Source organism: Arthrobacter castelli DSM 16402 (genome assembly GCF_000430705.1).
GTDB lineage: Bacteria > Actinomycetota > Actinomycetes > Actinomycetales > Micrococcaceae > Arthrobacter_C > Arthrobacter_C castelli.
Genome location: NZ_AUMN01000008.1, coordinates 55,121 through 112,500, shown reverse-complemented (window position 1 = coordinate 112,500; position 57,380 = coordinate 55,121). Strand labels below are relative to the sequence as shown.

Here is a 57,380-nt window from a genome sequence, read left to right as displayed (position 1 = left end):
GGGCGCGGACAGCCTGGCCTACATCTCCGAAGCAGGGATGATCGAGGCGACCGAGCAGCCGCGGGCTTCGCTGTGCACCGCATGCTTCACCGGCGAATACCCCATTGAACTGCCGCCGGAGGAACGCCGGGGCAAAAACCTGCTCGAACGCGGCCAGGCCGGCTGTGAGCCGGGGCCGGACGCGGACATGGATGCCTTGACCACTGACGAGAAGAACCGGAAAGAACGGGTATGAGCGAATCGTCACGAGCTGCACCGATCACCTATGCCACCTCGGGAGTGGACGTGGAGGCGGGCGACCGTGCCGTCGAACTGATGAAGGAAGCCGTCAAGGCCACCCATGGCAGTTCAGTGCTCGGCGGCGTCGGCGGTTTCGCCGGGCTCTACGACGCTTCCCGGCTGGTGGAGTACCGTAAACCACTGCTCGCCTCCTCGACTGACGGCGTCGGCACCAAGGTGGCCATCGCCCAGGCCATGGACATCCACGACACCATCGGCTTCGACCTGGTCGGCATGGTGGTCGATGACATCGTGGTGGTCGGCGCCGAGCCGCTGTACATGACTGACTACATCGCCTGCGGCAAAGTCGTCCCGGAACGGATCGCGGACATCGTCCGCGGCATCGCCGCCGGCTGCAGCCGGGCGGAAACGGCACTGGTGGGCGGTGAAACTGCCGAGCATCCGGGCCTGCTGGCCGGAAATGAGTACGACGTCGCCGGCGCAGCAACCGGTGTCGTGGAAGCCGACCATCTGCTGGGCCCGGAGAAGGTGGCCGACGGCGATGTCATCATCGGCATGGGCTCGTCGGGACTGCATTCCAACGGGTACTCCCTCGTCCGGCGTGTGGTCGACGTCGCCGGCTGGTCCCTGGAGCGCAACGTGCCCGAATTCGGTCGCACCTTGGGTGCGGAATTATTGGAGCCGACCCGGATCTATGCCGCCGACTGCTTGGACCTGGCCCGCTACGAAGCGGCAGGCGTCCACGGGTTCAGCCACATCACCGGCGGCGGGCTGGCGGCGAATCTGGCCCGGGTCCTCCCCGCGGGCCTGGAGGCGACAGTCGACCGTTCCAGCTGGGAGTTGCCCGCCGTCTTCCAGGTAATGTCCGAACTCGGCCAGGTGCCGCTGGCAGACCTGGAGCGCACCCTGAACCTGGGCGTTGGCATGGTCGCCGTCGTCGCACCATCCGGGGCCGATGCCGCCGTGGCCCGGCTGACCGAACGCGGCATGCCGGCCTGGATCATGGGATCGGTCCGGAAGGCCGAGTCGCCGGGTGCGACTGCCAGCACAGACTACGTCCAGGGGGCCAAGGGCGTCGACGGCGGCGCTGTCCGGATGGTCAACAGCTACGCCTGACCTGCCAGGCACCGGTCAGGAACCACGATATCGACTTCGGCTGCGGCACAGGGTCATTTTCCGTTCAGGGTTGCGTGATAGCTTTCGGAGCGATGCGCAGACTTTCAGCCCTCCCGATTCCTTTCCTTATTCTCGCTTTGTGCGGATGCGGCGCAACCGCCGAACCAGCACAAACTTCGACCGCCACCCACGGTGCTGCGGCATCGTCAGTGGGATCGGCATCAGAGGCGTCGGTGAAAGCCTCATTTGCTGAACTCGAGGAACAGTACCAGGGCCGAGTCGGGGTCTACGCCGTCGACACCGAAACGGGACATGAGGTCCAGTATCGGGCAGATGAACGCTTTGCCTATGCCTCGACACACAAGGTCTTCTCAGTCGCCGCCGTTCTGGCACAAAGCGAGCCAGCGGACTTGGACGAGGTTGTGCACTATTCGTCGGAAGACCTGGTGGAGTACTCCCCGGTGACTGAGAAACACGTGGACTCGGGAATGACAGTGCGCAGCATCATGCGTGCGGCAATCATCAATAGCGATAACACTGCCGGCAATCTGCTCTTCGACATGCTGGGCGGTCCCGAAGGGCTCCAGGCCTATCTGGCCAAACTGGGCGATAGAACGACATCCGTGGACCGCATCGAACCGGAGCTCAACAAGTGGAAGCCCGGCCAGAGGCGGGATACGACGACGCCGCGGCAAGCCGTCACCAACCTCGCCGCGTTGACACACGGCAATGCCCTCGAGCCATGGGCTCAGAAGGTGCTCCTGGAAGCCATGCGGGATGCGGAGAACAGCGACGGGCTGATCCGCGCAGCAGTACCCGATGCGGCCTCCACGACAGTCGGGAACAAGAGTGGAGCCGGGATCGGGTACGGGACCCGCAATGACATCGCCGTGATCGAGCGGGAAGGACAGGCTCCCGTCTTCGTGGCCGTCTACACCAACCTTGAAGATTCCGACGGTGTGTTCGACGACGCATTCGTCGCCGACGCGGCCAGAGCAGCACTGTCCGCGCTGGACTAAGCCAATTGCTGATCGACTTTGGCCTGCGCACCTCCGGGCCGCCGCGGCCGCCCGATTCACGGCAGTCGGCTAGCCCACGCCGCTACGCCTCCTGCATTACCCAGAAAACGGCGCCGTGGGGGTCGCGCAGCATGGCCATCCGTCCGATGCCCTCGATCTCGTAGGCGTCCACCAGCAATTCCGCGCCGGCCCCGGTGGCCGCTGCCACAGTGGCATCGGTGTCGGCAACGCTGAAGTAGACCTCCCAGTGAGGTGTGGAGCCTTCCTCCTCCTGATCGCGGAATCCAGCCACATACTGGTCCCCGGCACGGATCATGGTGAAGGTTCCATCGTCCATCTGCTGCTCGACCGGTTCAACTCCGAACACGTCCCGGTAGAACGGCACGGCATGTTCCCAGTTGCCGGCGGCGAGCTCATGCCAGACGAACGCTCCGGGTTCATTGATCAGCCCCGCCCCGGTCATTGATCCCGCCTGCCACAAGGCAAACGGCGCCCCAATGGAGTCCTCCACCAGCGCCATCCGGCCGAAGCCTTCGACGTCGTCGGCTGCAAAGATCACCCGCCCACCGGCCGGGGCGACGTTTTCCTGGACGGCATCAACGTCATCGCAGGCGAAATATGTCGTCCAGTAGGTTGAGATGCCTGCCTCGACTGCTTCCGGGGCCTGCGGGGCGATCCCGGCCACAGCTGAGCCCCGCACAGTTGCCAGAGAGTAAACGTACTCCTGGCTCGTCCTGTTGTCCTGGTACTCCCAGCCGAACACCGCAGAGTAAAAACGCTTGGATGCTTCCTGATCCGGAGACTGCAGGTCGATCCAGGCCGGCTCCCCTTGGGCAAACGCATCCGTCGTTGTCATTGGCCCGCTCCTCAATCGTGGACAGTACGTACTTCTCCGACAGTAGCCGTTAAACACGTCCTGCGGTACGTCCCCTGATGGGAGGTACCGCAGGTTCCTCGGTATTACTACCTCAGCAACGTCACTGATGCGAGCGACAACGCCTATCCGCCGGCCGGGCGACTATCCAAGACGGCGCACGTCGTCGGAATCATCATCCTCGTCGTCGAATTGATCCGCGTACTGATCCGCGTATTTGTCCTCATAGCCATCCGACTCATCCGGGAACTGACCGGAATAGCCGTTCGAGGCAGACCTGGCGCTGGCCAGCTCGCGCTGCAGCGCCGAATAATCGGTGGCCGGGCTGTAGTACTTGATGTCCCGTGCCTGCTTTGTAGCCTTAGCCTTTTGACGGCCGCGCCCCATGGCGTGACCCCCTCTGTCCGTCGATTCCGTGGGGAGGCGCTGGGGCAAACCAGCGCGCCCTGCGGAGAATGTCCAATTTGTCGTACTTCTAGGTTACATGTTTTCTCGAAAATACGCGTCTCCGCACGGCCCTACCGGTATAGCGCGGTTCCACGCCTCAGCCTGCGCGCTGCACCACCCGCGGCCAGTGGCGCTTATGACCTTCCCTGCGCCGGCGATCCAAACTTCGATAGAGTCATAACAGGACGAATTACCGGCTGTCAGAGTCGATTTTTCCGGCACTGTTGACTCCAGGAGATGGCATGAACGAGCCCGAAGTGCAGCCGCACGGCACAGCACCGGCGGAGGAGCCAGAGCACGTACCGGGCATCCCCCGCCGCGCCACGGACGAACGTGGCGTTGACGATACGCTCACTATTACAGCTGCCGGGATTCAGTTGCCTGACCCTGAGTTGGCCGAGCCGGTCATCAGCCCCGAGGTGGCCTCCGAAGTTTCGCTGGCCGAGGTGGCCGCGGTGACGGAGGCCGTAGAGCGACAGGCTGAGAAGGCGGGGACGCTGGCGGGCGGTCCGTCGGTAAAACCTGCGGACAAGGACGACGTCGGGCACAAGATCGAAACGTCAGCGCCAAAGGCACCGCAGGAAGCCACAGACGGGCCAACAACGGACACCGAAACCACAGACGAGCAGGAGCCATGAGCGAACACGACGGGCAACCGCCGGAGAACGACGCTGCCCGCCGGGCCGACCACCCGTCCCCTGACGCTGGCGACTCCGCCAGGGACAACGAGGACACGGACCACCACCAGTTGGCACCCGGGTGGTTCAACACTGCGGATCCACCGGACCCGCAGCAGCGTCCACAGCCACGGCGATCCCGGAAGAAGGCGTCCAAGGCCCCGCTGTTCCTCGGCATAGGCGTGGCGGCTGCGCTGATTGTGGGGATCATCCTGATTGCCACGATGCTCACCGGCAACGGAACCACCGAAGCCGACTCGAAGCCCGACGGCAACGGAGTGATCGCCGAGGACGTGTCGCCCTTCGACTTCGAACAGGGTCAATGCTTCACGGACTTTACCGACGCCACCGAGCCGGCGACTGTCGTGACGTGCGAGACGCCGCATCAGGCCCAGCTGGTCAACACTTTCCATTACGAGGACGATGCCGATTTCCCGGGCGAGGAAGCCCTCGCGCAGAAGGCGGAGGAGCTGTGCCGCAGCACCGGGATGAACGCCGAGGCCAACAACTACGGAGACCGGCTGCGGCAGCAAACCGCCTACCCGCAAGCTGAGTCCTGGCAGCAAGGCGACCGCCGGGTGGATTGCTTCATCCGGATCACCAGCGGAGAAATCACCGGCTCCCTGATCGACTGACCCGCCGCTACGCGGTGGTGACGCTCAGCGTTGCCTCATCGTCGGTGACGTCGACTTTCACGGTCGTCCCGTCGGTGATCTCACCGGCCAGGATCCCGCGGGCGAGCTGGTCGCCGATCTCGCGCTGCACCAGCCGGCGCAGCGGGCGCGCGCCATAGGCAGGGTCGTACCCCGTCAATGCCAACCACTCGCGCGCACCGTCAGTGACTTCCAGGCTCAGACGGCGTTCAGACAGCCGTGCGGCCAGGGACTGGACGGCGAGGTCGACGATCTGCGATAGCTCATCCAGGCTCAACGCCTCGAACATGATGACGTCGTCGAGCCGGTTGAGGAACTCCGGCTTGAGGGACGCGTTGACGACGTTCATCACCGCTTCGCGCTTCTGCTCGTCTTCCAGTTGCGGATCCACCAGGAACTGGGAGCCCATGTTGGAGGTAAGCACCAGGATCACATTGCGGAAGTCGACCGTGCGGCCCTGCCCGTCAGTCAACCTGCCGTCGTCGAGCACCTGAAGCAGGATGTCGAAGACTTCCGGGTGTGCCTTCTCCACCTCATCCAGCAGCACCACACTGTACGGGCGGCGGCGCACCGCTTCGGTCAACTGCCCGCCTTCCTCATAGCCAATGTAGCCGGGAGGCGCGCCGACAAGGCGGGCGACCGCATGCTTCTCGGCATACTCACTCATGTCGATACGCACCATGGCGCGCTCGTCGTCGAACAGGAAGTCCGCCAGCGCCTTGGCCAGCTCCGTCTTGCCGACGCCGGTGGGACCAAGGAAAAAGAACGAGCCGGTGGGACGGTCCGGGTCCGAAATCCCGGCCCGGGCGCGGCGCACCGCATCGGACACCGAGGCGACCGCCTTGGTCTGGCCGATCAACCGGGAAGCGAGGAACTGCTCCATATGCAGCAGCTTCTCGCTTTCGCCCTGCAGCATACGTCCGGCCGGAATACCCGTCCACGCGGAGATCACCTCGGCAATATCGTCTGCGGTGACGTCCTCGGAGATCATCGGATCCACGTGCTGTCCGGCGTCTTCCTCCTCCTGCTCCTGGGCAGCGTTGAGGTCGCGTTCGACGGCGGGAATCTCGCCGTAGAGCAGTCGCGAGGCCCGCTCCAGTTCGCCGTCGCGCTGTGCCTTGTCGGCCTGCGAACGCAGATCGTCAAGCTTCGCCTTCAAGTCGCCGACCCGGTTCAGCCCCGCCCGCTCTTCCTCCCATCGGGCATTGAGCCCGGCGAGCTGTTCCTTCTTGTCGGCCATATCGGCCCGCAACGATTCCAACCGATCGACGGAAGCCGGGTCGGATTCCCCGGCCAGGGCCAGTTCTTCCATGGTCAACCGATCCACCGCACGCTGCAGTTCGTCAATTTCCTGCGGCGCGGAATCGATCTCCATGCGCAGCCGGGAAGCGGCCTCGTCGACCAGGTCGATCGCCTTGTCGGGCAGTTGCCGGCCGGTGATGTACCGATTGGACAGCGACGCCGCGGCCACCAGTGCAGAGTCCGCAATTGCCACCTTGTGGTGGGCCTCGTAGCGCTCCTTCAGGCCCCGCAGAATACCGATTGTGTCGTCCACCGAAGGCTCCCCCACGAGCACCTGCTGGAAACGCCGTTCCAAGGCGGCGTCCTTCTCGATGTTTTCCCGGTACTCGTCCAGGGTGGTGGCGCCGATCAGCCGCAGCTCACCGCGGGCGAGCATGGGCTTGAGCATGTTGCCGGCGCCCATCGCCCCCTCGGAGCCGCCGGCGCCGACGACGGTGTGCAGCTCATCGATGAACGTCACCACCTCGCCTTCGGCGCTCTTGATCTCTTCCAGCACCGCCTTGAGCCGCTCTTCGAATTCGCCCCGGTACTTGGCCCCGGCCACCATGGCCGACAGGTCCAGGTTGATCAGCGTCTTGCCCCGCAGCGAATCGGGCACGTCACCGGCAATGATGCGCAGCGCAAGTCCTTCGACGACGGCCGTCTTACCGACGCCGGGGTCGCCGATCAGCACCGGGTTGTTCTTGGTGCGGCGGGACAACACCTGGACCACCCGGCGGATTTCCGCGTCCCGGCCAATCACGGGATCCAGCTTGCCTGCCCGGGCGATCGCCGTCAGGTCGACACCATACTTCTCCAGCGCCTGGAAAGTGTTCTCCGGGTCAGGGGTGTCCACCCGGCGGTCGCCCCTGATTCCGGGCAGGGCAGCGGACAGCGCCTCGTGGCTGGCGCCGGCGTCGCGCAGCAACCGCCCGACGGCGCCATGGTCGGCCGCCAGCCCGAGTAGCAGGTGCTCAGTGGAGATATAAGAGTCGCCGAATTGTTCAGCCTCCTGCTTCGCGGTGTTAATCACCTGCAGGATCGCGCGGGAATAGTCAGCCTGGGCCACCGAGGCGCCCGACGATGCAGGCAAAGCCTTGATGGCCGAGCTGGCTTGGACACTGACGGCGTCAGGCTCCTGCCCGGCTGCCTTCAACAGCGCGACAGCGACGCCTTCGCGCTGATCCATCAGCGCCTTGAGCAAATGCGGCGGCTCCACTTGCGGGTTGCCGGCCGTCGAGGCATTCATCGCCGCGGCGGAAAGAGCCTCCTGGCTCTTGGTGGTGAATTTGGTGTCCAAGATCGGCTCCTTCCGAAAATGTTGGTCGACTAAGCTAACTTGAGTCTACTATACTCAACTTTGAAAATACAGCTGACAGTGGGCCGTTCTACAGGTGATCGCGATTTGTTGTGGGTTCGCATGTTAGCTGTCGGTGTTCTGTCAGTGTTCTCTGTTTAATTTCAGGCCTTGCCAGTCGTCTCAAACCATGTCCGCAGTGACCCTGCTGCTGGCGTTACTGGAACCGTATAAGCATGGGCCCTGTCCGCGTGGACACTCACTGGGAATACAGGCGCGTTCCGCTGTCTGCGGGGCCGGGCGGCACGGCAATGTGGGCATGGCCGTTACCTCTGGGCGTGACTATGCGCCCCCGCACGTGTTGCTTATAGATCCCGGGGAACGTCCGCACCTCGCCTGGCCGCTACGGCTCAAGTGTGCCGATTTTATACGGTGGCCTGATTCTTCTAAAACTGTCGGTGCTCGATGATTGACTAGTTTTATGACGGTTCGAGTGGATGGTGACGACGACGACGGCGGCGGTGGCCGGCCGGGTGCTGGCGCCGGTGCTGGTGCCGCTGGCGGTGGTGCCGCTGGTGACGCGGGTGCTGGTGCTGGTGGCGCTGGTGGTGAGTCTGTGTTTGAACCGTTGTTGGTGACGTTGTTTTTGGAACGTGATGTGGTTCGTGGTGCGGGGTTTAAGGACAAGCCGGTGCTGGCCCGGGGCATTATCAACGGGCTGACCCGCCTGGATCCTGAAGCGTTGGATTATCGGCAGGCGGTGGCGTTGCTGGACGAGGCGTCCAAGCTTGTCTCGGCCGCCGAGGCCCTCAAAGCTAAAGCGGTTTCGCGGGTGTGTGCCACGGCCGGGGACCGGGTTGATGAGGAAGATGTGTTGCCGCCGGCCGGTCCGGATGCTGACCAGTTGGCATCGATGGTCGCGGAGTCGGAGATCGGCACGGTGCTGGACTTGTCGAAGCGGGCGACGGACAAACTCATCGGACACAGTCGCCTGCTCACGACCGGCCTGCCGGCCACGTTGGATGCTCTGGCGCAGGGGGTGTTGCATCCGGATCAGGCCGAAGTGATCGCCGATCAGTGCGGGAGTCTCCCGCGTGAGGCGTACCCCGACTTTGAGGCGGAGATGGTGGGCTTCGCTCCGGGGCGGGCGAAGCACCTGGTCGCGGCGAAGGCACGCCGGGTGCGGGAACGCTCCCACCCGGAAACGATCAAGCGTCGCAAGGCAAAAGCAGCCTCCGACCGGACGGTGGTGGTGGAGCCGGTCGAGGACGGGATGTGCTGGCTGAGCATGTACCTGCCGGCCGAGGCGGCGGTGGCGGCGTTCAACCGGCTGACCGGCCTGGCCCGCTCGCTACAGTGCCGGGATGAGCCACGTGATTTGTCGCAGTTGCGGGCTGATGTGGCTGCGGACCTGCTCCATACCGGCACCGGCACCGGACTGCCCCCGGCGGCCCTGGCCGGCAGTGCCAACGATGGGTTCTACGGCACAAACCCGCCACCGGGGGTCCCGACCGGACCCGCCGCACCCGGAATAGCCGGAAGCACAGGAGGCGCCGGGGTGGTGGGAGTCGTTGGAGATCCTCCCGTAGCCGGAGCCACCGCAGATACTCCTGCCGCAGCCGGTTCGGCCGGTGGTGCCGGGCCCGGTGGTGCCGGAACACCCGGCGGCGTTGATCCGCCTGCCGGTGGTGATCCGCCGGGTTCGGGTCGGATTCCGAATTATGCCGGGATTAAGGCTGAGGTGCTGGTGGTGGTGCCGGTGTTGACCCTGATGGGGTTATCGGATGAGCCGGCCGATCTGGAAGGGTACGGTCCCATCGATGAGGACACGGCCCGACAGTTGTCGGCGAATGCCCCGTCGTTCAAACGGTTATTGACTCATCCGGAGACGGGGGCGCCACTGTCGTACGGGCGGGACAGTTATGCGGTGCCGAAAGACCTGCAAAAATGGTCCGGCTGCGCGACCGCACCTGCCGAGGGTACGGGTGCAACAAAGCCGCCCGTCACTGCGACCTCGACCACACTGTCCCCTACCCGAGAGGGCAGACCGAACTGACGAATCTGAAACCACTATGCAAACCCGGCCATGCCCTCAAGACCGCGAAACTCTGGCGGGATACCCAGCACCGCGACGGCAGAGTGGACTGGACCTCACCGGCAGGCAGGAAATATTCGAATACCCCAGACGGGCCACTACCGGAGATGCGACCCGCCCCCGACATCGCCACCCTGCTCGAGAAAGCCAAACAGCAGGCAAATCCGCGAAAGAGGCCGAGCAAGAAGCCGGCAAAGACGGCAAACGGCTCAAACCAGTGCGGAGCCGCGGGCCAAAAGCACGACACCGGGGTCAAACCGTCCCCGAAAGATCCGTGGCAAGTCCCCAATGCCAAGAAGGACGGCGCCGGCGACGTGACGAAACGGACACTATCACGGAAACCAACCGACGACCCGGACGAACCAGCACCCTTCTGAACCGAAACCCGAAATCTCGGTGCTGGGGCGGGGAGAATAAAGTCGCAGGTCAGAGGACCGCCCTGATGACAAGCGAAACAGGTTCCTACACTGGTGGCGATTCTATGAACCAGTGGTAGCGGGCGCACACTTGAACATACGGGGCGCCACCTTGGGGCAAGTACCGGTCAGCAGTCAAACACAGGAAGAGGCGTCCATGGAATCCGGCAAAGGCACGACTGCGGCGATGCTTGCCCTCGCGTTATTGGGCATCACGGGCTGCGCCGGCGACGACGGGCAGCAGCCACAGGGCCAGCCCGGCGCGGAGACGTCATCGCACGGAGCCCCACCTTCAGGACCGACCGCCGGCGGCAGCGACGCCGGCGGCACTGACGATGAGGCCGAAACCGCCAATAAAGCCGTCATCACCATCGAGGACTTCCAGTACGACATACCGGCATCCGTCAGTCCGGGCGAGACGATCACCGTGGTGAACAAGGACACCGCCCCGCACACTGTCACGTCAAAGGAAGAAGGGGCCTTTGACGCGATACTCCAGGGCGGCGAAACAATCACGTTCACCGCACCTGAGGAACCGGGCGAATACCCCTTCTTCTGCGTCTACCATCCGAATATGACCGGGACGCTGGTGGTCAAGGCAGCAGCGGGAGGGTGAGTCGGGCAGCGGATCCAAGCCGGGTTCCCGGCGTCTGCCCAGCGGCTGTTGAGCGTTTAGATCGCTTGGCGGCCATGCCGTAGGCTCAAACACGTAAAGGCGTACAACCGGGAGGAACTGCGCATCGTGGGGAAAGTCAAGAGTCTCGTCACGACAATGGTCACGGCAGCGCTGGTGGTATCTCTGACCAGCTGCAGCAACGACGGAGCGGATCCCGAGGCGGCCGCGGGCGAATTCGCGTCGGCGCTGTCACAGTTGAACGTCTCGTCGGTCCCATTTACCGGGGTCACCGGCAAGGACGCGGACAAGATGCTGCAGCAAACCACCCAGGGACTGGATCCGCTCAAACCGGACGTCACGGTCGCCAATGTGCAGACCGGCGACGACGGCAGCGCCACGGTCAAGCTCAAGTACACCTGGGACATCGAGGGATCCAAAAACTGGACCTACACCACCAGCACTGACATGACGCTGGCCGAAGACCAGCAACAATGGCGCTTCAGCTGGGCACCCTCCGTGGTCGCTCCGATGCTGGATGCGGGCGAGCGGCTCACCATGCAGCCGGTAGCGGCCGAACGAGCGGAAATCTGGGGCGCGGGAAACGAGGTGCTGGTCACTGACCGGCCGGTGATCCGGGTCGGGATCGATAAAACCCGCATAAAAACTTCCGGGCTGGAGGAGTCTGCGGCCGCGCTGGCCGAACTGATGGAACTGGACGCGGACGAGTATACGTCCCGAGTGAAGTCCGCCGGATCCAAGGCCTTCGTCGAGGCGATCACCATCCGGGACGATGCCGATAGGAAGACCAGCGACAAGGAGATCAACGCCATTGAGGGAGCCCGCGGCATACCGGATGAGATGTCGCTCGCGCCCACCCGCGACTTCGCCCGCCCGATTGTGGGCACGGTGGGGTCCGTGACCGCGCAGATGGTGGAGAAGTCCGACGGCGAACTGCAACCCGGCGACACGGCAGGGCTGACGGGACTGCAGCGGTACCACAACGAGCACCTCAGTGGGACTGACGGGCGCAGTATCGTGGTCCAGCCGAAGCCGGTCGAAGACGGCGGGTCTGCCGCGGCCGAGCCCCAAGTGGTGTTCGAGGTGAAGCCGGAGCCGGGCAAGCCGTTGAAAACCACGCTGGACAAGGAGCTGCAACTGTTGGCCGAGGATGTCCTCAAAGCCGAGGAGTCCGCGAGCGCCATCGTGGCAATGCAACCATCGACCGGCCACATTCTCGCCGCGGCAAACGGCCCGGGCAGCGACGGTTACGCCACCGGCATGGTGGGACGATACCCGCCGGGATCAACATTCAAGATAGCCACCTCGCTCGGGCTGATCCGGCAGGGGATGACGCCGTCGTCGACGGTCTCCTGTACCGATACGGTGACTGTCAACGGCCGCACCTACAAGAATGCGCCTACCTACCCGGACAGCGCACTCGGGAAGATCCCCCTCAAGCAGGCGGTTGCGCACTCCTGCAACACTGCCTTCATCTCCGAGAGCGGCAACCTGCCGCAGTCCAAGCTCGCCTCGGCTGCGGAGGCACTGGGAATCGGCGTCGAAACCGATCTGGGATATCCCGCCTTCTTCGGCTCCGTGCCCACCGAAGCAGACGGGACGGCCCATGCCGCCTCGATGATCGGGCAGGGACAGGTACTGGTGTCGACGCTGTCGCTGGCCACCATGGGCGCGTCCGTGGGCGAGGGCGACCGGGTGACCCCACAGTTGCTGCGAAACGCCGGGAACGACGGCGGCGGCAACGGCAGTAACGGCAGCGACGGTTCCGATGGCTCCGACGGCGACGACGGCGGCAGTACCGAACCGTCCGCCGGCTCCGTGGCCAAGCCGGTCACCGGAAAGGAAGCTGGCATGCTGCGGGATATGATGCGCGCCGTCGTCACCGAGGGCGGCGCCTACATGCTGCAGGACATTCCCGGGCCACCGGTCATCGCCAAAACCGGCACGGCCGAGTACGGAACCGAAAATCCGCCCCGCACTCATGCCTGGATGGTCGCCGTGCAGGGCGACCTCGCCGTTGCTGTGTTCGTGGAGGAAGGCGAATACGGTTCCACCTCCGGCGGCCCGCTGATGCAGGAGTTCCTGGCCGGCGCGGCCAAGATCCGGAATTCCGCATCTTGACCACACGGCTGGTGATCATGGCCGACACCCACCTCCCCAAGCGGGCCAAGGCCCTGCCAACCGAACTGTGGCAGGCGATGGAGACCGCCGACGTCGTCATCCATGCCGGGGACTGGGTCGAGCTGGAGCTGGTCGATGAGCTGCAGGCGCGTTCGGCTCGGTTGCTGGCCTGTTATGGAAATAACGACGGACCCGACATAGCAGCCCGGCTGCCGCTGGTGGCTGAAGCTGTCATCGAACAGCTGAGCTTCGCCGTCGTCCATGAAACAGGTGCCAAGCAGGGTCGTGAGGCACAGATGGACCGCCAGTTCGGCGGCGAATTCCCACGTGACGTGCTCGTGTTCGGGCACAGCCACATTCCGTGGGACACCACCACCAGTGCCGGCATGCGGCTGCTGAACCCCGGCTCCCCCACCGACCGGCGCCGCCAGCCGCACTGCACTTACATGACGGCCACCGTGGAGGGCGCCACTCTGGACGTCGAACTGCACAGTCTGCCAGCAGCCAAGACCTGAAGCGTAGTCGCTTCTCCTGCAGGGTGCACGGTATGACCAGTTATACTTGGACCATGAAGACCGCGATATCGATTCCCGACAGCGACTTTGAACACTTCGAGCGAGTCGCTGCCCGTCATGGCATGAACCGTTCCGAGTTCTTCCGGCGCGCCGGTCGCCATCTTGTCGAGGAGCTTGAGGGCGAAGCGGAGCTCACGGCGCTGGCGAACTCAGTGATCGAGCGCGTCGGGCAGCCGTCCGCGGAGAGCCCGTTTCTGCATGAGTCGGAACGCACGATGTTCGAGAGCACTGACTGGTGATCTCGCACGGCGACGTCGTTTGGGTCGACTTTGGTTCGCCTCGTGGATCGGAACCCGCAAAGCGTCGACCGGCCGTGGTCGTGCAGGAGGATTGGTTGCTTGCCACCCAGATCGCGACGGTCCTTGTCGTGCCGCTGACGTCGAACGTCGCACTGGAAGCATTCCCAGGTAACGTGCTGATACCGCTCGACGCTTCCGGACTCGGCAAAGACTCCGTCGCGTTGGTGTCGCAGGTCGGTCCGGTCAGTCGCGAGTTCCTCGAACCGTACCCGGTCGGGCATGTACCCAGTTACGTACTCTCCAAGGTCGTCGAAGGCATCCGCCTGGTCATGGGCATCTGAGCGCCAATCCCGCCAGCGCAATCACCAGTAGCCGCTCCCCCCCCCCCCCTGCCACGGGTCGCCGGCTGGACGAAGGCATCCTTGTGGCGGTAAGGCCAAAACTTTTTGCGCTTGCCTGCCATCGCTTTCAGGCCGAATAATTATGCAACCTAAAGCCCCTTGAACGGTGATGGCGCCGATGGTCGCGAGATGAACAGCGTGTAGAAAGAGAATATGGAACATTCGACTCAGGGCGCCCGGGACAGGTCTGCCGCCCCGGCTGGTCTGCGCAGTCCCGCGTTCCGGTTGCTGCTGCTGGCCACCCTGACCAGCTTCTCCGGATACATTCTGCTGCTGCCCATTGTGCCGCTGTGGGCCACCGAAGGAGGCGTCGGGGAGTTCGGGGCCGGGACCACCACCGCCGTGTTCATGCTGACCACGGTGCTGACCCAGCTGGCCATGCCCTGGCTGCTCGACCACGGCGGCTACCGGTGGACCTTCACCGCCGGCGCACTGCTGCTGGGTCTACCCGCGCCGCTGCTGCTGCTCAGTAACGACCTTGGTCCGGTCATCGCCATCTCCGCCGTGCGCGGGATTGGATTCGGGATGATCACCGTGATCGGGGCAGCGCTCTCCGTCCGCCTCGTGCCGGCCCACCAGATTGGACGGGCGGCTGCTTATTACGGAGTTGCCATCGGCATCCCCAACCTGGTTTTCCTCTCGGTCGGGGTGTGGATGGCGCTGAACCTGGGCTTTGAAACGGTCTTCTGGATGGCGACTGTGATTCCTCTGATTGGTGCGGTCGCGACTGTGCTGCTCTGGCGGATCGCCGGCGACGGGCTTGCGGGCGCCACGGTCGCCGGCCCGAAAGCTGGGAACGGCTCCGCAGCCGCGGACCGCACGCGGATTTGGGCGCTACTGTCCGGGCCGCTGCTGATCATGCTGGCGCTGTCGCTATCGTCCAGCGTAGTGCTGACCTTCCTGTCGATTCCGCTCAGCGCGACGCCGCTGGTGGCTTCGGCAGCACTGCTCGGCTATGGTGCCATGACCGTCGCCGGACGGTGGCTGGCGGGAAACCTCAGCGACCGCCGGGGACGGCCAACCCTCGCGCTGCCGGCCGTCGTCCTCGGAGCCGCCGGCATCGGCCTGACCGCCATCGCCGTCTGGCCATCACAGGGCGGCTGGGATGGGCCATCTCCGGCCGGTGCCGCACTTACCGTCGTCGGAGCTTCGCTGTTCGGCGCGGCCTTTGGGGCAGCGCAGAACGATACCCTGGTGACAATGTTCCGCCGTGCCGGACCGCGACGTCAGGGCACCGCCAGCGCGGTGTGGAATATCGGGTTCGACGCCGGGACAGGGGCCGGATCGATCGGCCTGGGGGTGATTGCCCAGCTGGCCGGATTTGGTCCTGCCTTCCTGACCACTGCGATACTGACCGCGTGCTGCTTGCCGTTGGCAGCACAACTCGGCCGGGTCGCCTCGACCGTGGAGTAGCGCCAACGCCCGCCCGCAAGCCAGCGCCGATCAGTAAACTGAGCCTCATTAGCGCCGCAACAGAGACCGGAGCAGAGCATGAGCGAAGACCGACGCCGGGAACTCGGCGAAACAGACGCGCCGGTCGAGGACGAACTCGTCAAGTCGTTCGACCGCATTATCCGCGAGGGGGCCGAGCGACTCCACCGGACCTTCCGGGCGATGCTGATCACCGGTTTCTTCGGCGGCGTCGAAATCGGTGTCGGAGTGATGGCATACATAGCAGTCCTCCACGAGACCCACAACCACCTGCTCGCCGGCCTGGCATTCAGCATCGGGCTGGTTGCGCTGCTGCTGGCCAAGAGCGAACTGTTCACCGAAGACTTCCTGGTCCCGATTACGGCCGTTGCGGCCCGCACCGCGAGTCTGGCCCAGCTGGCAAAGCTGTGGGGCGGCACCCTGCTGACCAACCTGGCAGGCGGTTGGATTTTCATGTGGCTGGTGATGCAGGCGTTCCCTGAGTGGACCAAAACCATCACGACGTCGGCCCTGCACTTTATCGAGGCCCCGTTCAATGTACAGACCATATGCCTGGCCATCCTGGGCGGCAGCACCATCACCTTGATGACCCGGATGCAGCACGGAACCGAATCCGTGCCCGCCAAGGTGGTGGCCGCCGTCGTCGGCGGATTCCTGCTCTCCGGCCTGCAGCTCTTTCACTCAATCCTGGACTCGCTGCTGATTTTCGGGGCGGTGCAGGCGGGAGCCGACATAACCTACCTTCAGTGGCTCACGTGGTTCGGCTACACCTTGCTGTTCAATGTCATCGGCGGGTTGGTGCTGGTGACCTCACTTCGACTGTTGAGGACCAAGGAACTGATCCAGCAACGACGCCGGCAATCACCGCCACATCCCGATCAAGCGCACGGCATGAGCACCTGAGGGCCGCGATGCCCGGCCTGAGCGGGCCCGGCACCCGGGCTCACCCCCGGATGGATTGGCCAAAGGGCCGCGACGTCGGCACGATCTCCTTGCCCAACGGCATCAGCGACACCGGGATCATCTTGATATTGGCGATGGCCAGCGGTATCCCGATGATCGTCACGGCTTGGGCGACGGCGGTGACCACATGTCCGATGGCGATCCAGACCCCGGCCACCAGAACCCAGATCACGTTGCCCAGCGTGGACAGGAAATAGGTCTGCCCGCCCCGGTCCACGACAGTGCGCCCGAAGGGCCACAACGCATAGGCGCCAATGCGGAACGAGGCAATGCCAAAGGGAATTGTCACAATGAGCAGGCAACAGATGACTCCGGCCAGGAAATAGCCAAGTGCCAGCCAGATGCCACCGAGCAGCAGCCAAATGACGTTTAGAATCGCGTTCATAGTCCCATTCTCTCCAACGGGGCGGTCCCCGGCCATGGGGGATCACCCCCAGATCTTCCTCACCGGCGGACGCTGGCCGCCGAAACGCCATGTCAGCCACAATGGACAGGTGACTGATTATTCATCCGGCCGCACCGGCTACATCAACTCCGCGGCCCGCGGCGCAACCACCACACCGGCACCGGCCGACGTGCTGCGATTCCACCGGCGCATGCCCGGCTATGCCCCCACACGACTCCACGAATCGGCTGAGCTGGCCGGCACTCTCGGCGTCGGACGAGTGTTCATCAAGGAAGAGGCCGTCCGGTTCGGGTTGCCCGCCTTCAAAATGGTCGGAGCGTCATGGGCGATCCATCGGGCGCTGGCCGAGCGCACCGAAGACCCGGACTTCGACTGGACGTTTGACGACCTGGCCGAACGCTTCGGCGGAACCGGAGGAATGACGCTGGTATGCGCCACCGACGGCAACCACGGACGGGCCGTGGCACATGGTGCGCGGATGCTGGGTCTGGGCGCACGCGTCTTCGTCCCGGCGCAGATCGGACGTCGGGCCAAAGAGGGAATCCGCAGCGAGAACGCCGACCTGGTGGAAGTGGATGCTCCCTACGACGACGTCGTCATGGAGGCCACAGCCGCCGCGGATGCGGACCCGGCGGCGATGATGGTCCAGGACACGGCCTGGGAGGGTTACGAGCAGATTCCCGCTTGGATCGTGGAAGGATATTCCACCATCTTCCGCGAGCTGGATGCCCAGCTGGCCGATGCAGGCCTGGAGGGCCCCGATGTGATGGTGACGCCATGCGGCGTCGGATCCCTGATCCAGGCCACAGCCGCGCATTACCGGGGCAGCGACCGGTCCGCGGACAGCCTGAAACCGTCGCTGCTCAGCGTCGAACCCGACGGTGCGCCCTGTCTGCTCGAATCGTTGAAGGCCGGCCGTCCGGTGGCGGTGGCCACCGGCCATACCCGGATGGCCGGACTGAACTGCGGAAACGTCTCCACCATTGCCTGGCCCATCCTGCGCGATGGCATCGACGCCGCCGTCACCATTACCGACGATGAGGACCTGGCCGCAGTGAAGGAGCTGGAACGGCTGCAGATCGACGCCGGTCCCTGCGGGGCAGCCTCACTGGCCGGATTGCAGAGAGCCTTCGCCGACCCGGCCATGCGCGAAGGCATGGCCGTCACCGGGCAATCCGTCGTCGTACTCCTGAGTACCGAAAGCCGCGAGGCCAACCCGGTGGAAGACTAACGAGACGCGGGGCTGGAGCTCCGGTTGGACCGGTTGCCGTGGTGGGAATTGCCCCCGCGGCCGTTGCCCTGCTGGCCACGGTTGCCGCCCTGGCTGTTGCTCTGGCTGTTGCCTTGCTGGCCACGGTTGCCGCCGGAGTTGTTACTCTGGTTGCTCCGCTGGCCAGTTCCGGACTGACCGCTGCGGCCACGTCCCGACCTGCGGGAGCGCTTGCGCTGGGCGTTGGCCCCGGTGGACTTGCCCTGGCCGGCAGCCGGTGCATTGGCCGTCGCGATCTGGCGGGTGCGCACGCTCGGGTCGACCAGTGCGGCCTTCTGACCGACCAGCGGCTTAACGGCGTCGGATTCGGCCGTCACCTCCTGCATCACCACGTCAACGCCTGCGGCACGCATCAGCTTCTTCACGTCGCCGCGCTGTTCCGGCAGCGCCAGCGTAATCACCGTGCCTTCCGAACCGGCGCGGGCCGTCCGACCGGAACGGTGCAGGTACGCCTTGTGCTCGGCCGGCGGGTCCACGTGGATCACCAGTTCGACGTCGTCGACATGCACGCCACGTGCAGCGACATCGGTGGCGACCAGCACATTCACGGCACCACTGGAAAATTCCGCCAGGTTACGGTCACGGGCATTCTGGGACAGGTTTCCGTGCAGATCCACGGCGGGAACGCCGGCCGTCGTCATCTGCTTGGCCATCTTTCGTGCCTGGTGTTTGGTGCGCATGAACAGCAGCCGGCGTCCGGTGCCGGAGGCCAGTTCGTGCACCAGTTTCTTCTTTTCCGCGGCGTCGGGGGCCAGCAGCACGTGGTGTTCCATGGTGGTCACGGCCGCCTGCGGATTGTCGACCGAGTGGGTCAGCTGGTTGGACAAGTATCGGTTGACCAGCTTGTCCACGCCGTTGTCCAGAGTGGCCGAGAAGAGCATCCGCTGCCCGGTGGACGGTGTCTTATCCAGCAGCCGCTTCACCACCGGCAGGAATCCAAGGTCGGCCATGTGGTCCGCCTCGTCCAGCACCGTGATCTCCACCGAATCCAAGGTGATGATGCGCTGGTTCATCAGGTCTTCGAGCCGGCCCGGGCAGGCGATGACAATGTCGACGCCGGCACGCAGCGCCTTTTCCTGCCGCTGCTGGGCGACACCACCGAAGATGACAGTGGTGTTCAGCCCGAGCTCGTTGGCCAACGGTTCAATAGTCTTGTTGATCTGGGTGGCCAGCTCACGGGTCGGCGCCAGCACCAGGCCCAGCGGCCTGCCGGGCTTGCGCCGCCGGGCGGCCTCGGTCATCGACAACCGCGACACCAGCGGCAGCGCGAAGGCAAGTGTCTTACCGGACCCGGTGCGGCCGCGGCCCAGTACATCCCGGCCTCCGAGGGTGTCAGGAATAGTCTTGACCTGGATGGGGAACGGAGTCTGGATGCCTTGAGCTTCCAGCGCGGTGGAAAGCGGTCCGGGCACACCCAGGGCAGCAAAAGTAGTCATAAAAAGAAGAATGTCTTTCGGTCGTTGTCCCGCGCGGCCGGATGGCACACGCCGGTCCGCCGAAGAAAAATAAAGAGACATGCCCTGGTCAGATTCATCGACGCAGGTCCGCGGTGAAAGCGGAACAAGTAGAGCCAGCCTACCAGCGCCGATGGCTGCGGATAGATTTTGGAGACGCGCATCACCCGCTCACGATGCGTGCGGCTGCCCTGTCAGCGGATACTCTGGAGGGCGATGAACAGCATGAACGACGACGGTACTGACTTCCGGCGGCGCCCGGTCTCCTTCGTCCGGCGCAGCGCCCGGCTCAGCACCGGGCAACAACGCGCCTGGGACAACTACAGCGGCCGGTTCCTGATCGATATTCCGCGGGGCCGGGCTGATACCTCCGTCGACCCCGGCTATGTGCTGGATCCTGCAGTTGTCTTCGGGCGCGAGGCTCCCCTGGTCGTGGAGGTGGGCTCCGGCGCCGGCGAAGCCGTGATCCACGCCGCCGCGCGGCACCCGGACGTCAACTTCCTGGCCATCGAGGTCTACACCCCCGGGCTGGCTCAGACGCTGATGCAGATCGGGCGGCAGGAACTGACGAATGTCCGCCTCATCCAGGCCAATGCCCCGGAGATGCTCACCACCGCTCTGCCCGCCGCCTCAGTCAGGGAATTGTGGGTGTTCTTCCCCGATCCGTGGCACAAGAACCGCCACCACAAACGACGACTGGTCTCCCCGCATTTCGCGTCACTGGCGGCGCGGGTGCTGGAGCCGGCAGGGTTGTGGCGGCTGGCCACCGACTGGGCAGGCTACGCGCGGGTGATGCGCAACGCCGTCGATGCTTCCGACGAATTCACGAACCTGCATCCCGGCCCCGGCACAGGCGCAGTTCCGGCCGGTGGGTGGGCTCCTCGTTTCGAGGGCCGGGTGATGACCAGTTTTGAAAAGAAGGCACTGGATGCCGGACGGACAGTCCACGATCTGACCTACCGGCGCAAGCCAGACTAGTCCTCCACATCGGCCATGGGCCGACGCCGGATCCACATGCGATGGCGGGACCCTGCCGCAACAGTGTCACCAGGACTAGATTGCCGGTATGACATCGACAAGCATTCGGGATATGCCCGCTGATCAACGTCCCCGTGAGAGATTCAACCGGGTCGGTCCACGCCGCTTAAAGGACGCCGAAGTCCTGGCGATGATTATCGGCTCAGGTGTTCGGGGGCGAAGCAGCCTGGAACTGGCACAGTCGCTGCTGAAGGCGTTCGGCGGCCCTGTCGGGCTGTCCGCGGCGTCCGCCGAGCAACTGCAGAAAGCCGAGGGCGTGGGCGAAGCGCTGGCCGGGCGAATCGCCGCGGCCGCGGAATTGTCGCGACGCTGCCGGTTACGGACGCCACAGCACGACGGCGGATGAACGTGGCCGGGGCCGCTGTCCGCGGGACAGGCTCACGACGTCACCGCCGGCGCTTCCAGCGGCGAAGACTCTCGAGTCCTTCCTGGAGCGCGGGCTGGATCTGGCATGGTCAAGTTCGGCCGACAGTTCGGAGACCTTCGCCCGCAACGCGTCCACTTGGTTCTCGAGTTCCAGGATCCGTTTGATGCCCTCCAGCGACACACCTTCGCCGGAGAGCCGCTGAACTTCCCGCAGCGCTTCCACATCACGCTGGGAATAACGCCGGGCACGGCCCGGCGCGCGGTTGGGCCTCACAATGCCCAGCCGGTCGTACTGCCGCAACGTCTGCGGATGCATTTCGGCCAGCTCGGCGGCCACAGAGATCACAAAGAGCGGGGCGTTAACGTCCAGTCCCATTGTGCACTCCTCCTACATCCATTCCATGCAGCGCTACAGCTTGGCTTTGTCCTTCAATGATCCCCTCGGGTCGCCGTCGGCCGTTGCCTCCGCAAAGGCGGTGACGGCTGCCTCGGCTTCCTTGGAGAGCTTTTGCGGGATCACGATGTCGATGGTGACCAGCAGGTCGCCGGTCGCCTTGGACCTCGAAATGCCCTTTCCCTTGACCCGCAAGGTGCGGCCCGACGGCGTACCGGCGGGCACTTTCACCGTGACGGTATCGCCGGTGAGTGTAGGCACGTCAACTTTCGCGCCCATGGCAGCCTCCGGAAAGGTGACCGGCACGTGGATGCGAATATTGTCACCTTCACGGGCGAAGAACTCGTGCGGTTTCACGTTCACAGTCACCATTAGATCGCCATTTCCTGCCGGCCCGGACTGGCCTTTGCCCCGGACGCGGATCTTTTGTCCGTCCTTCACGCCGGCTGGAATGCGCACCTGGGTGACGTCTCCGCGGGAGTTGCGCAGTCCAATCGTGGTTCCCTTGATGGAACCGGCAAAGGAAATCGATGTACTGGCGGTGACGTCCGCGCCTTTGGAAGGGGGCGGTTGGAATCCCCCACCAGCACCGCCACCGCCGAAGAGGTCGGCGAACTCCGGGGGGAGCCCGGATGTGTCGAATCCTCCGGTGGAGTACCTGGTCCGGCCCCGCCGGGGACCACCGCCACCTTGATTGAACATTCCGCCAAAGAGGTCCTCGAACCCTGTGCCGCCGGCACTGCCCCCGGATCCGCCGGCGCTGAACCGCGCGCCGGAACCCATGGCGCGGATCGCGTCGTACTGCTCGCGCTGTTCGGCATCGGCGAGCACCGTGTAGGCCTCGCTAATGTCTTTGAACTTCTGCTCGGCCGCCGGGTCGTCCGGGTTCTTGTCGGGGTGGTGGGTGCGCGCCAGCTTGCGGTACGCCTTCTTAATGTCTGCCTCGCCGGCATCCTTGGAGACACCGAGGACTTTATAGAAGTCTTTATCAATCCAATCCTGGCTCGCGGCCATGGCGCCTCCTCTCAATAATCCGTGCCGCAACAGGGTGCGGCGCCCCTACGAGCGCCGCACCCCGCCACGAACGTTCTCCGCCTCTGCTGAAGAACTTTACTCTGGTACCGCCACACCCACCTGCGCGGCGCGCAGGATCCGGTCGCCGGACCTGTAGCCGGCCCGGAGCACGTGGCTGACGGTCTCCACCTCAACCTCCGGACTCGGCTGCTGCATCAGCGCCTCGTGGAAGTTGGGGTCGAATTCGGCTCCGACTTCACCGTAGCGGACCAACCCATGCTGGCCCAGAATGGCATCGAGCTTATTGGAAATGGAGGCAAACGGACTGCCTTCCAGGTCGCCATGCTCCCGGGCAGCCTCGATGTCGTCCAGGACGGGAAGCAGCGAGTCGAGCACCGAGATCACTGCCGTATCCCGGGCAACGTCCCGGTCGCGTTCGACGCGACGCCGGTAGTTGACGTACTCGGCCTGCAACCGTTGCAAGTCGGCCAGCCGCTCCTCGGCCAACACCTCGGTCTCCGACTTGGACCCTTCCTGCTCGAGGATGGCCTCGGCCTGAGCCAATGCATCGCCGTCTTCGTCGGCCGCTTCGGTCTCGTCTCCGGTCTCCGCCGCGCCGGCTTCAGCATCGCCGGCTTCAGCATTCCGGCCGGCGTCGCCGGCCGCGGGAGCACCGTCGTCGACGACCTCCGCCTCGATGATCTCCTCATCACCGCCCGGTGAGGGCGTCGAAGCACCCTCACCGTCGGTGTTGGCCTCGTTCTCAGGATCTTCCCGGGGGTTGACCTTGGGATCGTTCTCGTCAGCCATTGCTACTTCTTCTGCTCGTCTTCGTCCACGACCTCGGCGTCGACGATGTCCTCATCCGAAGCGCTCTGACCGTCGGAGCTGGTCTCCGCTCCGGCCGCGCCCGCGGCGCCATCCCCCTCAGCGGCGGATGCTTCCTGCTGCGCCTGGGCGTAGATCGCCTCGCCCAGCTTCGTCTGGGACTCCTGCAGCTTCTCGTACGCGGGCTTGACCGCATCCTCGTCGTCTCCGGCGAGGGCTTCCTTGAGGGAGTCGACGTCGGCCTTGACCTCGGTCTTGACGTCCTCAGGCAGCTTCTCGTCGTTCTCGCTGAGCAGCTTGTCGACGGAGTAGACCATCTGCTCGGCGCTGTTGCGGGTTTCCGCCTTCTCGCGCCGCGCCTTGTCCTCTTCGGCGTGCTCTTCGGCTTCCTTGACCATGCGGTCGATGTCTTCCTTCGGCAGTGAGGAGCCACCGGTGATCCGCATCGACTGCTCGGTGCCGGTGCCCTTGTCCTTGGCGGACACGTGCACGATGCCGTTGGCGTCGATGTCGAAGGTGACCTCGACCTGCGGAACGCCGCGCGGCGCCGGCGCGATGCCGGTCAGTTCGAAGGTGCCCAGCGGCTTGTTGTCGCGGGTGAACTCACGTTCGCCCTGGAAGACCTGGATGGACACGGACGGCTGGTTGTCGTCGGCCGTGGTGAAGGTCTCGGACCGCTTGGTCGGGATCGCGGTGTTGCGCTCGATGAGCTTGGTCATCACACCGCCCTTGGTCTCGATGCCCAGCGACAGCGGGGTCACGTCGATCAGCAGCACGTCCTTGCGGTCGCCCTTGAGCACACCGGCCTGCAGGGTGGCGCCGACGGCCACAACTTCGTCCGGGTTGACACCCTTGTTCGGCTCCTTGCCGCCGGCCAGTTCCTTGACCAGTTCGCTGACGGCCGGCATGCGGGTGGACCCGCCGACCAGCACGATGTGGTCAATCTCGGACAGGCTGATGCCGGTTTCCTTGATCACGTCGTTGAACGGCTTCTTGGTCCGCTCCAGCAGATCCTTGGTCAGGTCCTGGAACTTGGCGCGGGACAGCTGCTCATCCAGGTGGACGGGTCCGTCCTGGGTGACCGAGAGGTACTGCAGCGAGACGTTGGTGGTGGTGGCCGAGGAGAGTTCCTTCTTGGCCTGCTCGGCGGCTTCGCTCAGGCGCTGCAGCGCGATCTTGTCCTTGGACAGGTCGACGCCGGTCTTCGACTTGGTCTGCTCCAGCAGGTAGTCGACAACACGCTGGTCCCAGTCATCACCACCGAGGCGGTTGTCGCCGGCCGTGGCCTTGACCTGGATAGTGGAGAATTCGTCCTCATCCTTGCCGACTTCCAGCAGGGAGACGTCAAAGGTGCCGCCGCCGAGGTCGAAGACCAGAATCTGCTCGTCTTCCTTGCCCTTGTCCAGGCCGTAGGCGAGCGCCGCCGCCGTCGGCTCGTTGACGATGCGGAGCACGTTCAGGCCGGCAATTTCGCCTGCTTCCTTGGTGGACTGGCGCTCGGCGTCGTTGAAGTATGCCGGAACGGTGACCACCGCGTCGGTGACGTCCTCGCCCAGGTACGCCTCGGCGTCGGTCTTGAGCTTCTGCAGCACGCGGGCCGAGATTTCCTGTGCGGTGTATGTCTTGTCATCGATGTCCACCCTCCAGTCAGTGCCCATGTGGCGCTTGACTGATGCGATGGTCCGGTCGATGTTGTTAACCGCCTGGCGCTTGGCGATTTCGCCGACAAGGACTTCGCCGGTCTTGGAGAACGCAACGGTCGAAGGCGTCGTGCGGGCGCCCTCTGCGTTGGCGATAACGGTGGGCTCGCCACCTTCGAGCACGGACACCACGGAGTTGGTGGTTCCGAGGTCAATACCTACAGCACGTGACATGTATCTTCCTTTCGCAATAAGACACCGATTGAGTGTTCTGCACTCAAGTCTGCCACATCGAGTCCGGATGTCCAAATGAAGTTGAGTCATGCACACTCAACTTCACTGCTGGCTCAGGCCTCATTGATTCCACGCCCGAAAGGTGCGGGCTTCGCGGATTCCATGCCGGGACGATCGGACCGGGGCCGCCTCTGAAACAGTACGACTTATTGGCTTCCACCGGCGCCAACCGCCAGAGTAGCGTGCCGGATATGAGCGAAGACGTCTACTCCCATGGCCACCACGAGAGCGTGATCAATTCCCACGCTCTCCGCACCGCAAGGGACTCGGCGGCGTACCTGCTGCCGCATCTGCTGCCCGGATGCGATGTTCTTGATGTCGGCAGCGGCCCGGGAAGCATCACGGCGGACTTCGCCGAACTCGTCGCTCCAGGGAACGTCACCGGCGTTGACCGGGAAGCCGACGTCGTTGCCCACGCCACCGAACTTGCCGCCCGTCGCGGACTGGGTAACCTCAGCTTCCGCTCCGGCGACGTCTACAACCTTGATGTCGGCGACGACACCTTCGATATCGTCCATGCCCATCAGATCCTGCACCACCTCGCCGATCCGGTGGCAGCCATGCGGGAAATGCGCAGGGTGGCCAAACCAGGGGGACTGATCGCCGCCCGAGAGGGTGATTACGGGGCGATGCGGTGGTTCCCGGAAGCGGCGGCACTGGACCAGTGGATGGATATCTACCAGAAAATTGCCCGCGGCAATGGTGCCGAGCCGAATGCCGGGCGGCGCCTGCTGAGCTGGGCAAACCAGGCCGGCCTGACCGGTATCATCCCCTCCGCCACTACGTGGGTCTACGCATCCGAGCCGGATCGGCCACAGTTCGCCGACTCATGGGCCGAACGCATTGTGCATTCCTCCTACGGCACCCAGGCCATCGAACGTGGATTGGCGGACAGCAGCGAACTTCAAAACATGGCCGAGGGTTTCCGGGCATGGGGCGCCAACCCTGACGGCTGGTTTGTCATGATCCACGCAGAAATCCTGGCCTGGGTGGACGGCTGACGCCGTGGCCCCACCGTCCCGGTGGAGGCCAGCGCCACTGTCGATGGCCCATGACCGGCCCGCTGAAGACAAGTAACCCGGACCGCCTGGGTGACATTACCCACATGCGCGGCCGAGCTGCGGCAAATTCCTCGAAGTCCTTCAACCATTGCTATAAACTTCATCGTGGGGACGAAAACGGGGGGGATCGTCTACGACGAGGAGTGGATTGTGCTCGATGGCCCGGATACACCGGCCGCGGTGACGGGCGATGCGGCGCCCGGTGCGCACCGTCGTCCCTCCGCTCCCTCATCAAAACGTGCCGCATTCGTCGGTTTCGTCACGTCGCTGCCCGTACTGGTCTGCCTGCTCGTGTTCATCACCGTGCTGGCCAGCGGCCCCCTCCACGGCCTGGACCGCGCACTGAACCAGCCTTGGTCGGAGTGGGTTTTCCCCGAGTGGCGCTCCTTTGTCGATGACATCATTGACCCCATCGCCAGCCAGGCGGTCATCATTCCTATTCTCGGAATCACCGCCGGGCTGCTGTCCATGCGCCACCGCACCTGGCGTCCGCTGCTGATCGCAGCTGCTGCCGAGTTCGGCGTGGTCGGAATGGTCGGGGCCATGAAGATCATCATCGCCCGCCCCTCGCCGGTGCTGGAGGATCCGTCTTTCTTCCACGGAGGCTTTTTCAGCCAAGGCGGCTACGGGATCATTTACCCGTCCGGCCATGCCGCCCAGTCCATTGCGCTGTACGGGATCCTGGTATTCTTGCTGAGCCGCTACAGTCAAGTCAGCAAAAACACCATCAATCTGTTGTCGGTGGGTGTCGGCATTATCGCCATCATCACCATGTTCAGTTCGATCTACCTCGGATGGCACTGGGCCACCGACTTGTGGGCAGGGTTCATCACTGGCGGCCTGGTGTTGCGCGCCACGGTCTATTTCAACGACATGATCCCGAGCCGCATACCCCGTGCCACGAGTATGCAGTACTCCTTCCCGCCGCCGGTGCCCCGGACCGCCCGCAGCACCGTCCCGGTGGCCGATCCCGATGTCGACGAGCCGGTCCGCCGGGTCAAATAGGGCCACATCCGCCGGCCCCGGTTGCTGGGTAGACTGGGCCCATGTTCCGCATCATCACCGTCTGCACTGGAAATATTTGCCGCTCCCCCATGGCGGAGCTGATGCTCACCCGGGCATTGGAAGAGGCCGAGCTCGACGACGTCGCAACGGTCGACTCGGCAGGTACCACCGACTACGAAACAGGTCGACCGATCGACGAGCGCGCGTCACGCAAGCTTGGATCCCAGGGCATTTCCAGCTCCACCCACCGCGCCCGTCGCTTTGAAGACAGCTGGTTTCATGAGCGCGACCTGATCCTGGCGCTGAACGATGACCACTACGAGGAACTGCGCGCCCTGGCCCCGGACGAGGAAAGCCGCGACAAGGTGCGGATGCTGCGCGATTTCGACCCCGAAGTCGCCGGGGAGCACCCGCAGCTGCAGGGCATCGCCGACCCTTGGTATGGCGACGAAGCCGGATTCAACGACAGCTGGAACCTGATTGAGGCATCGATCCCGGGCGTCGTCGAGTACGTCCGGCGGGCCACCCATGCCACCAGGTAGCCTGCACGGACCGCTGATCATCGCCGTCGACGGCCGCTCCGGTGCGGGTAAGACCACGCTCTCGCTGGAGCTGGCGTCCGGCCTGCGCACCCACCACTCTGTCTCGCTGTTCCATCTGGAGGACATTTACCCCGGCTGGGACGGGTTGCAGGCCGGGGTCGGCGCCTACCGCGATTGGGTGCTGACGCCCGTTTACCACGGCACGGATGCCCGCTGGAAGCCATGGAATTGGGAGGCCGGCCGGCACGGAGCCACGCGCCTGCTGCACGCATCAGAAATCGTGATCGTCGAAGGCGTCGGCGCCGCCCACCGTGCAGCTCGGTCAATGGTCGACGTCGTCATCTGGTGTTCGGCCACCGATGACGAACGCAAGGAGCGTGCGCTCCGGCGGGACGGGGACCTCTTCGCCCCGTTCTGGGATCGTTGGGCCGAACAGGAAGCCGAATTGCTGGCCGGGGACGATGTGCCCGCCGCGTCCGACCTGCTGGTGGAGGCGTTGGAAGACGCTGACGTTCCCGTCCACACCATGAACGCGCTCGCCGGGCTGCCCCAGGCCGAGCACCTGCTGATTCCCGAACGCACCCGCCGCGACGACATGAGGGTGTCGGCGCGCCGGCACCCCGGATTAGTGGATGCTGCCACGTGCTTCGGGACTGTCTACGGCGCTTCTGAGCGGGCAGTGTGGTTGGACAGCTCAAATGCGCCGGCAGGCATGGATCCCCCATCGGGCGACGGCGAGGCAGCGCAGCGGTGCCGTTTCAGCATTATGGCCGACGACGGCGGTCCGCTGGGCCGGTCGGCCACCCATGCCGGGGGCCGCACCACGATCCGCAGCACGGCGGTCACCGCCCGCATCGATGGCCCGTTCTTCCGCTGGCTGGATACGGTGTGGGGCCACCAGCAGGTGGACAGCCCGACTCCGGCCCCGTTCGCGCTCGGCTGGCTTGGCTTCCTCGGTTATGAACTGAAACGCGAGACCGGTGGCTCGGACACCACCTCGCACACGACCTCCGACACCCCGGATGCGGCACTGATTTTCGCCACGAGGGCCCTGGTCTTCGACCATGCCGAACAGTGCATATATCTGCTGGCCCTCGACGACGGCGGCTCGGCCGAAGCCTGGCTGGACGAAGCCGCGACCCGGCTGGGGCACTTGGCGGAAGACCCGGCGCCGGGCACGGGAGAACCTCCACGCCACGGCGAGCGGCCGCCAGCCCCGGGCGAACCAGCAGTCCCGGACCATGCGGCGTCGGCTCACGTCCCGGCGGGCCCGACCTTCAGCAGCCGAGATTCCCGGCGGGAGTATCTGGACCGGATCAACGCCGCCCAACAGCAGATCCGTGACGGTAATTCCTACGAAATATGCCTGACCACCGCGTTGCGGGCCCGCCCGCTCGAACCGGTTGACCCGTGGCAGACCTACTTGAGGCTTCGCCTCCGCAATCGCGCGCCGTTCGCCTCATACCTGCGCTTCGGCGACCTGCATATCGCCAGCACCTCCCCCGAGCGCTTCCTCCGCCTGGACACCGAAGGTGCCCTGCGGGCCGAACCGATCAAGGGCACCCGCCGACGGGACCCGGACGCCACACGCGATGCCGCAATCCGTGCCGGACTGCACAACTCCGACAAGGACCGGGCGGAGAACATCATGATCGTGGATCTGCTGCGCAACGACCTGTCCCACTTCGCCGTTCCGGGCAGTGTCACGGTCTCCAGGCTGTGCAGCGTGGAATCGTATGCCACGGTGCACCAGATGGTCAGCACCATCGATGCCCGACTGCGTCCCGGAGCAGACCGGGCGTCTGCGGTGGCCGCCGCGTTCCCCGCCGGTTCGATGACCGGCGCCCCGAAAATCAGCACCATGGACATCCTCGATGGTCTGGAGCAGCAGCCCCGCGGCGTCTATTCGGGCGTGCTGGGCTACTTTTCGCTCAATGGAGCGGCTGATTTGTCGGTGGTGATCCGTACTCTGGTGATATCGGCCGACGACGGCGGCCAGCAGCTCACCCTCGGCGTGGGCGGGGCCATCACGGCCGATTCGGATCCGGAAGCGGAATGGGAAGAGGTACGCACCAAGGCGTACGGAGTGCTGTCGGCCCTCGGTGCCCGGTTCCCTGACTGAGCCTGCGGCCGGACCGGCACTAAAGTGAAGTCATGACTGTTCTGGTTTTCCTGGATCCTGCCCATGAACACGGCAGGATTGCCGACGCCGGCCACCCCCAGTTAATGGCAACGGACCTGGGCGCCACCCGCGGCGATGGCGTATTCGAATCGCTGCTGGTGGTCCGCGGCACCCCCCGGAAGCTGCAGGCGCACCTGGACCGGCTGGGCCATTCGGCCGAGGCGATGAAGCTTGAGCTCCCGGACCAGCAGGCCTGGCGCAGGGCGATCACCACCGCGCTTGACGAGTTCGCAGCAGTGGAGAAGGCGGCTGCGCCGGAAATTGTGCTGAAGCTGATGTCGACCCGCGGGGTGGAAGGAAGCGGACGGCCGACGTCGTGGGTCAGCGTCTTCCTTCCCTCGCCCACTGCCGCCCGGCAGCGTGAGGACGGTATCGACGTGCTGCTGCTGGACCGGGGCTATGACAGCACTATCGCGGACCGGGCTCCCTGGCTGCTGCTGGGCGCCAAGACGCTCTCCTACGCGGTGAATATGGCGGCCATCCGCCACGCCTCCGAACAGGGCGCAGATGACGTCATCTTCACCAGTTCGGACGGGAAAGTACTGGAAGGACCGACGGCCACGGTGCTGGTGGCCCGCACCCGTGACGGGACCCGGGAACTGGTGACCCCGCGACGGGACAGCGGGATACTGCCCGGCACTACACAAGGTGCCTTGTTTTCCGCCGCCGGGCAGGCCGGGTGGAGACTGGGCTATGGCCCGCTGGAACGGGCCGACCTGCTCGACGCCGACGGCGTGTGGCTGGTCTCCAGTATCCGGCTGCTGGCACCGGTCAACAGCATCGACGGCACGGCCATTGCCGGCTCCCCCGCCTTGACCGCCGAACTGACCACGCTGCTGGATAAAATCACCTGAGGTCCGGCCACGATTGAAGCCCGGTCCGGGTCCGGTGCGCCGCTAGAACACAGGGTTCCACGTTCCGGCAGCAACGGCTGAACCGACGGCGGCAGCGGTCACGGCGAAGGAGACGCAGAGTACCCACGCGTCGATACCGCTGTAGCGGGATTGCCGTGCCCACGTGCGTTCGGCCCCGCCGAAACCACGTGCCTCCATGGTCATCGCCAGGCGGGTCGCCTTACGGATCGCCTGCACCAGCAGGGCCAGTGACTGGGCCAGCGACGTCCTGACCCGTGCCGCGTATCCTCCGCCGCCGGAAACGCCGCGGGCCCGGCGCGCCATCGTGAGCACCTGCCATTCATCCAGCAGCAGTCCCACCAGCCGCATCGCCGCCAGCGCGCCAAGCACAAACCGGTGCGGCAACCGCAGCTTCTGCGCCAGCGCATCGGCCAGATCCGTCGGGTCCGTTGAGGCGAGAATAATGATCCCCGGCAGCGCAATCGCCAGGCCGCGCAGCATGATGGCCACGCCGGCGCTCAACGATCCTTCGCTGAAGCTGATTACCCACCATTCGAACACCACCGCACCACTGTCCGGGGCCAGCAACGCGGTTCCGTACCCTCCGACGACCGCCGCGGCCAGCAACGGCCAACCGCGCACCAGCAGCGTCCGCAGTGACACACCGGCCAGCGGAAGCACTGCGAGCTCGCAGATCAAAGCAATGCTCGCCGACACCCAGTCCACGGTGAGCACCAGTGCAATAGTCAGCAGCAATACGCCACCGAGTTTCGACACCGGATTGGCCCGTGCCAGTACCGCCGTCCTGCCCCCGGCGCCCTCGGAACCGCCGGAACCGCCGGAACCGCCGGAACCGCCCGCGGGGCCATCCGCGGAACCGCCCGCGGCACCGCCGGCGGCGATGCTCTCACTGCTCATGCCCAGCACCCCTTTCGGGCTGCGCGTCCAGGTGCAGCCGGCTGCCACCCAGTAGCTCGGTGAAGTCCTCATCATGAGTGACCGATACGACGGCGGCCCCCGCGTCCAGCTGGCTGTTCAGCAAACTGGCCAGTTCCGCCCAGGTATTGGCGTCCTGCCCGAACGTCGGCTCATCGAGGACCAGCACGTCCGGCCTGGCCGCCAGCGCCGTCGCCACAGACAACCGCCGCTTCTCCCCGCCGGAGAGCGTGAAGGGATTCGCCCCGGCCACATGGGACAATCGGAGACGTTCCAGCAGCTCCTCGACGCGGCCTGCGTCGTTGCCGTCGTCGTGCAACTGCCGAAGTCCGAACGCCAGCTCGTCGTAGACCCGATGGGTGACAAACTGGTGCTCCGGTTCCTGGAACACGGTTCCTATCCGGCTGATCAGGTCCTTCGGTCGCCACGTGCAGGGATCCGGCCCGGCTCCCGCGGCGAGTGCCTCAGATGCCGTCACATGGCCGGAAACCGGCGGGAGCAGCCCGGCGAGGGTCAGCGCCAGCGTTGATTTGCCGGCCCCGTTCGGCCCGGTGATGCTGAGTGCCTGGCCGGCTGCCACCTGGGTATTGATGCCAGCGGCAGCGGGACGGGGTGGATGCCGCCGTCGTCCCTTCTCCCGCGAGACGGACAGATCCAGCGTCCGAAGCAGCTGGACACCGGATCCGTGGTTGTGCCGTGGCTCGACCTCCGGCCGGCGGCCGGGCACCCACACGCCCGCGTCCTGCAGTCGCCGCCGGTTGTCGTCGAGGACCCTCGCAGGTGCGCCGTCCGCAAGCACGGTTCCTTCATCCGACAGCACGACCATCCGATCCACGACATCGGCCCAAACCGCCACCCGATGCTCCACCACGACCATTGTCGCGGCGGTCTCGTCCAGCGAACGGACGACGGCATCCCGCACCTGATTGACCCCGTCCGGATCCAGGTTGGCGGTCGGTTCGTCCAGCAGCAACAGGCCCGGCTGCATGGCCAGCAATCCGGCCAAGGCCAAACGCTGCTTCTGCCCGCCGGACAATTTCGACGTCGGCCCCTGCAGCGGCAGATTCAGGCCCACTGCATCCAGGGCCCGGTGCACCCGCGACCAGATCTCGGCCGGAGGGACGGCAAGGTTTTCCGGGCCGAATGCCACGTCATCGCCAATGCGGCTGAGCACCACCGAGGCTTCAGGATCCTGCTGCATCAGGCCGGCACGGCCGCGCAGTGCCGCTGCCGGGTACCCGTCGATCTGCAACCGGCCGTATTCATCGCTGTCTTCCTCGTCGCCGAGGACCCCGGCCAGCCCGTGCAGCAGGGTGGATTTTCCTGCGCCGGAGGGACCCAGCAACAACACCCGTTCACCGGGGCTGATATGCAGGTTCAGCCCGGTCAGTGCAGCATCGGCACGGCCGGCATGGCGCCATCCCCACCCGACGGCGGAGACCTCGGCAGGGTGGACCTGTTGACGGCTCAGCGTGGAAACCACTTAAATCCGGTTCGTCGCGCGGCCGGAGGCCAGGCCGGACAAGACGCCGGTCTGCCTCAGGCCCTTGTAACCCATCCAGGACAGCAGCCCGGCAATTACGACCCCGGAGACGGCGGTGAGCAGCACGTACATCAACTTCCATTCGACGGCCCACTCGGCGTTATAGAGGAAGTTCTCGTTCACGCCCAGCGCGATCCCGGAAAAGAGCCCGGCCAGCAGCGTCACCGGCAGGTTCCAGGTACGGTAGCGGAAGGCGGCGAAGGCCAGTTCGGCGGCGAACCCCTGGAGCAACCCGGAGATGATGACTGTCATGCCGAAGTGGGTGCCGAGCAGGCCTTCGACGGCCGCGGCAATCAATTCGCAGTACAGTGCGGCGCCCGGCTTGCGGATCAGCAGCCCGCCGAGTACGCCGGCAATCAGCCATCCGCCGGTGTACAGACCGGCCAGGGGCGGAAATGCCGTGGTCACGGCGGCGATCACGGTGTATCCCTGCGACCAGATCCAGAAGATGACGCCCATGGCGACTGCGATGACCGAGGCGACAACGATGTCGGCGATGCGCCAGCGCGGATTGGTCTTCTTTTTCGTGTCCCCCGTGCCATTGTGATGGGCAACCATGATGATCCTCCTGCAGTTCAGGAGGGGAGAACGGTTCCTTCGACGGGATGCATTGGATGAGCCCGCCCGGGTTCCTGTTCCGAGAACTCGACTCCCTTCGCCGGTACTAGCCGGATCAGGTTCGAGGGTCAGCGGTTACTCCCGCAATCTCAGCGCCCTGCAGCGTCTCTGGCTTGTCTGACCTGCTCTGACTCGCTCTGGCCTGCTTGCGGGGCGCTCCCCTGTCGTTTGTGTTACGGCCCCAAGTTTACACGTTATTCACCGTGCCGCCGATGTTCGATCGAGACGCAGCGAGCAGTTAGGCTAAGGGAGAAATGGCCATTCGCCCCTACGAACGGAGTTGTCATGAGCGTTGTCTATAAGCTGATCGGAACCGGTGTCACCGTTGGAGGCACGTTCGTGGCTAAGAAGCTTGTTTCGTTCGGCTGGAAGAAGCAGACCGGCAAGAACCCGCCGTCGGCCACGAATGATCTGGAAATCTCGTGGAAAGAGGCCCTCATGTGGGGGCTGCTGACCGCGTGCGCGTCCACCATCATCCAGGTGACGGCGGGACGCGGCACGCAGCGCGCCATCCAGAAGGCGGAGGCCAAGAAGGAAAAGGCCCCTCTGGAAGAGAACTAGGGAAGAAATCTAGCGAAGCGATCCAGCCACAGCTTCAGGCCCTCCTCCAGACCCCGCGTCCGTGAGGCCGCGCCTTCTTCAGGCCGCGCCTCCTTAAGAGGTGGGATGCGTCGTCTAGTGACGGGATTCGTCGTCGTCGAACCTGGCGTTCTCCGGCGGTCCGTCCCGGTCCGGCAATGCTATGTCCTGCTGCTCCGCTGCGGCTTCCTCGGCCTTCTCACCCGCTTCGGCGGCCCGGCGGTACTCGCCCGCCCGGTACTGTGCCGCCGCTTCCACCACTTGGTCCAAATCGTCGATCTTCAGTAGTTCCTCGTGCCGGTGCTTGGTACGGTAGCCGGACCGGCCCACCATGTGGGCCGAGACCGGTGAGGTCAGCAACTGGAATATCCAGGCGATGACCAGCAGCGGCACCAGTGACCACGAACGCAGCTGGATGGCGATGGCGGTGAGCATCAACAGCAGCCCGAGCACCTGTGGTTTGGTGGCCGAGTGCATCCGCGACATTAAATCCGGGAACCGAAGCAGCCCCACGGCTGCCGCCAGCGACATCAATGCCCCGCAGATCAGGCACACGGCCACGATGGAATCCAGCACCAGTTGAAGGTTCACCGCGTCTTCACCTCTTATCCGATACGAACCGGGCAACCGTGACCGAACCAATGAAGCCGATCACGGACAACGCCACCATCAGCATCAGGTTTTCCAGATGCCTGTTAATCGCCATGTCAGTGGCCAGGCCGGCCGCGATGATAGCCAACAGCACATCCGCGGCCAGTACCCGGTCCAACAGCGAGGGGCCCCTGGCCATCCGGTAAATGGCCCCGGCGGCCGCGAGCGACAGGATAACGCTCACCACAACCAGCACAATCTGCATCATGAGGCGCCTTCCTCTCCCGACCGGGCCGGGTGCTGGTCGGGTTCGTTACGGATCAGTTCCAGTTCCTGCTTCGAGCCCATCGTCTTAATCAGCCGGCTCTCGATCCTGCGGACGGTGGCGCGCATGGCATCCGCCCCGTCCTCGCTGACCACGTTGATGCAGTGCAGGTACAGGGTGGAGGTGGAACGGTCCACCTCCACCACCAGGCTGCCCGGGATCAACGAGATGATGTGGCCGGTGGCGGTCACCACCAGGTCCGAGGAGCTGCGCAGCCGGACAGCCACCACTGAGTTCTGCAGTCTGGGTCCCTTGGCCAGGGCCAGGTAGGCCACTTCGATGCTGCCGGCCACCACCTGGTAAAGGAAGTTCAGGGTTAGTCCGGCACCGTGCAGCACGTTGAACCGTCCTCCCAGTTCCACTGGTGGCAGATACAGCAGCTGGGTGATTCCCACGGCGATCAGAGCCCCGAACAACAGGTTGCCGACGCTGAAGTCGCTCCACAAGGCTCCCCATACGATCACCAGCCAGATGATCAGTGGCAGTTCCTGCCGCAGGCTGTTCCGCTTGCGCATCAGTTGTCCACCGCCCCTTCGCCGAGCACGGCCTCAATGTACGGGGCGCGCTCCAGCATCGCCTCGGCCGCGGTGTGGCTCAGATCGAACAGCGGTCCGGCGAAGATGGTCAGTGCCAGGCCGATGCCGACGAGCCCTATTGTGGCTCCAACCATTCCCGATGGCAGCAGCGTGGCTTCTCCATTACCCGGAAACCGCCCTTTGCCAGTATCGTCTGCCACGGCTGTCGCCGTCCCCACTTCGGTCGCTGAGCTGCGTGTCGCCAGCAGGACCGGGTCCGGGAATTCCGCATCCTCCGGTTTGCGCCAGAAGGCTCTGTTCCATACCCGTGCCATAGCCAGCAACGTCAGCAGGGACACCAGCACCCCGGTACCCACCAGGACGTAGGCCAGCGGCGTGCCGAGCTCGACGCCGGCCTGCAGCAGGCCCAGCTTTCCGAGGAATCCGGAGAAGGGCGGTATTCCTCCCAGGTTCATCGCGGGGATGAAATACAGCACGCCGAGCAGCGGTGACAGCCTGGCCAGTCCGCCGAGACGGTCGATGGAAGCGGTCCCGCCGCGCCGTTCAATCAGCCCTGAGACGAGGAACAGGCTGGTCTGGATCGTAATGTGGTGGGCGACATAGAACATGGTGGCGGCCAGCCCGACAGCGGTGGAGATGGCCAGTCCGAACACCATGTAACCGATGTGGCTGACCAGCGTGAAGGAGAGCAGACGTTTAATGTCGGTCTGGGCCAGCGCACCAAGGATCCCCACGATCATAGTCAGCGCCGCGGCAACCATCAGCATCGCGTCAAGCTGCTCGCCGGGAAACAGCAGGGTCTCCGTACGGACCATGGCATAGACGCCCACCTTGGTCAGCAGTCCGGCGAACACCGCGGTAACGGGGGCCGGGGCGGTGGGATAACTGTCGGGCAGCCAGAAGGACAGCGGGAAGACTGCCGCTTTAATGCCGAAGGCGACCAGCAGCATCAGATGCAGCATATTCCGCGTGCCGGGATCCAGCTCGGCCAGCTTGATCGCCAGATCTGCCATATTCACGGTGCCTGTGGCCCCGTAGATCATGCCGATGGCGATCAGGAACAGCATCGAGGAGACGACGCTGACGACGGCGTAGGTCACCCCCGCTCGGATGCGCGGGCCGGTTCCGCCCAGCGTCATCAGCACATAGCTGGCGGTGAGCAGGATTTCGAAGCCGACGTACAGATTGAACAAATCCCCGGACAGGAAGGCGTTGGAAACACCGGCCACCAGGATCATGAACGTGGGGTGGAAGATCGAGACCGGACCGTCCTCGTCGCCGTCGGCCACGCCCTGTCCGGTGGCATAAATCAACACCGCCAGGCTCACTGAGGTGGAGACCACCAGCATCAAGGCGGAGAACTTGTCCACCACCATCACGATGCCCCATGGCGGCAGCCAGCCGCCCAGGTTAACCGCCTGAGGGCCGGAGTCCCAGGCCAGGGCGAGCAGGGTGGCCTCCAGTGCCAGGGTGAGGGTCAGCACCGTGATGCTGACGACGCGCTGAATCCTCGGATGGCGGATCAGCACGAAGGCTGCAGCTGCGCCGAGGAAAGGCAGGACGACCGCGAGTGGGGCCAGACTGGTCACACTCGTCATCGTTTCGGCTCCCTCGGTGCCCGGTTGCCGGGCGTTTCGTCCTTCTCGTCCAGATTGCCCGGACCGGAGAAATCGAGATTGTCCGGCCCGCTGAACTCGGATGTCTCCAGCGGCACCTCGGAGTCGTCCTCCACGTCGTAACTGCTCTGCCGGGCCACGCGGCGGTCTTCGATGTCGTCCTGCACCTCGTCCTGGCGGGCCAGCATCCAGGAGCGGTAAATCATCCCGAGCAGGAACGCGGTGATGGCGAAGGAGATAACGATGGAGGTCAGGATCATCGCCTGCGGCAACGGATCATTATATGCTTCCGCGGGAATATCCTCGTCGAACAGCGGTGCCAGTCCGGCGAAACCGCCGGTATTGAGCAGCAGGATATTGGCTCCATTGGCCAGCAGCACGATCCCCAGCAGCACCCGGGTCAGGCTCCTCTCCAACAGCAGGTAGACACCTGCGGCAAAGAGTCCTCCCATGACGATCAGCAGGGTGAAGTTCACGCTCATCGCTGCCCCACCTCTTCCTTCCGGGCCACCGGCATGCTGCCATCACCATCACCTTCGCTGCGTTCGTCGATTTCCGAGCCGAGGCTGCGCAGCACATCGAGCACCAGCCCGACGACCACCAAGTAGACACCGATGTCGAAGATGGTCGAGGTGACAAACTTGACGTGGCCGAAGAGCGGAAGCGTGCCTTCAATGACGGCGCTCTGGAACACTTCCCCGCCGAACAACACCGGTGCCAGCGCGGTCAGCGAGGCGATGCCGAGACCCAGTCCCAGCAACAGGCCGGCGCTGATCGGCGTCGCCTCCGCCAGTTCGAACCGGCCGCCGGCCAGGTAGCGGATGGCCAGGGCCAAGCCGGCCATCAATCCGCCGGCGAAGCCACCGCCGGGACTGTTGTGGCCGGCGAGCAGCAGATAGATGGAGAAGATCACCACGCTGTGGAACAGCAGCCTGGTGATGACCTCGAAGATGATGGAGCGCCGTTCCGGGGCCAGTGTGCGTCCGGCCACCAGCCACGCGTCCCTGGCGACGTTCGAGAACTTCTTCGCCAGTGCCAGCGCGGCGGCTTCGCGGCCGAACTCGTCCAGGTTTTCCTGTCCACGATCCACGGTCCCGGTCTTCACCCCGTCGGCACGGCGGCGGCGGTCCCCGCGACCACGGACAAAGATCAGGCTGGCCACACCGGTGGCCGCGATGGCCAGCACGGAGATCTCGCCGAAGGTGTCCCAGGCCCGGATGTCCACCAGGGTGACGTTGACGATGTTCTTGCCCTCGCCAATCCGGTACGCAAGTTCGGGGAACCTGAGTGATATCGGCATGGCGGTACGGGAGCCCATGGCCGCCATCGTCATCAGCATCATGACCAGCCCGAAGGTGATGCCGATACCGGCCCGCAGCACCCGGTGCCGCGCAGCTTCGCGTCTCCACACCTTGGCCGGCAGGGAGCGCAGCGCCAGCACGAACGCCACCAGCACCATGGTTTCGACAAGCATCTGGGTCAGCGCCAGGTCCGGCGCCCCCTGCAGGGCAAAGATCAGGGCGATGCCGTACCCGGTGACGCTGACCATCAGCACCGCGAGGAACCGCTTGTTGGCGCGGATGGCGCCGATGGCCCCCAGGATGATGCCCAGGCCGGCCACGGCCTGCACCGGCGAGTCGAACCAGCGCCAGTGTGTGGGCATCAGCGGCGCTTCGCCCAGCAGGAATGCGCTCAACGGCACCACGATCGCCGTCGTCAGGATCACGAACAGGTAGAACAGCAGCGAACCACGCTGGGTGCGGCCGGTGACCCACACGGCCGTCTCATCGAGCAGCCCGATGATGGTGCGGTAGCCGCGCTCCGCATCGAAGACCGGGCGGAACCTGGCCTGGAACCGGGAAACGGCACGCCCGCCAAGGAACAGCAGCACCCCGGCCGCCACGGTCACGCCACTCAACAACAGCGGCAGGTTGAATCCATGCCAGATAGCCAGGTACGGGTCCGCCGGGCCGTCGGGGAACTGGCGCATATAGGGCTCGATCCAGCCGTTGACCGGGCCCGGGTGGATGCCGAAAAGTATCGTCCCCGCCGTGAGCACCAGCGGGGCGACGAGTAATTGCTTGCTCGCTGGAGCGAAATCGGTACGCGCAATCCCTTGCTTGATGCCGAAACCGCCCCACACAAAGCGGCCGCTGTAGGCGAAAGTCAGGATGGAACCAATGACGATGCCGGCCAGCATGACCATCCCGGCGCCGCTGGTGGCCTGGTGGACGAAGGCCGAATACACCGTTTCCTTGGCCACGAACCCCGCCAGCAACGGCAGCCCCGCCATAGATGCGGCGGCGATGATCGAAATCCAGGCCAGCCACCGTGCGGACCTGAAAAGCCCGGACAACTTGCGGATATCCCGGGTACCGGTCTGGTGGTCGATGATTCCCACCACCAGGAACAGGGTTCCCTTGAACAAGCCGTGGGCCAGCAGCAGGGCAAGTCCGGCCAGTGCCGCTTCGCGGTTGCCCAGCCCGACCACCAGTGACAGGAACCCGAGTTGGCTGACGGTGCCATAGGCCAGCAGCAGCTTCAGGTCGGTCTGCCGCAGGGCACGCCAGCCGCCGACCAGCATAGTGGCCAGCCCGAGGATCATGATCAGCGGATCCCAGAACACGGTGTCCGCATAACCGGGGGCAAACCGCGCAATCAGATAGATCCCCGCCTTGACCATGGCCGCGGCATGCAAATAGGCGCTCACCGGCGTCGGCGCCGCCATCGCCGCCGGCAACCAGAAGTGGAAGGGCACCAAGGCGGACTTGGTCACTGCGCCCAGCAGCACCAGGGCGATCGCAACATCTATGGCAATTCCGCCGTCCGTCAGCGCCGATGCGTTGGCGATAACCTGAGACAGCCGGTAGGTGCCGGCCGACTCACCGATCATGATCAGCCCCACCAGCATGGCCAGTCCGCCAAACGTGGTGACGATCAGGGCCTGAAGGGCCGAACGCCGCGCTGCCAGGCGTCCCCTGGAGTAACCGATCAGCAAATAGGACAGGATGGTCGTCAGTTCCCAGAAGATGTAAAGCAGGATCAGGTCATCGGCGGTGACCAGCCCAAACATCACCCCGGCGAACCCGAGCAGCTGCGAGCCGAACGGGCCCAGCGCGACGTCGGTGTTCTTGAAGTAGCGGGCACAATAGAACAGCACCAGCGCGCCGACCCCGAGGATCAGCAGCGACAGGATCCAGGCCAGGGCATCGAGCCGGAAGGCCAGCGCCACATCCAGGTTCGGGATCCATTCGATCACCAACGTGGGCGGGGCGTTCGGTCCGCCGTCGCCGCCCGGGCTCATCACGTCGTCGTACCGGCTCAGCAGCCAGGCAAACGATCCGGCCGGAACGGCAGCGAGCAGGTAGAAGCCGGAGCGGCCAAGCCAGGAGAAGATTAAGGGCGCGAGGAGTGCCACCACAAAATGGATAGTGAGCACAAGCAGCACGATGATCTCCGTGGCAATGGCGGTTGACCTGATGGAACGCCGCTCGGCAAGGAAACCGCTATCAACGCCCGCAAGACAACCATGGGATGGTCAAGGGCCAGTGATTAGATTCTAGCAAGGGCATACAAACTCATCCGTCATATAGCATCAGCGTATGAGCCAATCCACAGACGCTCCCGGCTCCGGCGGCCGGCCGGATGCGCCCGACGGCCCGCGCGTTTCCGGCAGCAAACGGCAGATTGCCGCCTGGGGCTCGTGGGATTGGGGCTCGGCCGCCTTCAACGCCGTTATGACGACTTTTGTCTTCACCGTGTACCTCACGTCCACTGCGGCGTTCGGTGGCGAGGACTACGTCTCCGGGATGCTTGGCGGCGCGTTGGCCATCGCCGGGCTGACGATCGCGTTACTGGCCCCCATCACCGGGCAACGCTCCGACGCCGGCGGTCGGCGCAAGCTGTGGCTTGGGGTGAACAGCCTGCTGGTGGTGGTGCTGACCGGGCTGTGTTTTTTCGTCTATCCGCGGGCCGAATTCCTGCTGCTGGCTGTGGTGCTGCTCGCCGCGGCGAATGTGTTCATGGAATTCGCCAGCGTGAACTACAACGCCATGCTGGTGCAGATTTCCACTCCCGCCACCATCGGCAAGGTCAGCGGGTTCGGCTGGTCGATGGGGTACTTCGGCGGCATCGTTGCGCTGGCCATTGTGCTGTTCGGATTCGTCTCCCCCGGCTTCTTCGGGGTGCCCACCGAGGAGGCGTTGAACATCCGGGTGGTGGCGGTGTTCTCGGCCGCCTGGTTTGCCGTCTTCGCCATTCCAGTGATGTTCGCGGTCCCCGAGATCAAACCCGTTCGAGCGGAGCGGATCAGTTTCGTTGCCTCCTACAAGCTGCTGTTCCGCCGGATCAGGTCGATTTACCGCTCCAGTCCGCACACCATCTTCTTCCTGCTGGCCAGTGCCGTCTTCCGGGACGGGCTGGCCGCAGTCTTCACCTTCGGCGGGGTTATTGCCGCCGGCACGTTCGGATTCGCCCTGCAGGAGGTGATCATCTTCGCCATCGCGGGCAATGTGGTCGCCGCGCTGGGGTCAATCGCCGGCGGAGCGCTTGATGACAGAATCGGGCCGAAGCGGGTGATCGTGATATCGCTGGTCGGGCTTCTCATCGCCGGTCTGGCGATCTTTGCGCTGGGCAACGAGGAGTACACCGTTGTCGGCTTCACCTGGTCCGGCGTGCTGACCTTCTGGGTCTTCGGTCTGCTGTTGTGCCTGTTCGTGGGCCCGGCGCAGGCTTCCTCCCGTGCGTTCCTCGCCCGGTTGGCCCCCGAAGGCGAGGCAGGTGAACTGTTTGGCCTCTACGCGACCACCGGCCGCGCCGTCAGCTTCCTCGCACCGGCGCTGTTCACGGCATTCATCGCCGTATTCGGCAGCCAACGATACGGGATCCTGGGGATCATGGTGGTGTTGCTGGCCGGTCTGGTGGTGCTGCTGCCGGTCAAACCGCCGTCCAGGACGCCACCGGCCGCCGTTCCGGCAGGTTAGCGGCCGCCGCATGATCCAGGCGCCGAGCATTCTCGCTCCGGTTTGGGACAAAGTGACACCGGCGCCGCCGGTCAAATGTCCCAAAGCGGAGGGAAGTGGAAGGACCCGGCGCTACCCCGCGGACGGCGGTCAGTTGCCGGTGAGGTTGCTGCGGTGGAAATTCAGGTGGGACCGGGACGCCGTCGGACCCCGCTGGCCCTGGTAGCGGTTCCCGTAGGGCCCCGATCCATACGGGAATTCCGCCGCCGAGCTCAAGCGGAAGAAGCACAGCTGGCCGATCTTGGACCCTGGCCACAGCTTGATCGGCAGCGTGGCCATGTTGGACAGCTCGAGGGTGACATGCCCGGAGAAGCCCGGGTCGATGAATCCCGCCGTCGAATGCGTCAGCAGTCCCAGCCGTCCCAGCGACGATTTCCCTTCCAGCCGTGCCGCGACGTCGTCCGGCAGGGTCACCGCCTCATAGCTGGAGCCCAGCACGAACTCGCCGGGATGCAGAATGAACGGCTCATCGGGGGGCACCTCCACCAGCCGGGTCAGTTCCGGCTGGTCTGCGGAGGGATCGATGTGCGCGTACTTGTGGTTGTCGAATAGACGGAAATAGCGGTCGATCCTTACATCCACGCTGGAGGGTTGAACCATTGAAGGGTCATACGGATCCAGCGTGATCCGCCCGTCGTCAATCTCGGCACGAATGTCGCGGTCAGAAATCAGCACCATCCAAAAATAGCGCATCAGCCGCCGCTGGCCGAAAGTGGGCATATCGCGACGTGGCGGAAGTTGCATGGGTTTAGGGTGAAACTATGAACGTTGACGAGACACCGCTGCCCGGAATCGGTGTGCGCAAAGAAATTACGACGGCGTCGGGGCGCCGGATCGGCATCGTCACGCAACGCGACGGACAGACCGAGCTGATTGTTTCCCGCCAGGATGATCCCGACGCTGCGATGGCCTCAATCCCGCTGACCGTGGACGAGGCGGCGACGCTGGGCAATCTGCTGGGCGCTCCCCGGCTCGTCGCCCAGCTCACGGACGAACACCGCGATCTTCCCGGGGTCAACACGCGCCAGTTCCTGATCGAGACCGACTCCCGGTTCGACGGGTTGACGCTGGGCGACACCGAGATGCGGACCAAGACCGGTGTTTCGCTGGTCGCCATTATCCGGGCAGGCAAGGTGCTGCCCTCGCCGACGCCGGATTTCGGCCTGACCGGCGGCGACCTGCTGGTGGCCGTAGGCACCTCGAAGGGGCTTGACGCCGCCGCCAATATTATCCAGCAAGGCTGAGCCCGGATGAGCCATACAGCACTCATCCTGATGGAGTTGGGCGCGATTTTCGTGTCGCTCGCCCTGCTGGGTCGGCTCGCTGGAAAAATCGGCATCTCACCTATTCCGCTCTACCTGGTCGGAGGATTGTTCTTTGGCCATGGCGGGGTCATCGACTTCACAGGCTTGGAGAACTTCACCCGGATCACCAGCGAGATCGGCGTGGTGCTGCTGCTGTTGCTGCTCGGGTTGGAATATTCGGCCAAGGAATTGGTCAACGGGCTGCGCCAGTCCTGGTTCGCCGGGCTGCTGGACCTCGTTCTCAACTTCTCTCCGGGAGCGGTGATGGCTTGGGCGCTTGGTTGGGGCCCAATCGCCGCCTTGGTGATGGGCGGGGTGACCTACATATCCTCGTCCGGGATCATCGCCAAGGTACTGACCGACCTGGGCCGGCTAGGGAACCGGGAGACGCCGGTTATCCTCTCGTTGCTGGTTTTCGAGGACCTCGCAATGGCGGTATACCTCCCGGTGCTGACAACCGTGCTGGCGGGCTTTAGCTTCGCCACAGGCGCCCAGACGGTGGGAATCTCGCTGCTGGTGGTCACCCTGGTGCTGGTCATCGCGCTGAAGTACGGTCGCGCTGTCTCAACTATTGTCGACAGCGACGATCAGGAGGTCTTCCTGCTCACTGTCCTTGGGGCGGCGCTGTTGGTCGCAGGCGTCGCCTCCACCCTGCAGGTCTCGGCCGCCGTGGGAGCCTTCCTGCTTGGCATCGCCATTTCAGGTTCGACGGCGACCAACGCGACCCGGATTCTGGAGCCGCTGCGGGACTTGTTCGCCGCGATGTTCTTTGCGGTCTTCGGGCTGAACACAGACCCCTCGACCATTCCTCCCGTCCTCGGTTGGGCAGTTGTACTCGCCCTCGTCACCACCGTCACCAAGATCGCGGTGGGATGGTGGGCCGCCAAGAATCAGGGAATCGGCGTGCCCGGCCGTGCTCGCGCCGGGACGTCCCTGGTGGCCCGTGGCGAGTTCTCCATCGTCATCGCCGGTCTTGCCGTCGCCTCCGGGGCGGTTGAGCCCGAACTGGCTGCCATGGCAACGGCCTATGTCTTGCTGATGGGCATCTTCGGTCCCGTGCTGACCCGGTTGGCCGAGCCTGCGCTCCGTTTACTGCAGCGCAAATCCGCCGTTCCGGCCGGCGGCCGCGCCCGGTAGTTCCCACGTTCTCCCGGCCGGTTTCCACCTCGGGCCCGTGCTGCGGTAAGGTGAATGCCGTTGTTCGCAACGTTTCGCTGCGCCGGGCTCTTGAACGGTGACAGTGCGGGCGTAGCTCAATGGTAGAGCGCTAGCTTCCCAAGCTCGATACGCGGGTTCGATTCCCGTCGCCCGCTCAGTAAAATCCCCGCACGGACCGTGCGGGGATTTTCATATTCCGACCGCCTGTCGAGGGTGACGGGCGGGCCGCCTGGCGACGTCGATCCCGACAGCGGACGCTATCCAAAGTCGAATCCGGCCCGGTCGACCTTGCGGTGGAACCGCATTCCCGCCAGCCCGCCGAGAATCGCGCCGCCGAGGGTGACCAGGATCAATCCGATCAAGGTGAGAATACCCGCCATCGTCATCATCGACTGGTCCACGTTCATCTGCGGAAGAGAAGTGAACGAGCTGAGCCCGCCCATCTGGCTGCCCACGATGGCACCAACAAGGGTGACGATAATGGCGATGACAATGGCCCACAGCCACACCGCAAAGCCCTGCCTGGCGCCATCGAACCGCGCCATCCGGCCCGCAACAAAGCCGCCGCAATAGTAGGCGATAAAGAGCACCACCAGCACGATAACGATCCCCCAGATGCCGGCTGCCTGCGGGTTCTGCACCACTTGGTCCGTCTGGGTGTTGGTGGCCGCGCCGACTGCCGCGGTAATGGCCGCGGCGAGGGCGGTCAGCAACACGGTCATCCCCGTCGCTGCCAGCCAGCCGAAGAAGGCGGAGCCGAATTTGATCCCCCCGTAGGCGTCCTTCTCCCGCTCCAATTTGCCCTCGCGGCTCACAACCCCGCCAGCGGCACCGACCGGCGCGGCGTCCGCCCCACCGTCCGGATCGAGCCGGTGGCTGGCGCCCGCGCTCCGTTCGCCCTGGATGCTCTCCCCGTTGCCACGATGGGCGCTGACGTCCCGCGTGTTGAACGGACGGGTGCGGGTGTCGTCATCGGCGCTGACGTCCCGTGTATTGAACGGACGAGTGCGAGTGTCACCGGGATCGCCGGCGTCGTTCTGGTCGTCGATCGGTTCACTCTCCACAGGTCGCCGGCCTGACGTATCGCCAGTGCCACCGCCCCGGTGGGCCGGATCGTTCGGGTCGCCGGAGTCCCGGCCCGGCGTGTAGCTGGAGCTCATTGAGGTGCCTCCTCGTAGGTCAGACCTGGTTGTCATCCCTGCTCGGGATGTCGGCCATGCGATTCGGAGTTATACGGGTCTTCCCTCCCTGCGGCCTGCGCATCGTCATCATCGTCGTGCACAACTTCGACGTGTTCACGTTCGACCGGGACGGACATCGTCACATGTTCGGTGACGGTGTACTTACGCAGCCGGACGCCATCCGCGCTCGGGATGTGCCGGTCGGCGTCATCCCGCTGGACGTGTCGGCCGCCGCCGTCGGGTCCGTCCGTGCCTCCGGCCGGGTCGTCGCGGGTTTCGTCCGCCTCCCCGGCCGGCTCCAGTCCGTAGTGGCGATATAGCTCAGCTTCCTGCGTGGGATCTACATGTCCCGATGCGCCATCGGTGCGGGGCGCATCCTTAATCTGGTTCTTTTCAATGGGAACCCGGATGTCGTTACCGTCCATGGACGCTTCACGGAGCGGGACGAATGTTTCGGAACGTCCAAACAATCCTGTTTTTACGGTCACCCACTCCGGCCGGCCGGATTCATCACCGACAAATACCTGCGCAACCTCCCCCACCCGGTCACCCCTTTGATCAAAAACCGAGCCGGAATGCTGCAGGACTTTATCGATTTGTCCGATGCTGATCATTTCTTCCTCCTCGCCACAGGGGAAATGGCTGGCCTCTGATCAGCCACCTCTCTTACCCACAATAATCGTGTGAAACTAAACTAGCTAGTCAGCACACTTATAATTGACATGTAGACTAACAGAGAAAAGTTTCCACACGAGGGAGGCACCATGATCCGGCTGATCCGTGCCGCGCTGAAAGGATTGAAGCTTTGGCAGCGCAGGAAAGGGAATCGACAGTAGCACCATAGCAGCAGGCGAGGGCGCAGCCCGCCGCCCGACCCGCTGGCGCGAACAGCTGGCCGAGAGTCGCTGGCCGAGAGTTCGTTCGCCGGGGTCTAAGCCTGTTCCGCGCCGGGTGTCCATTGTGTGCCGGCGGGCAGTAGAATGGTTCTTTATGAATCGCACCATGTTCAAGTCCAAAATCCACCGCGCCACCGTCACACATGCGGATTTGCACTATGTCGGCTCCGTGACCGTGGACCTGGATCTGCTCGACGCCGCCGATATCCTCCCCGGCGAGCTGGTGTCGATTGTCGACGTCACCAATGGCTCCCGGCTGGAGACATACACCATCGCCGGTGAACGCGGTTCCGGAGTCCTGGGCATTAATGGGCCGGCGGCGCACCTGGTGCAGCCGAACGACGTCGTCATTCTGATCACGTATGGTCAAATGAGCACTGCGGAAGCCCGTGAATACGTTCCGACAGTGGTCCACGTTGATGCAGCCAATTCGATTGTCCAACTCGGCAACGACCCCGCCGAAGCGGTCAGCGGCAATGTGCAACGGCCGCCCCTGTCAGTAGCAAAATAGCTGCGATTACGGCACATACAGCACATTCTGCGACCCCGCTGGATCGACCGCCGGCCCCGGGGCCGTAAACCCGCTGGCGCGGGAGGACAATACCCGGCCGGAATTCATCGGAATGGCCGACCTTCTCTCTTTCCTTAAGCGCACTTAGGGCATATCTTCAAGAGACAGTTATCTACGAAGATGTGGAGGCGCGGTGAGTAAGCAGCTGAATCGGGGCGATCGGCCCCGTCCCCGGCGTTCGCCGCAGTTTAAGGCGACGTTGGGATCGTTGGCTTTAACAGCCACTTTGCTGACCGGTTGCGCTGCCGAGGCGGAATCGCCCACATTGACCTGGTACATCAACCCCGACGACGGCGGCCAGGCTGAACTGGCCAAGCGGTGCACGGAAGCCGCCAACGGCCAGTACCGGATCGAAACGTCGCTGCTGCCGCGCGACGCCGCCGCCCAGCGCGAACAACTCGCCCGCCGGTTGGCGGCCGGCGATTCCTCGCTGGACATCATGAGCATTGATCCGCCGTTCATACCGGAACTGTCTGTCTTCCTCGAGCCCGTTCCCGACGACGTCGCCGAGCGCACCACACGCAACACGCTCGATGGTGCTTTGGCCGGCGCCATGTGGCAGGACGAACTGGTGACCGTCCCGTTCTGGGCCAACACGCAAATCCTCTGGTACCGCGAATCCGTGGCCGAGGCGGCCGGGCTCGACATGAGCCAACCGGTGACGTGGGACCAAATCATGGAAGCGGCCGCCAACCAGGACAAGGAGCTGGGTGTGCAGGGCGCTCCGGCCGAATCCATGACGGTCTGGGTCAATGGACTTATCGAATCCGCCGGCGGCCGGATCCTCCGCAATCCCGGCGCCCCGGCCGACGAGCTGGAGTTGGGGTTGACCAGTGATGCCGGGCGGGAAGCGGCACGGATCATTGGCACCATTGGCGACAAGGGGCTCGGAGGTCCGGGCCTGGCCACCTCGACGGAAAATGATTCGCTCACGCAATTCCAGACGGACGCCGGGTCCTTCATGGTCAACTATCCGTTCGTCTGGCCGGCCATGAACGCCGCCGTCGAGGCTGGAACGTTGGATCAATCAGTGCTCGAAGACACCGGGTGGGCAGTCTGGCCGCGGGTCCATGCGGACCGGCCGGCGGCGCCACCGCTGGGTGGCATCAACCTCGGCGTCGGCGCCAACAGCGACCATCCCGAACTGGCCTTCGACGCCATCGAATGCATTGTCCAGCCGGAGCACCAGACCTACTATTTCCTGACCAATGGCAACCCGCCGTCGAACTCTCAAGCCTATGAGGATCCGCGGATCGAGGACCAGTTCCCGATGGCGGACACCATCCGCAAGTCACTGGAACTGGCCGCTCCCCGCCCGCAGACGGAGTACTACAACGAGATTTCCACCGGAATCCAGCAGGAGTGGTCGCCGCCGGGCGGCGTTGAACCGGACACGACGCCGGCTCAGACACAGGAATTCATTCTTGCGGTGCTCAGAGGGGAGAAGCTGCTGTGAGCAGTACAACCGCGAATAGACGGGGCGCCCATGCCGCGGAGAAACGACCCAAGCAGGTGCACAGTGACAGGGTGAAGGCCGAACGCCGGCTGGGCTGGTACCTGGCTGGACCGGCATTCATCGTGATGCTGGCCGTGACGCTGTATCCGATCCTGCAGGCGTTCGTGGAGTCGTTGTTCTCCCTGCGGCTCACCGCCCCGGACGAGAGCCAGTTCATCTGGTTCGGCAACTACATCACCATACTGACCGACGTCGTGTGGTGGCGGGACCTCGGTGTGACGCTGCTGATCACCGTCATCACCGTCGCCGTGGAACTGGTGCTGGGCTTCGCGCTGGCGCTGGTGATGCACAAGGCCTTGAAATCTGTACGCGGCCTGCTGCGCACCGCCATCCTGGTCCCCTACGGCATCATCACGGTGGTCTCGGCCTACGCATGGTTCTACGCCTTCGATATCAACTCCGGCTACATCAACTCCTGGTTCGGCTGGTTGCCGTTCATCTCCGAAGACACCAACTGGTTCGCCGGAACCTGGACCGCGCTGTTTGTGATCATGGCCTCCGAAATCTGGAAGACCACCCCGTTCATCTCACTGCTGCTCCTCGCCGGGCTTGCCCAGGTTCCCGGCGAACTGACCGAGGCGGCAGAGGTCGACGGCGCCACCTGGTGGGAGCGGATGCGGCGGGTCATCATCCCGAACATGAAGGCCGCCATCATGGTGGCAGTGCTGTTCCGGGCGCTTGACGCCTTCCGCATTTTCGACAATGTGTTCATTATGACCAACGGCGAGTACGGCACGGAGGTGCTGTCGCTGCTGGCCTACCGCACGTCCATCACCAGGTTGGAAATCGGATTGGGCTCGGCGATCTCGGTGCTGCTGTTCATCTGCGTGCTGCTGATCGCCTTCATCGCCATCAAGCTGTTCAAAGTGGATCTTTCCGGCAACACAGGAGATAAGTGATGAGAGCTTCCACCCGCACCGAGAAGATCTGGTGGACGGTCATCACCGTTCTGGTGCTGCTGTACGCGCTGTTCCCTGTTGCTTCCATCTTTGCGACCTCGTTCAAGACCCCGAGCGACCTGACATCCGGCAAGTTCCTGCCCACCAACTGGACCGGTCAGAACTATGAACAGATCCTGGTCGGCTCCGCCCAGGACCTCTTCCTGCCGGCGTTGCGGAATTCAATCGGCATTACAGTCATCGCCACCTTTATCGCCGTCGTGCTGGCCACCCTCTGTGCCTACGCCATCGCCCGGCTGAACTTTCCAGGCAAGAAGCTGATCCTGACCACGGCACTGGCGGTCTCGATCTTCCCGGTGATCTCCATTGTCACCCCGCTGTTCAACCTGTGGCGCAATATCGGCCTCTACGACACCTGGATTGGCCTGATCATTCCGTACCTGTCGCTGACGCTGCCGATTTCCATTTGGACCCTGGCGGCGTTCTTCCGGCAGATTCCCTGGGAGCTTGAGCAGGCGGCCCAAGTGGACGGTGCCACCAGCTGGCAGGCTTTCCGCAAGGCGATCGTGCCGCTGGCAGCACCGGGCGTCTTCACGACGGCGATCATTGCCTTCTTCATCGCCTGGAACGACTTCGTTTATGGCATCTCGCTGACCTCCACAGAAGCGGCGAGGCCGGTTCCGGCAGCGCTGGCCTTCTTTACCGGTGCCTCACAGTTCCAGTCACCGACCGGGGCGATCTCAGCCGCCGCCATCATCGTGACTATCCCGATTGTGCTGCTGGTGCTGTTCTTCCAGCGGCAGATCGTTTCAGGCCTGACTCAAGGTGCCGTCAAGGGGTGACGCCCCGGCCGCCGCCCGCCGATCCCGATACGACAGAAGGATTTGAACCCAATGGCTTCCATTACTTTGCAGAATCTCGTCAAGAAGTACGGCGACGGCTTCCCGGCGGTCAACGACGTCAGCATCGATATTGACGACGGCGAATTCATCATCCTGGTGGGCCCCTCCGGCTGCGGCAAGTCAACCCTGCTGCGGATGATCGTCGGGCTGGAGGACATCACCGAAGGCGAGTTGCTGATCGACGGCGAGCGGGTCAATGACAAGGCGCCCCGGGACCGGAACCTGGCCATGGTATTCCAGAACTACGCGCTGTACCCCCACTTGACGGTCTACGAGAACATTGCTTTCCCCCTGCGGCTGGCCAAGGGCAAGCACAGCGAGGAGGAGACCAACAAGCGGGTGCAGGCCGCGGCCGCAACGCTGGAGCTGACCGAGCATCTGGAACGGAAACCGGCCAATCTGTCCGGCGGTCAGCGGCAGCGCGTTGCCATGGGCAGGGCCATCGTCCGGCAAGCCGACGCCTTCCTGTTCGACGAGCCGCTGTCCAACCTGGATGCGAAGCTGCGCGGCCAGATGCGCTCGGAGATCTCCCAGATGCAGCGTCGTCTCGGTGTCACCTCGGTCTATGTCACCCACGACCAGACCGAGGCCATGACTCTCGGGGACCGTGTCGCCGTGCTGAAGAAAGGCATCCTGCAGCAGATTGCCTCGCCGCGGGAGTTGTATGAAGAGCCGACGAACATCTTCGTGGCGGGGTTCATTGGCTCGCCGTCGATGAACTTCATTCCGGGGCAGGTGGAAAACGGCAAGCTCCAAACGGTGCTGGGCGAGCTGGAGATTCCGCAGCACAAGCTGGACAAGGCCGAAGGCAAGAAGATTGTCATGGTGGGGATCAGGCCCGAGTTCTTCGAAGACGCCAAACTGGTCGACGAGGCGAAGAAGCCGCTCGGGGCGACATTCACCACCCGCCTGACCCACACCGAATGGCTGGGCAATGAGCAGTATGGCTACATGGATTTTGATCCGGCGCCGGAGGTGAGGGATCTGCTCAACTCGCTGGCCAAGGATCTCGACGCCGATGAGCTGAAGCCGCAAATTGTCGTCACGCTCGACTCCGCCAGCCGGATTCGGGCAGGACGCGACGCCGAGCTGTGGGTCGACACCCGCAAAGTGCACCTCTTTGACCCGGAAACCGGAAACAGCCTGACCCGCGACCCCGAGGCTGGCGCGGCGCTGACCCAGGAAGCAATCCAGGACCGGCAGGACGAAATCGAAGCCGCCCGCAGCGAAGCCAACGCATCCGGGCAACAGGCCTCATAACCTCCCCGGGAGGAACGTGGCACTGGTCGCATTACGGCGCAATACGGCATGGGCGGTGGCATCCCCCGACCCTTAAGACGGTAACGTGTCAGGCGTGCATTCCACCTCCGCCGCCCTCCGCACAGCAGCCATCTGGCTGTTGGTGCTGACACTGGTCATCGTGGCTGCCATCCTGACCATCTTCCTGGTCAACACCAACGTGTACGGGCCGAAGCAACAGGTCGCCCAATACCTGCAGGCGTTGCGCGACGGCGAAGGCGGCAAGGCTCTTGGCCTGCTGCAGGCCTCCATCCCCGAGGGGGCCAACCCGGCCATGCTGGACGGCCCCGGGCTCAAGGCCGCCATGGACGACGTCGACAACGTCAATATTGGGGATGCCAAAAGCTCCGACGAGCAGCACGTCACCGTCCCGGTCGAATACACCGTCGATGGCAATACTCTGACCACCTCGTTCAAGCTCGAAAAGGTGGACACCGTATGGCTGTTCTTCGACGAATGGGCCTTCGTTCCCAGCACCCTGCCCACGGTCACGGCATCGGTGGTCAACGGGAACCACGCCACCGTCAACGGTGAAAAGGTCGGGCTGCCGAAGGGGGAGGCGAGTTTCGCCGTCTTTTACCCCGGAGAGTACTCCGCCTCGTACAAAACCGAATACTTCAAGGCAAAGCCCGTTGAAGTCGCCGTCAGCACCCGGCAGGACTCGTCGTCGTCCCAGCTGAAACTCGCGGCGGAGCCGACCAAGCAACTGATCAACGATGTCAGCACCAAGCTGCGCCAGTACTTGAACAAGTGCGCCACCCAGGATGTCTTCTATCCCAGCGGGTGCCCGTTTTCCCACCCGGGCACCCCGTTCCTGGCGCCCGACGCGAAAATCAATTGGAAAATCACTGACTACCCCACGATTCAGATCGAGGCGTACAAAAACAAGTGGGTGCTGAAGCCGTTGAAGGGCACTGCCGTGGTGCGCAGCAAGAAGATCGACACGTTCTCCGGCGACGTTTCACCGCTGCGGGCGGAACACGACTACCGGTTCACCGCCCGACTGAATGTGAACAACGGCAACGTCAGCGTCACCCCGATTACTGGCTAGCTGGCTGTGTCGCGCGCGACGGCGTTAGTCCAGCCCGCGCAGGTCCAGGGCCAGCTCCGTGTCCCCGCCCGCACTCAGGCTGATTGGAATCCCCCAGTCTTGCTGGTACATGTGGCAGGCGGCATGCATCGGAATCTCCCCACCTTCCTCGCCGTCGCAGGCGGCAGCGCGCGCGGCGATGTGCAGCACACCTTCGCTGACGCCCTCGGCCAAGGTCACCGTGCGACTCAGGCCCACCGAGGTGCCGCCGCCCCCGCTGAGCAGCTCCGGCGGCGTGGCCGAAATTTTCAACTGGGTGGGATCTCCCCAGCGATCATCGAGTTTCTGTCCGGTTGGCGCCGAAAAGCGCACCGTCACGTCAAACGGGCCGGAGGCGACGTCGGTGCTTGGACGTTGAGTCCGGGAGGCACCCTCATCGACCTTCTGTGCTGATTTGGGGATGGGGATCCGGACCAGACGGTGCTTGTTGGACTCCACCACAATCAGCACCGGTTCGCCGGCACCGTTCTGAGCGGCGGCGCTGTCGAGCAGCACGTCCGAAGGCTCGGCCAGCCCTTTGGCCAGCGTGCTCATCTGCCGGGTGACGGGATCGAACCGGCGCACGGCCCCGTTGTAGGTGTCCGCAATGGCAACGGAGCCGTCGGGCAGGTCCGCGATACCCAGCGGGTGCTGCATCCGGGCGGCTTCGGCATCGCCGTCGCGGAACCCGAAGTCGAACAGGCCGGTGCCAACGCCGGTCTGCACCTGGACCCGACGGGAACCAGGCCCCTCCTTGAAGTCGACGAAACTGACCACCCGAACGGCCGAGGATTCCGAATCCGCGACCCAGATGTTGCCGTTGATGTCCTGCGCCAGGCCGGAAGGCTGGGCGAACCAGGCATCGCGTGCACTGCCGTCGAGCAGGCCTTCGTCACCGGCTCCGGCGAAAATGCCAACCGTGTCGGCAACAGGGTCGAAGCAGAACAGTTGATGCACGCCTGCCATCGCGACCACCAGTGCGCCGGCCTGTTCGGACCAGAGAACGTCCCAGGGCGATGACAGCGCGACAGTGCGCGGAGCGTGATACTCGAACCCGGTTCCGTCGGCGGCGCCCGCGGGCTCTGTGGTCCCTGCCGCGGGGTCCGGCGCATCGACGGCGATGACATGCGCGGCCGCGTCTCCGACGGGCTCGGGCACGGCGGCATTGTCGGCCTCCTTGGCCGTCCGCCGTGAGGCCTCGGCGTCCAGCAACCGCTGCACACCGGAGCCGACGACGGTGCGTACTTCGCCGTTATCCAGCCGGACCCCGCGCAGCAGGTGATTGACAGAATCGGCGACGACGACGTCGTACCCCACCTGGCCGCGGACCTCGGCCGGAAGCAGCGCCAGGCCCTGCGGCTCGTTGAACCGGGCAGTATCGGCTCCCCCGTCGGCCTCGCCGCGTTCGCCGGTGCCAATGGTCCGCACCACTGTTGTCAGGTCCGGGGCCAGTTCGACCAACCGGTGGTGGCCGGTGTCGCCAACCAGGAAGTTTCCGTCGGGCAGCGCCAGCACCTTGCCGGGGAAGCGCAGGTCCCGCGACGGCGTCTCGGCGGGGACATACGGCCCGTCGCCGCGGTGCAGGGTGCCCTTTTCCTCGTGCTCGGCGATCAGCTCATCGATGAGAGAGTCCAGCCCGTCGGCATGGCCTTCGCCGGCCAGATGGGCAACGATGTACCCCTCCGGGTCGACGACGACGAGGGTCGGCCAGGCACGGGCGGCGTAGGCCTGCCACGTGGCCAGTTCGGGGTCGTCGAGCACCGGATGATGGATTTCATAACGCGCGACGGCGGAAGCCAGCGCTTCCGGGTCAGCTTCGTGTTCAAACTTGGGCGAATGTACCCCGACTGTGACCAGCACGTCGGAGTACTTCTCTTCCAGCGGCCGCAACTCATCGAGGACATGCAGGCAATTAATGCAGCAGAAGGTCCAGAAATCGAGCAAAGCGATTTTGCCCTGCAGACCGCCTATCGTGAGTTGCTTTCCACCGGTGTTCAGCCAACCGCGGCCTTCCAGTTCGGAGGCGCGCACACGGTAGTTTGTTCTCATCTGGTCCTTCGCTTCTCAAGCTCTTCGTCGTGTTCAGCCAGTCTGGCAAACATATCGTTATAAGCGCTAAGTTCGGCCTCATTATTTCTGTCTGCGGCCCGATCTTTACGTTTCATTTCACGGGCGTCACTGCGCGACCACATCATTGCCACGATGATCGCCAGCGCGACGGTCGGAATCTCGCCGATCCCCCAGGTGATGGCGCCGCCCAATTGTTGGTCCTCGATCGCGGACGGGCCCCATGGCCTGCCCATGTTGCCGAACCAGTCGGCCTGCAGCAGCGCCTCCGAGCTCATCAGCGATACCCCGAAGAAGGCGTGGAAGGCCATAGTGGCCAGCAGCATCAACAGCCGCAACGGGTACGCCGGCCGACGGGGTATGGGGTCGATGCCGATCAGCGACAGCACAAACAGGTACCCAGTCATGGTGAAATGCAGGACCATCAACTCGTGACCCACGTGCCATTGCAAGGCGTAGCCGAACAGCGGCGAGTAGTAGAAGATGATGATGCTGCCCGCGAAGTTCACGGCCACGAAGATGGGATGGGTGACCAGCCGGGAGAACTTCGAGTGCACGATCACCAGGATCCACTCCCGGAACCCGCGGGTTCCGTCCCCGCGTGGTGGAAGGGCCTTCAGTGCCAGCGTCACCGGCGCGCCGAGCACCAGGAAAATCGGCACGATCATGGTCAGCGCCATATGGTCCACCATGTGCGCGCTGAACAGGATCTTGCCGTAGACCGCCGGCGGTCCGGAGGTGAAGTAGGTCAGCGCCAGCAGACCGACGATCCAGCTGATCGTGCGCAACCACGGCCAGCTGTCTCCGCGGCGGGCCACCTTATGCCGGCCGATCAGGTATCCAATGCCTACCGTCAGCGCGAACGCCACCCATAGCCAGTCGAGGCGCCATTCGGTCAGCCAGCGGATGGGGGTCAGTTCGGGAGGGAGCGGATAGTCGGTCAGGATCCTGGCCGGGGTGGCATCGGGAGGCAGCTCCTCGGGAACCGGGGTCGCGGTCCGGCTCAGCGCGACCGCCACGCCCACGGTGGCTCCCAGGATCAGCAGCTCGCCGAGGATCAGCTGCCACACTGCCCGGCGGGCGGACATCACCCGGCTGGCGGATCCGGCGTTCAACTGTGGCAGCACCCACTGGCGGTGCATGAACCCGATGGCCCCGAGCAGCAATGTGGCGAACGTCTTGACCAGCACCAGCTGGCCGTAGTCGGAGGTGAGCGCACCCCAGTCACCCAGCCTGATTTGGGCGTTGATGATCCCTGAGGCGAACACCAGGACGAACGCGAAGCCGGCCAGGGTGGAAAAACGGGAAAGCACGACGGCGGTAATATCCGTCGTTGCCGGCACCTCTCCCTGGCTGTCGGCGCCGGGGTCGGAGCCCGCAACCGGCGCCGGCTGCTGTCCGCCGCGCAGCTGCCGGGACACCGCGGCCAGGGTGATGATGCCGCCGACCCAGAGACAAATGCCGATCAGGTGCAGGCCGAGCGAGGTAATGGCGCCCATGTGGTCATCGGCGCTGGCCGAATGGCCTATCAGCGCCATCGGAACCAGAGCGACCGTGGCCAGCACGGCGGTGGCCCCGAGCCCGGACAGCGAGCGGACGCCGAACGTCAGGGTGGTGACCACGGCGGCAATCAATGTCACGATCAGCCAGGCCTGCCCGATTTCCAGGTCGATCATGAAATACAGCAACTCGCTGGTGTACTGCTTGCCCGCGGATACCGGCATCCCGGCGGCGTCCGAGAAGGTAAATACGAGTACGGCGACGGCCGACAAAGTCCACACCACCGACGACCAGGACGCGAGCAACATGGCCCGCTTGAACGCCGGGTGCTCGTGGGTTTCCGCTCCCGGGCCGCGCCGCCGTTTCTCCACGGTTCGGGGCAGGATCATGACTGCGAACACCAGAGAGCCAATCACTGCCGTCATC

54 protein-coding genes, 1 tRNA gene, 1 pseudogene and 1 riboswitch (2 of these 57 running past the window's edge) are annotated in these 57,380 nt (G+C 64.5%); of the genes and pseudogenes, 33 read left to right on the top strand and 23 right to left on the bottom strand.

The features are described 5' to 3' along the window. From purF to bla, 3 genes are all read left to right on the top strand, one after another. On the top strand, window positions 1-235 hold the 3' portion of the coding sequence (purF, locus tag H535_RS0110610) for an amidophosphoribosyltransferase (RefSeq protein ID WP_026819527.1). Its footprint begins 1,307 nt before the window's first position; the window shows 235 of its 1,542 coding nt (coding positions 1,308-1,542); the start codon falls outside the window, past its left edge; it ends in the stop codon at window positions 233-235. After that, window positions 232-1,356 carry a phosphoribosylformylglycinamidine cyclo-ligase gene (gene purM, locus H535_RS0110605; RefSeq protein WP_026819526.1) on the top strand — a complete coding sequence of 375 codons (1,125 nt, stop codon included), beginning with the start codon at window positions 232-234 and terminating at the stop codon, window positions 1,354-1,356. The genes purF and purM overlap by 4 nt, the downstream gene beginning before the upstream one ends. A 233-nt stretch (window positions 1,357-1,589) precedes the next feature. Further along, the gene (bla, locus tag H535_RS24800; RefSeq protein WP_051299015.1) at window positions 1,590-2,375 is read left to right on the top strand and encodes a class A beta-lactamase; all 786 of its coding nucleotides are present in this window, start codon (window positions 1,590-1,592) and stop codon (window positions 2,373-2,375) included. An 82-nt stretch (window positions 2,376-2,457) separates the two neighbouring features. On the opposite strand, the gene H535_RS0110595 is transcribed toward bla, so the two are convergent. Further along, a complete protein-coding gene (locus H535_RS0110595) occupies window positions 2,458-3,231 on the bottom strand; it encodes a VOC family protein (protein ID WP_026819525.1) in 774 nt (257 codons plus the stop codon). Between the two features lie 162 nt (window positions 3,232-3,393). Beyond that, on the bottom strand, window positions 3,394-3,636 hold the full coding sequence (locus H535_RS0110590) for a DUF3073 domain-containing protein (RefSeq protein WP_026819524.1): 243 nt from the start codon (window positions 3,634-3,636) through the stop codon (window positions 3,394-3,396). 302 nt (window positions 3,637-3,938) lie between these two features. On the opposite strand from H535_RS0110590, the gene H535_RS0110585 reads away from it, so the two are divergent. Then, window positions 3,939-4,334, top strand: a complete 396-nt coding sequence (locus H535_RS0110585) for a hypothetical protein (protein ID WP_026819523.1) — start codon at window positions 3,939-3,941, stop codon at window positions 4,332-4,334. Continuing rightward, the gene (locus tag H535_RS27775; protein ID WP_051299013.1) at window positions 4,331-5,008 is read left to right on the top strand and encodes a septum formation family protein; all 678 of its coding nucleotides are present in this window, start codon (window positions 4,331-4,333) and stop codon (window positions 5,006-5,008) included. Before H535_RS0110585 ends, H535_RS27775 begins: the two co-directional genes overlap by 4 nt. Before the next feature lie 7 nt (window positions 5,009-5,015). On the opposite strand, the gene clpB is transcribed toward H535_RS27775, so the two are convergent. Next, window positions 5,016-7,607, bottom strand: a complete 2,592-nt coding sequence (gene clpB / locus H535_RS24790) for an ATP-dependent chaperone ClpB (RefSeq protein WP_035769144.1) — start codon at window positions 7,605-7,607, stop codon at window positions 5,016-5,018. A gap of 494 nt (window positions 7,608-8,101) precedes the next feature. On the opposite strand from clpB, the gene H535_RS29620 reads away from it, so the two are divergent. From H535_RS29620 to H535_RS0110515, 9 genes are all read left to right on the top strand, one after another. After that, window positions 8,102-8,242, top strand: a complete 141-nt coding sequence (locus H535_RS29620) for a hypothetical protein (protein ID WP_155838652.1) — start codon at window positions 8,102-8,104, stop codon at window positions 8,240-8,242. Beyond that, window positions 8,221-9,660 (top strand): DUF222 domain-containing protein, encoded by a 1,440-nt coding sequence (locus tag H535_RS27770; protein WP_155838651.1) that lies wholly within the window; start codon window positions 8,221-8,223, stop codon window positions 9,658-9,660. Before H535_RS29620 ends, H535_RS27770 begins: the two co-directional genes overlap by 22 nt. A 612-nt stretch (window positions 9,661-10,272) precedes the next feature. After that, window positions 10,273-10,731, top strand: a complete 459-nt coding sequence (locus H535_RS27765; protein WP_051299009.1) for a cupredoxin domain-containing protein — start codon at window positions 10,273-10,275, stop codon at window positions 10,729-10,731. Between the two features lie 126 nt (window positions 10,732-10,857). Further along, window positions 10,858-12,870, top strand: a complete 2,013-nt coding sequence (locus tag H535_RS0110540; protein ID WP_051299006.1) for a penicillin-binding transpeptidase domain-containing protein — start codon at window positions 10,858-10,860, stop codon at window positions 12,868-12,870. Then, the gene (locus H535_RS0110535; RefSeq protein WP_211236573.1) at window positions 12,867-13,385 is read left to right on the top strand and encodes a metallophosphoesterase family protein; all 519 of its coding nucleotides are present in this window, start codon (window positions 12,867-12,869) and stop codon (window positions 13,383-13,385) included. The genes H535_RS0110540 and H535_RS0110535 overlap by 4 nt, the downstream gene beginning before the upstream one ends. Before the next feature lie 53 nt (window positions 13,386-13,438). Next, window positions 13,439-13,684, top strand: a complete 246-nt coding sequence (locus tag H535_RS0110530; protein WP_026819517.1) for a ribbon-helix-helix domain-containing protein — start codon at window positions 13,439-13,441, stop codon at window positions 13,682-13,684. Further along, window positions 13,681-14,025: a type II toxin-antitoxin system PemK/MazF family toxin gene (locus H535_RS0110525; RefSeq protein ID WP_026819516.1), complete on the top strand. Its 345-nt coding sequence runs from the start codon at window positions 13,681-13,683 to the stop codon at window positions 14,023-14,025. The genes H535_RS0110530 and H535_RS0110525 overlap by 4 nt, the downstream gene beginning before the upstream one ends. Before the next feature lie 213 nt (window positions 14,026-14,238). After that, window positions 14,239-15,498, top strand: coding sequence for an MFS transporter (locus H535_RS24775; protein ID WP_035769140.1), 1,260 nt, complete (start codon window positions 14,239-14,241; stop codon window positions 15,496-15,498). 78 nt (window positions 15,499-15,576) lie between these two features. Next, on the top strand, window positions 15,577-16,419 hold the full coding sequence (locus tag H535_RS0110515; RefSeq protein ID WP_026819515.1) for a formate/nitrite transporter family protein: 843 nt from the start codon (window positions 15,577-15,579) through the stop codon (window positions 16,417-16,419). 40 nt (window positions 16,420-16,459) lie between these two features. On the opposite strand, the gene H535_RS0110510 is transcribed toward H535_RS0110515, so the two are convergent. Continuing rightward, a complete protein-coding gene (locus H535_RS0110510; protein WP_026819514.1) occupies window positions 16,460-16,864 on the bottom strand; it encodes a YccF domain-containing protein in 405 nt (134 codons plus the stop codon). Between the two features lie 109 nt (window positions 16,865-16,973). Here H535_RS0110510 and H535_RS0110505 point away from each other — a divergent pair, with 109 nt between their 5' ends. Beyond that, a complete protein-coding gene (locus tag H535_RS0110505; protein WP_035769226.1) occupies window positions 16,974-18,116 on the top strand; it encodes a diaminopropionate ammonia-lyase in 1,143 nt (380 codons plus the stop codon). Here H535_RS0110505 and H535_RS24770 read toward each other — a convergent pair. Further along, window positions 18,113-19,591 (bottom strand): DEAD/DEAH box helicase, encoded by a 1,479-nt coding sequence (locus tag H535_RS24770; RefSeq protein ID WP_081416588.1) that lies wholly within the window; start codon window positions 19,589-19,591, stop codon window positions 18,113-18,115. The genes H535_RS0110505 and H535_RS24770 overlap by 4 nt on opposite strands. Window positions 19,592-19,825: 234 nt before the next feature. Between H535_RS24770 and trmB the strand changes: the two genes are divergently transcribed. Together trmB and H535_RS27760 are read left to right on the top strand one after the other, a co-directional pair. Beyond that, window positions 19,826-20,587, top strand: coding sequence for a tRNA (guanosine(46)-N7)-methyltransferase TrmB (gene trmB / locus H535_RS24765; protein ID WP_035769137.1), 762 nt, complete (start codon window positions 19,826-19,828; stop codon window positions 20,585-20,587). 88 nt (window positions 20,588-20,675) lie between these two features. Continuing rightward, entirely contained in the window at window positions 20,676-20,993 is a 318-nt protein-coding gene (locus H535_RS27760; RefSeq protein ID WP_155838650.1) for a UPF0758 domain-containing protein, read from the top strand. Here H535_RS27760 and H535_RS0110485 read toward each other — a convergent pair. The 4 genes from H535_RS0110485 to dnaK form a co-directional block, all read right to left on the bottom strand. After that, window positions 20,964-21,389 (bottom strand): heat shock protein transcriptional repressor HspR, encoded by a 426-nt coding sequence (locus H535_RS0110485; RefSeq protein WP_026819511.1) that lies wholly within the window; start codon window positions 21,387-21,389, stop codon window positions 20,964-20,966. The two genes, H535_RS27760 and H535_RS0110485, sit on opposite strands and share 30 nt — an antisense overlap. A 33-nt stretch (window positions 21,390-21,422) precedes the next feature. Further along, complete coding sequence (locus H535_RS0110480) at window positions 21,423-22,421, bottom strand: DnaJ C-terminal domain-containing protein (RefSeq protein WP_035769135.1); 999 nt, start codon at window positions 22,419-22,421, stop codon at window positions 21,423-21,425. A 96-nt stretch (window positions 22,422-22,517) separates the two neighbouring features. Next, entirely contained in the window at window positions 22,518-23,231 is a 714-nt protein-coding gene (locus H535_RS24755; protein ID WP_081416587.1) for a nucleotide exchange factor GrpE, read from the bottom strand. Window positions 23,232-23,233: 2 nt separating this feature from the next. Continuing rightward, window positions 23,234-25,123, bottom strand: coding sequence for a molecular chaperone DnaK (gene dnaK, locus H535_RS0110470; RefSeq protein ID WP_026819509.1), 1,890 nt, complete (start codon window positions 25,121-25,123; stop codon window positions 23,234-23,236). A gap of 251 nt (window positions 25,124-25,374) precedes the next feature. Between dnaK and H535_RS0110465 the strand changes: the two genes are divergently transcribed. From H535_RS0110465 to H535_RS0110445, 5 genes are all read left to right on the top strand, one after another. Next, a complete protein-coding gene (locus H535_RS0110465) occupies window positions 25,375-26,184 on the top strand; it encodes a class I SAM-dependent methyltransferase (protein WP_026819508.1) in 810 nt (269 codons plus the stop codon). Window positions 26,185-26,349: 165 nt separating this feature from the next. Continuing rightward, window positions 26,350-27,249, top strand: a complete 900-nt coding sequence (locus tag H535_RS24750; protein ID WP_155838649.1) for a phosphatase PAP2 family protein — start codon at window positions 26,350-26,352, stop codon at window positions 27,247-27,249. A gap of 41 nt (window positions 27,250-27,290) precedes the next feature. After that, window positions 27,291-27,791, top strand: coding sequence for a low molecular weight protein-tyrosine-phosphatase (locus H535_RS0110455; protein ID WP_081416586.1), 501 nt, complete (start codon window positions 27,291-27,293; stop codon window positions 27,789-27,791). Then, entirely contained in the window at window positions 27,778-29,913 is a 2,136-nt protein-coding gene (pabB, locus tag H535_RS0110450) for an aminodeoxychorismate synthase component I (RefSeq protein WP_026819506.1), read from the top strand. Before H535_RS0110455 ends, pabB begins: the two co-directional genes overlap by 14 nt. 32 nt (window positions 29,914-29,945) lie before the next feature. Beyond that, window positions 29,946-30,827 carry an aminodeoxychorismate lyase gene (locus tag H535_RS0110445; protein WP_026819505.1) on the top strand — a complete coding sequence of 294 codons (882 nt, stop codon included), beginning with the start codon at window positions 29,946-29,948 and terminating at the stop codon, window positions 30,825-30,827. Between the two features lie 42 nt (window positions 30,828-30,869). On the opposite strand, the gene H535_RS24745 is transcribed toward H535_RS0110445, so the two are convergent. Genes H535_RS24745 through H535_RS0110430 form a run of 3 tightly spaced genes read right to left on the bottom strand, consistent with a single transcriptional unit; the run spans window position 30,870 to window position 33,864 of the window. Further along, a complete protein-coding gene (locus tag H535_RS24745; RefSeq protein WP_081416606.1) occupies window positions 30,870-31,745 on the bottom strand; it encodes an energy-coupling factor transporter transmembrane component T family protein in 876 nt (291 codons plus the stop codon). Continuing rightward, the gene (locus H535_RS0110435; protein ID WP_026819504.1) at window positions 31,735-33,246 is read right to left on the bottom strand and encodes an ABC transporter ATP-binding protein; all 1,512 of its coding nucleotides are present in this window, start codon (window positions 33,244-33,246) and stop codon (window positions 31,735-31,737) included. Before H535_RS0110435 ends, H535_RS24745 begins: the two co-directional genes overlap by 11 nt. Continuing rightward, window positions 33,247-33,864, bottom strand: a complete 618-nt coding sequence (locus H535_RS0110430; protein WP_051299003.1) for an ECF transporter S component — start codon at window positions 33,862-33,864, stop codon at window positions 33,247-33,249. Between the two features lie 75 nt (window positions 33,865-33,939). Next, a riboswitch (TPP riboswitch) is annotated at window positions 33,940-34,097 on the bottom strand. Window positions 34,098-34,209: 112 nt separating this feature from the next. Here H535_RS0110430 and H535_RS24740 point away from each other — a divergent pair. Continuing rightward, on the top strand, window positions 34,210-34,485 hold the full coding sequence (locus tag H535_RS24740; RefSeq protein WP_051299001.1) for a DUF4235 domain-containing protein: 276 nt from the start codon (window positions 34,210-34,212) through the stop codon (window positions 34,483-34,485). A gap of 261 nt (window positions 34,486-34,746) precedes the next feature. Here H535_RS24740 and mnhG read toward each other — a convergent pair. The 6 genes and pseudogenes from mnhG to H535_RS24730 all read right to left on the bottom strand — a co-directional run. Then, window positions 34,747-35,094: pseudogene (mnhG, locus tag H535_RS29920) on the bottom strand (monovalent cation/H(+) antiporter subunit G); the annotation flags it as partial. Between the two features lie 7 nt (window positions 35,095-35,101). Continuing rightward, a complete protein-coding gene (locus H535_RS0110415) occupies window positions 35,102-35,362 on the bottom strand; it encodes an MrpF/PhaF family protein (RefSeq protein ID WP_026819502.1) in 261 nt (86 codons plus the stop codon). Next, entirely contained in the window at window positions 35,359-35,937 is a 579-nt protein-coding gene (locus H535_RS0110410) for a Na+/H+ antiporter subunit E (protein WP_026819501.1), read from the bottom strand. Before H535_RS0110410 ends, H535_RS0110415 begins: the two co-directional genes overlap by 4 nt. After that, complete coding sequence (locus tag H535_RS0110405; protein ID WP_026819500.1) at window positions 35,934-37,553, bottom strand: Na+/H+ antiporter subunit D; 1,620 nt, start codon at window positions 37,551-37,553, stop codon at window positions 35,934-35,936. The genes H535_RS0110410 and H535_RS0110405 overlap by 4 nt, the downstream gene beginning before the upstream one ends. Then, window positions 37,550-38,053, bottom strand: a complete 504-nt coding sequence (locus H535_RS0110400) for a Na(+)/H(+) antiporter subunit C (protein ID WP_026819499.1) — start codon at window positions 38,051-38,053, stop codon at window positions 37,550-37,552. Before H535_RS0110400 ends, H535_RS0110405 begins: the two co-directional genes overlap by 4 nt. Next, entirely contained in the window at window positions 38,050-41,019 is a 2,970-nt protein-coding gene (locus tag H535_RS24730; protein WP_035769128.1) for a Na+/H+ antiporter subunit A, read from the bottom strand. Before H535_RS24730 ends, H535_RS0110400 begins: the two co-directional genes overlap by 4 nt. A gap of 154 nt (window positions 41,020-41,173) precedes the next feature. On the opposite strand from H535_RS24730, the gene H535_RS24725 reads away from it, so the two are divergent. Next, window positions 41,174-42,553 (top strand): MFS transporter, encoded by a 1,380-nt coding sequence (locus H535_RS24725; RefSeq protein WP_035769127.1) that lies wholly within the window; start codon window positions 41,174-41,176, stop codon window positions 42,551-42,553. 129 nt (window positions 42,554-42,682) lie between these two features. Here the strand turns inward: H535_RS24725 and dcd are convergent, their stop codons facing one another. After that, the gene (gene dcd / locus H535_RS0110385) at window positions 42,683-43,267 is read right to left on the bottom strand and encodes a dCTP deaminase (protein WP_026819498.1); all 585 of its coding nucleotides are present in this window, start codon (window positions 43,265-43,267) and stop codon (window positions 42,683-42,685) included. Between the two features lie 86 nt (window positions 43,268-43,353). Between dcd and H535_RS0110380 the strand changes: the two genes are divergently transcribed. The 3 genes from H535_RS0110380 to H535_RS0110370 all read left to right on the top strand — a co-directional run bounded on the left by H535_RS0110380 (window position 43,354) and on the right by H535_RS0110370 (window position 45,209). Next, window positions 43,354-43,836, top strand: a complete 483-nt coding sequence (locus H535_RS0110380; protein ID WP_026819497.1) for a cation:proton antiporter regulatory subunit — start codon at window positions 43,354-43,356, stop codon at window positions 43,834-43,836. 6 nt (window positions 43,837-43,842) lie between these two features. After that, window positions 43,843-45,033, top strand: coding sequence for a cation:proton antiporter (locus tag H535_RS0110375; RefSeq protein ID WP_026819496.1), 1,191 nt, complete (start codon window positions 43,843-43,845; stop codon window positions 45,031-45,033). Between the two features lie 105 nt (window positions 45,034-45,138). After that, a tRNA-Gly gene (locus tag H535_RS0110370) sits at window positions 45,139-45,209 on the top strand. A 102-nt stretch (window positions 45,210-45,311) separates the two neighbouring features. Here the strand turns inward: H535_RS0110370 and H535_RS27755 are convergent. Together H535_RS27755 and H535_RS24715 are read right to left on the bottom strand one after the other, a co-directional pair. Further along, window positions 45,312-46,214, bottom strand: coding sequence for a YrzE family protein (locus tag H535_RS27755; protein ID WP_051298999.1), 903 nt, complete (start codon window positions 46,212-46,214; stop codon window positions 45,312-45,314). Window positions 46,215-46,246: 32 nt separating this feature from the next. Then, window positions 46,247-46,849 carry a PRC-barrel domain-containing protein gene (locus H535_RS24715; protein WP_051298998.1) on the bottom strand — a complete coding sequence of 201 codons (603 nt, stop codon included), beginning with the start codon at window positions 46,847-46,849 and terminating at the stop codon, window positions 46,247-46,249. A gap of 376 nt (window positions 46,850-47,225) precedes the next feature. Between H535_RS24715 and panD the strand changes: the two genes are divergently transcribed. The 6 genes from panD (at window position 47,226) to H535_RS0110325 (ending at window position 53,369) form a co-directional block, all read left to right on the top strand. After that, entirely contained in the window at window positions 47,226-47,642 is a 417-nt protein-coding gene (gene panD, locus H535_RS0110355) for an aspartate 1-decarboxylase (protein WP_026819495.1), read from the top strand. 205 nt (window positions 47,643-47,847) lie between these two features. Continuing rightward, entirely contained in the window at window positions 47,848-49,158 is a 1,311-nt protein-coding gene (locus tag H535_RS0110345) for an extracellular solute-binding protein (protein WP_211236578.1), read from the top strand. Next, window positions 49,155-50,117 (top strand): carbohydrate ABC transporter permease, encoded by a 963-nt coding sequence (locus tag H535_RS0110340; RefSeq protein ID WP_026819493.1) that lies wholly within the window; start codon window positions 49,155-49,157, stop codon window positions 50,115-50,117. Before H535_RS0110345 ends, H535_RS0110340 begins: the two co-directional genes overlap by 4 nt. Then, on the top strand, window positions 50,117-50,959 hold the full coding sequence (locus tag H535_RS0110335) for a carbohydrate ABC transporter permease (protein WP_026819492.1): 843 nt from the start codon (window positions 50,117-50,119) through the stop codon (window positions 50,957-50,959). The genes H535_RS0110340 and H535_RS0110335 overlap by 1 nt, the downstream gene beginning before the upstream one ends. A 51-nt stretch (window positions 50,960-51,010) precedes the next feature. After that, window positions 51,011-52,279 (top strand): ABC transporter ATP-binding protein, encoded by a 1,269-nt coding sequence (locus tag H535_RS0110330; protein ID WP_026819491.1) that lies wholly within the window; start codon window positions 51,011-51,013, stop codon window positions 52,277-52,279. Window positions 52,280-52,373: 94 nt separating this feature from the next. After that, complete coding sequence (locus tag H535_RS0110325; RefSeq protein ID WP_035769204.1) at window positions 52,374-53,369, top strand: hypothetical protein; 996 nt, start codon at window positions 52,374-52,376, stop codon at window positions 53,367-53,369. Between the two features lie 24 nt (window positions 53,370-53,393). On the opposite strand, the gene H535_RS0110320 is transcribed toward H535_RS0110325, so the two are convergent. Together H535_RS0110320 and H535_RS0110315 are read right to left on the bottom strand one after the other, a co-directional pair. Beyond that, window positions 53,394-55,436, bottom strand: coding sequence for an NHL domain-containing thioredoxin family protein (locus H535_RS0110320; RefSeq protein ID WP_026819489.1), 2,043 nt, complete (start codon window positions 55,434-55,436; stop codon window positions 53,394-53,396). Beyond that, on the bottom strand, window positions 55,433-57,380 hold the 3' portion of the coding sequence (locus H535_RS0110315; protein ID WP_051298995.1) for a bifunctional copper resistance protein CopD/cytochrome c oxidase assembly protein. The gene runs 239 nt beyond the window's last position; only the last 1,948 of its 2,187 coding nucleotides appear in the window; its start codon lies off the right edge, out of view — the gene reads right to left on this strand; the stop codon is at window positions 55,433-55,435. The genes H535_RS0110320 and H535_RS0110315 overlap by 4 nt, the downstream gene beginning before the upstream one ends.

Coding starts and splice junctions, on each gene's coding strand:
- purM (WP_026819526.1), top strand. CDS start 232: ATGAGCGAATCGTCACGAGCTGCACCGATCACCTATGCCACCTCGGGA.
- H535_RS0110595 (WP_026819525.1), bottom strand. CDS start 3,231: ATGACAACGACGGATGCGTTTGCCCAAGGGGAGCCGGCCTGGATCGAC.
- H535_RS0110590 (WP_026819524.1), bottom strand. CDS start 3,636: ATGGGGCGCGGCCGTCAAAAGGCTAAGGCTACAAAGCAGGCACGGGAC.
- H535_RS0110585 (WP_026819523.1), top strand. CDS start 3,939: ATGAACGAGCCCGAAGTGCAGCCGCACGGCACAGCACCGGCGGAGGAG.
- H535_RS27775 (WP_051299013.1), top strand. CDS start 4,331: ATGAGCGAACACGACGGGCAACCGCCGGAGAACGACGCTGCCCGCCGG.
- H535_RS29620 (WP_155838652.1), top strand. CDS start 8,102: ATGGTGACGACGACGACGGCGGCGGTGGCCGGCCGGGTGCTGGCGCCG.
- H535_RS27765 (WP_051299009.1), top strand. CDS start 10,273: ATGGAATCCGGCAAAGGCACGACTGCGGCGATGCTTGCCCTCGCGTTA.
- H535_RS0110530 (WP_026819517.1), top strand. CDS start 13,439: ATGAAGACCGCGATATCGATTCCCGACAGCGACTTTGAACACTTCGAG.
- H535_RS24775 (WP_035769140.1), top strand. CDS start 14,239: ATGGAACATTCGACTCAGGGCGCCCGGGACAGGTCTGCCGCCCCGGCT.
- H535_RS0110515 (WP_026819515.1), top strand. CDS start 15,577: ATGAGCGAAGACCGACGCCGGGAACTCGGCGAAACAGACGCGCCGGTC.
- H535_RS0110510 (WP_026819514.1), bottom strand. CDS start 16,864: ATGAACGCGATTCTAAACGTCATTTGGCTGCTGCTCGGTGGCATCTGG.
- H535_RS24770 (WP_081416588.1), bottom strand. CDS start 19,591: ATGACTACTTTTGCTGCCCTGGGTGTGCCCGGACCGCTTTCCACCGCG.
- trmB (WP_035769137.1), top strand. CDS start 19,826: ATGAACAGCATGAACGACGACGGTACTGACTTCCGGCGGCGCCCGGTC.
- H535_RS27760 (WP_155838650.1), top strand. CDS start 20,676: ATGACATCGACAAGCATTCGGGATATGCCCGCTGATCAACGTCCCCGT.
- H535_RS0110485 (WP_026819511.1), bottom strand. CDS start 21,389: ATGGGACTGGACGTTAACGCCCCGCTCTTTGTGATCTCTGTGGCCGCC.
- H535_RS0110480 (WP_035769135.1), bottom strand. CDS start 22,421: ATGGCCGCGAGCCAGGATTGGATTGATAAAGACTTCTATAAAGTCCTC.
- H535_RS24755 (WP_081416587.1), bottom strand. CDS start 23,231: ATGGCTGACGAGAACGATCCCAAGGTCAACCCCCGGGAAGATCCTGAG.
- dnaK (WP_026819509.1), bottom strand. CDS start 25,123: ATGTCACGTGCTGTAGGTATTGACCTCGGAACCACCAACTCCGTGGTG.
- H535_RS0110465 (WP_026819508.1), top strand. CDS start 25,375: ATGAGCGAAGACGTCTACTCCCATGGCCACCACGAGAGCGTGATCAAT.
- H535_RS0110455 (WP_081416586.1), top strand. CDS start 27,291: ATGTTCCGCATCATCACCGTCTGCACTGGAAATATTTGCCGCTCCCCC.
- pabB (WP_026819506.1), top strand. CDS start 27,778: ATGCCACCAGGTAGCCTGCACGGACCGCTGATCATCGCCGTCGACGGC.
- H535_RS0110445 (WP_026819505.1), top strand. CDS start 29,946: ATGACTGTTCTGGTTTTCCTGGATCCTGCCCATGAACACGGCAGGATT.
- H535_RS24745 (WP_081416606.1), bottom strand. CDS start 31,745: ATGAGCAGTGAGAGCATCGCCGCCGGCGGTGCCGCGGGCGGTTCCGCG.
- H535_RS0110430 (WP_051299003.1), bottom strand. CDS start 33,864: ATGGTTGCCCATCACAATGGCACGGGGGACACGAAAAAGAAGACCAAT.
- H535_RS24740 (WP_051299001.1), top strand. CDS start 34,210: ATGAGCGTTGTCTATAAGCTGATCGGAACCGGTGTCACCGTTGGAGGC.
- H535_RS0110415 (WP_026819502.1), bottom strand. CDS start 35,362: ATGATGCAGATTGTGCTGGTTGTGGTGAGCGTTATCCTGTCGCTCGCG.
- H535_RS0110405 (WP_026819500.1), bottom strand. CDS start 37,553: ATGACGAGTGTGACCAGTCTGGCCCCACTCGCGGTCGTCCTGCCTTTC.
- H535_RS0110400 (WP_026819499.1), bottom strand. CDS start 38,053: ATGAGCGTGAACTTCACCCTGCTGATCGTCATGGGAGGACTCTTTGCC.
- H535_RS24725 (WP_035769127.1), top strand. CDS start 41,174: ATGAGCCAATCCACAGACGCTCCCGGCTCCGGCGGCCGGCCGGATGCG.
- H535_RS0110380 (WP_026819497.1), top strand. CDS start 43,354: ATGAACGTTGACGAGACACCGCTGCCCGGAATCGGTGTGCGCAAAGAA.
- H535_RS0110375 (WP_026819496.1), top strand. CDS start 43,843: ATGAGCCATACAGCACTCATCCTGATGGAGTTGGGCGCGATTTTCGTG.
- H535_RS27755 (WP_051298999.1), bottom strand. CDS start 46,214: ATGAGCTCCAGCTACACGCCGGGCCGGGACTCCGGCGACCCGAACGAT.
- H535_RS24715 (WP_051298998.1), bottom strand. CDS start 46,849: ATGATCAGCATCGGACAAATCGATAAAGTCCTGCAGCATTCCGGCTCG.
- panD (WP_026819495.1), top strand. CDS start 47,226: ATGAATCGCACCATGTTCAAGTCCAAAATCCACCGCGCCACCGTCACA.
- H535_RS0110335 (WP_026819492.1), top strand. CDS start 50,117: ATGAGAGCTTCCACCCGCACCGAGAAGATCTGGTGGACGGTCATCACC.
- H535_RS0110330 (WP_026819491.1), top strand. CDS start 51,011: ATGGCTTCCATTACTTTGCAGAATCTCGTCAAGAAGTACGGCGACGGC.
- H535_RS0110320 (WP_026819489.1), bottom strand. CDS start 55,436: ATGAGAACAAACTACCGTGTGCGCGCCTCCGAACTGGAAGGCCGCGGT.